Annotated in this window: 45 protein-coding genes (1 of these 45 running past the window's edge); 22 read left to right on the top strand and 23 right to left on the bottom strand. The window is 69.9% G+C overall.

The features are described from left to right. From AC1RRS_RS21235 to AC1RRS_RS21215, 5 genes are all read right to left on the bottom strand, one after another. Positions 1–401, bottom strand: partial view of an LLM class flavin-dependent oxidoreductase gene (locus AC1RRS_RS21235; RefSeq protein ID WP_492856897.1) — the 5' end (the start) only. 934 nt of this gene lie to the left of the window's left edge; only the first 401 of its 1335 coding nucleotides appear in the window; it begins with the start codon at positions 399–401; the stop codon falls past the left edge of the window. Positions 402–487: 86 nt separating this feature from the next. Continuing rightward, complete coding sequence (locus AC1RRS_RS21230) at positions 488–1384, bottom strand: TauD/TfdA dioxygenase family protein (RefSeq protein WP_492856896.1); 897 nt, start codon at positions 1382–1384, stop codon at positions 488–490. A gap of 372 nt (positions 1385–1756) precedes the next feature. Continuing rightward, on the bottom strand, positions 1757–2434 hold the full coding sequence (locus AC1RRS_RS21225; RefSeq protein WP_492856895.1) for a peroxiredoxin-like family protein: 678 nt from the start codon (positions 2432–2434) through the stop codon (positions 1757–1759). Between the two features lie 28 nt (positions 2435–2462). Beyond that, entirely contained in the window at positions 2463–3416 is a 954-nt protein-coding gene (locus AC1RRS_RS21220) for an ABC transporter substrate-binding protein (protein WP_492856894.1), read from the bottom strand. Positions 3417–3428: 12 nt separating this feature from the next. After that, a complete protein-coding gene (locus AC1RRS_RS21215) occupies positions 3429–6068 on the bottom strand; it encodes a TonB-dependent receptor plug domain-containing protein (protein WP_492856893.1) in 2640 nt (879 codons plus the stop codon). 408 nt (positions 6069–6476) lie between these two features. Between AC1RRS_RS21215 and AC1RRS_RS21210 the strand changes: the two genes are divergently transcribed. Further along, a complete protein-coding gene (locus tag AC1RRS_RS21210) occupies positions 6477–7826 on the top strand; it encodes an FAD/NAD(P)-binding protein (RefSeq protein ID WP_492856892.1) in 1350 nt (449 codons plus the stop codon). A 68-nt stretch (positions 7827–7894) separates the two neighbouring features. Here the strand turns inward: AC1RRS_RS21210 and AC1RRS_RS21205 are convergent, their stop codons facing one another. Further along, on the bottom strand, positions 7895–8206 hold the full coding sequence (locus AC1RRS_RS21205) for a hypothetical protein (protein WP_487291392.1): 312 nt from the start codon (positions 8204–8206) through the stop codon (positions 7895–7897). Between the two features lie 130 nt (positions 8207–8336). Beyond that, the gene (locus AC1RRS_RS21200) at positions 8337–9173 is read right to left on the bottom strand and encodes a LysR substrate-binding domain-containing protein (RefSeq protein ID WP_110118932.1); all 837 of its coding nucleotides are present in this window, start codon (positions 9171–9173) and stop codon (positions 8337–8339) included. Positions 9174–9412: 239 nt separating this feature from the next. On the opposite strand from AC1RRS_RS21200, the gene AC1RRS_RS21195 reads away from it, so the two are divergent. From AC1RRS_RS21195 to AC1RRS_RS21140, 12 genes are all read left to right on the top strand, one after another. Further along, the gene (locus AC1RRS_RS21195) at positions 9413–10135 is read left to right on the top strand and encodes an ABC transporter permease subunit (protein WP_492856891.1); all 723 of its coding nucleotides are present in this window, start codon (positions 9413–9415) and stop codon (positions 10133–10135) included. Beyond that, on the top strand, positions 10132–10977 hold the full coding sequence (locus tag AC1RRS_RS21190) for an ABC transporter ATP-binding protein (protein ID WP_492856890.1): 846 nt from the start codon (positions 10132–10134) through the stop codon (positions 10975–10977). The genes AC1RRS_RS21195 and AC1RRS_RS21190 overlap by 4 nt, the downstream gene beginning before the upstream one ends. Next, on the top strand, positions 10974–12149 hold the full coding sequence (locus AC1RRS_RS21185; RefSeq protein WP_492856889.1) for an acyl-CoA dehydrogenase family protein: 1176 nt from the start codon (positions 10974–10976) through the stop codon (positions 12147–12149). The genes AC1RRS_RS21190 and AC1RRS_RS21185 overlap by 4 nt, the downstream gene beginning before the upstream one ends. Then, on the top strand, positions 12146–13096 hold the full coding sequence (locus AC1RRS_RS21180) for a D-isomer specific 2-hydroxyacid dehydrogenase family protein (protein ID WP_487291400.1): 951 nt from the start codon (positions 12146–12148) through the stop codon (positions 13094–13096). The genes AC1RRS_RS21185 and AC1RRS_RS21180 overlap by 4 nt, the downstream gene beginning before the upstream one ends. A gap of 18 nt (positions 13097–13114) precedes the next feature. Next, a complete protein-coding gene (locus AC1RRS_RS21175) occupies positions 13115–13957 on the top strand; it encodes a class II aldolase/adducin family protein (RefSeq protein ID WP_492856888.1) in 843 nt (280 codons plus the stop codon). After that, on the top strand, positions 13957–14970 hold the full coding sequence (locus AC1RRS_RS21170) for an ABC transporter substrate-binding protein (RefSeq protein WP_492856887.1): 1014 nt from the start codon (positions 13957–13959) through the stop codon (positions 14968–14970). Before AC1RRS_RS21175 ends, AC1RRS_RS21170 begins: the two co-directional genes overlap by 1 nt. 132 nt (positions 14971–15102) lie before the next feature. Continuing rightward, positions 15103–17298, top strand: coding sequence for a TonB-dependent receptor (locus AC1RRS_RS21165; RefSeq protein ID WP_492856886.1), 2196 nt, complete (start codon positions 15103–15105; stop codon positions 17296–17298). 4 nt (positions 17299–17302) lie between these two features. Next, positions 17303–17917, top strand: a complete 615-nt coding sequence (locus AC1RRS_RS21160; protein ID WP_492856885.1) for a cysteine dioxygenase family protein — start codon at positions 17303–17305, stop codon at positions 17915–17917. Further along, positions 17914–19494 (top strand): rhodanese-like domain-containing protein, encoded by a 1581-nt coding sequence (locus tag AC1RRS_RS21155; protein WP_492856884.1) that lies wholly within the window; start codon positions 17914–17916, stop codon positions 19492–19494. Before AC1RRS_RS21160 ends, AC1RRS_RS21155 begins: the two co-directional genes overlap by 4 nt. Positions 19495–19505: 11 nt before the next feature. Further along, positions 19506–20153, top strand: a complete 648-nt coding sequence (locus AC1RRS_RS21150; protein ID WP_492856883.1) for a glutathione S-transferase family protein — start codon at positions 19506–19508, stop codon at positions 20151–20153. 44 nt (positions 20154–20197) lie between these two features. Beyond that, positions 20198–21304: an LLM class flavin-dependent oxidoreductase gene (locus tag AC1RRS_RS21145; RefSeq protein ID WP_492856882.1), complete on the top strand. Its 1107-nt coding sequence runs from the start codon at positions 20198–20200 to the stop codon at positions 21302–21304. Beyond that, complete coding sequence (locus tag AC1RRS_RS21140; protein WP_492856881.1) at positions 21304–21822, top strand: flavin reductase family protein; 519 nt, start codon at positions 21304–21306, stop codon at positions 21820–21822. The genes AC1RRS_RS21145 and AC1RRS_RS21140 overlap by 1 nt, the downstream gene beginning before the upstream one ends. 83 nt (positions 21823–21905) lie before the next feature. Here AC1RRS_RS21140 and AC1RRS_RS21135 read toward each other — a convergent pair whose 3' ends face one another. Further along, positions 21906–23222: an O-acetylhomoserine aminocarboxypropyltransferase/cysteine synthase family protein gene (locus AC1RRS_RS21135; RefSeq protein ID WP_492856880.1), complete on the bottom strand. Its 1317-nt coding sequence runs from the start codon at positions 23220–23222 to the stop codon at positions 21906–21908. A 487-nt stretch (positions 23223–23709) separates the two neighbouring features. Here AC1RRS_RS21135 and AC1RRS_RS21130 point away from each other — a divergent pair, with 487 nt between their 5' ends. The 5 genes from AC1RRS_RS21130 to AC1RRS_RS21110 all read left to right on the top strand — a co-directional run bounded on the left by AC1RRS_RS21130 (position 23710) and on the right by AC1RRS_RS21110 (position 29330). Continuing rightward, the gene (locus tag AC1RRS_RS21130) at positions 23710–25296 is read left to right on the top strand and encodes a flavin monoamine oxidase family protein (RefSeq protein ID WP_492856879.1); all 1587 of its coding nucleotides are present in this window, start codon (positions 23710–23712) and stop codon (positions 25294–25296) included. Then, a complete protein-coding gene (locus tag AC1RRS_RS21125) occupies positions 25293–25769 on the top strand; it encodes a Rid family hydrolase (protein ID WP_487291419.1) in 477 nt (158 codons plus the stop codon). Before AC1RRS_RS21130 ends, AC1RRS_RS21125 begins: the two co-directional genes overlap by 4 nt. Before the next feature lie 101 nt (positions 25770–25870). After that, positions 25871–28312 carry a TonB-dependent receptor plug domain-containing protein gene (locus AC1RRS_RS21120; RefSeq protein ID WP_492856878.1) on the top strand — a complete coding sequence of 814 codons (2442 nt, stop codon included), beginning with the start codon at positions 25871–25873 and terminating at the stop codon, positions 28310–28312. 140 nt (positions 28313–28452) lie between these two features. Then, positions 28453–28761 carry a UBP-type zinc finger domain-containing protein gene (locus tag AC1RRS_RS21115; protein WP_110118697.1) on the top strand — a complete coding sequence of 103 codons (309 nt, stop codon included), beginning with the start codon at positions 28453–28455 and terminating at the stop codon, positions 28759–28761. Between the two features lie 263 nt (positions 28762–29024). Next, complete coding sequence (locus AC1RRS_RS21110) at positions 29025–29330, top strand: hypothetical protein (protein WP_492856877.1); 306 nt, start codon at positions 29025–29027, stop codon at positions 29328–29330. Between the two features lie 95 nt (positions 29331–29425). Here AC1RRS_RS21110 and AC1RRS_RS21105 read toward each other — a convergent pair whose 3' ends face one another. From AC1RRS_RS21105 to AC1RRS_RS21090, 4 genes are all read right to left on the bottom strand, one after another. Beyond that, the gene (locus AC1RRS_RS21105) at positions 29426–31081 is read right to left on the bottom strand and encodes an FAD-dependent oxidoreductase (protein WP_492856876.1); all 1656 of its coding nucleotides are present in this window, start codon (positions 31079–31081) and stop codon (positions 29426–29428) included. A 23-nt stretch (positions 31082–31104) separates the two neighbouring features. Continuing rightward, complete coding sequence (locus AC1RRS_RS21100) at positions 31105–31251, bottom strand: hypothetical protein (protein ID WP_492856875.1); 147 nt, start codon at positions 31249–31251, stop codon at positions 31105–31107. A 63-nt stretch (positions 31252–31314) separates the two neighbouring features. Next, a complete protein-coding gene (locus AC1RRS_RS21095; protein ID WP_492856874.1) occupies positions 31315–31836 on the bottom strand; it encodes a Dps family protein in 522 nt (173 codons plus the stop codon). A 219-nt stretch (positions 31837–32055) separates the two neighbouring features. Further along, positions 32056–32661: a helix-turn-helix transcriptional regulator gene (locus AC1RRS_RS21090; protein WP_492856873.1), complete on the bottom strand. Its 606-nt coding sequence runs from the start codon at positions 32659–32661 to the stop codon at positions 32056–32058. A 149-nt stretch (positions 32662–32810) separates the two neighbouring features. Between AC1RRS_RS21090 and AC1RRS_RS21085 the strand changes: the two genes are divergently transcribed. Then, on the top strand, positions 32811–34355 hold the full coding sequence (locus tag AC1RRS_RS21085) for a sensor histidine kinase (RefSeq protein WP_492856872.1): 1545 nt from the start codon (positions 32811–32813) through the stop codon (positions 34353–34355). 12 nt (positions 34356–34367) lie between these two features. Here AC1RRS_RS21085 and AC1RRS_RS21080 read toward each other — a convergent pair whose 3' ends face one another. The 9 genes from AC1RRS_RS21080 to AC1RRS_RS21040 form a co-directional block, all read right to left on the bottom strand. After that, the gene (locus tag AC1RRS_RS21080) at positions 34368–34673 is read right to left on the bottom strand and encodes a hypothetical protein (protein ID WP_492856871.1); all 306 of its coding nucleotides are present in this window, start codon (positions 34671–34673) and stop codon (positions 34368–34370) included. 84 nt (positions 34674–34757) lie between these two features. After that, complete coding sequence (locus tag AC1RRS_RS21075; RefSeq protein ID WP_492856870.1) at positions 34758–35405, bottom strand: response regulator transcription factor; 648 nt, start codon at positions 35403–35405, stop codon at positions 34758–34760. A 56-nt stretch (positions 35406–35461) separates the two neighbouring features. After that, positions 35462–35824, bottom strand: coding sequence for a response regulator transcription factor (locus AC1RRS_RS21070; RefSeq protein WP_487291439.1), 363 nt, complete (start codon positions 35822–35824; stop codon positions 35462–35464). 86 nt (positions 35825–35910) lie between these two features. After that, the gene (locus AC1RRS_RS21065) at positions 35911–38205 is read right to left on the bottom strand and encodes an acyl-CoA dehydrogenase (protein ID WP_492856869.1); all 2295 of its coding nucleotides are present in this window, start codon (positions 38203–38205) and stop codon (positions 35911–35913) included. Between the two features lie 201 nt (positions 38206–38406). Continuing rightward, positions 38407–39639 carry a pectate lyase family protein gene (locus AC1RRS_RS21060; RefSeq protein ID WP_492856868.1) on the bottom strand — a complete coding sequence of 411 codons (1233 nt, stop codon included), beginning with the start codon at positions 39637–39639 and terminating at the stop codon, positions 38407–38409. A 145-nt stretch (positions 39640–39784) separates the two neighbouring features. Continuing rightward, positions 39785–43246, bottom strand: coding sequence for a TonB-dependent receptor domain-containing protein (locus tag AC1RRS_RS21055; RefSeq protein WP_492856867.1), 3462 nt, complete (start codon positions 43244–43246; stop codon positions 39785–39787). Between the two features lie 178 nt (positions 43247–43424). Further along, positions 43425–46568 carry a sugar-binding domain-containing protein gene (locus AC1RRS_RS21050; RefSeq protein ID WP_492856866.1) on the bottom strand — a complete coding sequence of 1048 codons (3144 nt, stop codon included), beginning with the start codon at positions 46566–46568 and terminating at the stop codon, positions 43425–43427. Continuing rightward, the gene (locus tag AC1RRS_RS21045) at positions 46565–49213 is read right to left on the bottom strand and encodes a glycoside hydrolase family 3 protein (RefSeq protein ID WP_492856865.1); all 2649 of its coding nucleotides are present in this window, start codon (positions 49211–49213) and stop codon (positions 46565–46567) included. Before AC1RRS_RS21045 ends, AC1RRS_RS21050 begins: the two co-directional genes overlap by 4 nt. After that, positions 49213–49557 carry an HU family DNA-binding protein gene (locus tag AC1RRS_RS21040; protein WP_492856864.1) on the bottom strand — a complete coding sequence of 115 codons (345 nt, stop codon included), beginning with the start codon at positions 49555–49557 and terminating at the stop codon, positions 49213–49215. Before AC1RRS_RS21040 ends, AC1RRS_RS21045 begins: the two co-directional genes overlap by 1 nt. A 298-nt stretch (positions 49558–49855) precedes the next feature. On the opposite strand from AC1RRS_RS21040, the gene AC1RRS_RS21035 reads away from it, so the two are divergent. The 3 genes from AC1RRS_RS21035 to AC1RRS_RS21025 are packed head-to-tail and all read left to right on the top strand — an operon-like array spanning position 49856 to position 54415. Further along, a complete protein-coding gene (locus AC1RRS_RS21035; protein ID WP_492856863.1) occupies positions 49856–50464 on the top strand; it encodes an RNA polymerase sigma factor in 609 nt (202 codons plus the stop codon). Beyond that, a complete protein-coding gene (locus tag AC1RRS_RS21030) occupies positions 50442–51365 on the top strand; it encodes a FecR family protein (RefSeq protein WP_492856862.1) in 924 nt (307 codons plus the stop codon). The genes AC1RRS_RS21035 and AC1RRS_RS21030 overlap by 23 nt, the downstream gene beginning before the upstream one ends. Further along, the gene (locus tag AC1RRS_RS21025) at positions 51362–54415 is read left to right on the top strand and encodes a TonB-dependent receptor (RefSeq protein ID WP_492856861.1); all 3054 of its coding nucleotides are present in this window, start codon (positions 51362–51364) and stop codon (positions 54413–54415) included. Before AC1RRS_RS21030 ends, AC1RRS_RS21025 begins: the two co-directional genes overlap by 4 nt. A gap of 9 nt (positions 54416–54424) precedes the next feature. Here AC1RRS_RS21025 and AC1RRS_RS21020 read toward each other — a convergent pair whose 3' ends face one another. After that, complete coding sequence (locus AC1RRS_RS21020) at positions 54425–56074, bottom strand: GH35 family beta-galactosidase (RefSeq protein ID WP_492856860.1); 1650 nt, start codon at positions 56072–56074, stop codon at positions 54425–54427. Between the two features lie 110 nt (positions 56075–56184). Further along, positions 56185–57660 carry a tryptophan halogenase family protein gene (locus AC1RRS_RS21015; protein WP_492856905.1) on the bottom strand — a complete coding sequence of 492 codons (1476 nt, stop codon included), beginning with the start codon at positions 57658–57660 and terminating at the stop codon, positions 56185–56187. Between the last annotated feature and the right edge of the window lie 11 nt (positions 57661–57671).

Genomic DNA, 57671 nt, shown 5'->3' with positions numbered 1-57671 from the left:
GCGCTGCCTTCGAGCCAGGAGGTGACGACGTTCCAGCCGGCGCGGCCGCCGCTGATGTGGTCGAGCGAGGAGAACTGGCGGGCGACGTTGAACGGCTCGCTGTAGCTGACCGTGAGGGTGCCCACGAGGCCGATGTTGTTGGTCGCCCCGGCCAGGGCCGACAGGATGGTCAGCGGCTCGAAGCGGTTGAGGTAGTGCGGGCTGGACTTCTCGGTGATGTAGACGCTGTCGGCGACGAACAGGAAGTCGAACTTGCCGGCCTCGGCGACCTGGGCCTGGCGCTTGTAGAAGGAAAAGTCGGTGCTGGCGCCGGGGTGGGCGTCCGGGTGACGCCAATCGCCCCAGCCGGGACCGACCCCGTGCAGGATGAAGCCGAGCTTGAGTTGACGGGGCTGGGACATCGGGGCCGTTCCGTTGGCTGAAAGTGACGCAGCCTGCTTACGAAGCCCCCTGCCCGCGATCCAACGAGATGGTCTCAAGCCCCTGATCAGGCTTGGAAATATGGAACGTCGCCCTTGATCGTCACCCGCTCGACGACGCGCTCCACCGGCCAGTAGTCGAGCACCGCGTAGTGCTGGGTGGCGCGGTTGTCCCAGAAGACGATCGCGTTCGGGCTCCAGCGGAAGCGCACCTGGTATTCGGGCGACTTCACGCGGTCGAGCAGTTCGGCCAGCAAGGCGGCGGCCTCGTCCTCGGGCAGGCCGAGGATCCGCGTCGTGAAGACCTTGTTGACGAAGAGGTGCGGCTGCCCGGTCTCGGGATGGGTGCGCACCACCGGATGGCTCTGGGGCGGATAGGCCGCGCGCAGTTCCTGACGCTTGGCCTCGTCGATGCGGTAGCCGTAGCTCTGGAGGATGTCGTGCTCGGCCTGCAGGCCGGCCAGCCTGTCCTTCAGCGGTTGCGGCAGGTCGGCGTAGATGGCGGCGGTGTCGGCGAACAGGGTGTCGCCGCCCGACGGCGGCAGGGTGCGGGCGCGCAGGACCCCGCCCATCGACGGCGCGGGGCGGAAGGTGACGTCGGTGTGCCACTTGTTGGCCGCCCGCACGATCGGGACGATGGCCTCGCGCAGCTTCATGCCGTCGGCCGCCTCGATGTGCAGAATCTCCGGAAAGCCCGGCACGTGGGCGGTGACCGGATGGCCCTCCAGGTCGCCGAAATAGCGCCCGAAGCGGACGTGGTCCTCGTGGCTGATGTCCTGGTCGCGGAAGAACACCACCTTGTGGCGCAGCAGGGCCGCGCGGATCGCCGCGACGATCTCGGGCTCCAGGGGCTGGGTCAGGTCGAGCCCGGAGATCTCGGCGCCCAGCACCGGCCCGGCGGGGGTGACCGTGAGGCCGGCATAGTCTGGCGCATCGCCCGCTGAGATCGGGGTCAAGGCGTTCATGGCGTCCTCCCACGGACATCGCCGCTTCGAGAACGGCGTTATCCTACTGTAGACATGGGAATTGGCAGGGCTCAAGTGCGAGCGAGTCCTTCTCCCCTTGCGGGAGAAGGTGGCGGCCGAAGGCCGTCGGATGAGGGGTCTCTCAGATGGCAGACGCCCCGCCCGGCCTGACCGACGCACGCGGCTTTCAGTTCTGAGAGACCCCTCACCCGACCCTGCTCCGCAGGGCCACCCTCTCCCGCAAGGGGAGAGGGATCAGGTGTTCCGCTTTCGCGGGGATTTTGCGGGAGGAAGGCCGGCGCTGCGGAAGCTGAAAACGGCCCCCCTCCGGCCCTTTGGGCCACCTCCCCCAGAGGGGGAGGATCTTTAGCCTCACACCACCGCCGGCGCCGGGGTCAGGGCGCGGACGGCGGCGATGATGGGGTCGGCTTCGGTGCGGGCCAGCCAGTCGGGGCTGACGTCGGCGAAGCGGACGACGCCGGCGCGGTCGATGACCACCACGGCCGGCTGCGGCAGCTCCCAGGCGCCCGTGCCGGTGACGTCGCCTATGAAGGTTCCCTTGGCGCGCTGGGCGTCCTGGCTGGCCTGGTCGGCGGTGTAGAGGATCCCAAACCGGCGGCCGAGTTCGTTGCCGAGGTCGGCGGCGACCTTGTAGCTGAGGCCATGGCGCGTGCGGATTTCGACGAGGCGCTCGGGAACCTGCGGGCTGACGGCGACCAGGGTCGCGCCGATCGCCTTCAGGGCCGGGGCCAGCGCCTCTTCATAGTAGGGCAAGGCGATGTTGCAGGCCGGGCAGCCGGCGAAGCGGAAGAAAATCAGCACCGCCGGTCCCTTGGCGGTCAGGCCTTCCAGGGTCAGGTCGCCGCCCTCGACGTCCTTCAGGACGAAGGGGGCGACCTTGTCGCCGACCTTGACCCAGGCGTCGGGGTCGGCCGCCTCGACCAGCCGGGCGCGCTGGTCGATGTTGATCTTCAGCGCGGCCGGCTCCCAGGTGCGGACGCGTTCGGCATGCAGAGCGGCCAGGCGCTCGCGCAGGGTCTGATGGCTCATGAAATCCTCCCTTTGTGGTGTGTGGGGCTCATCCGGCGACCGTTCCATTGAACGAGCGGTCGAAGGCGGCGGCCGGATCGAGGGTCGAGGTGATCGCCCCGGCGTCGCGGAAGTGGTCGAGCACGGCCCGGGCCTCGGCCACCGAGCCGTCGTCGATCGGCACGGGGGCGAAGCGGTAGTAGCGAACGGTGTACTGGGCCACGTCCAGCGACAGGCCCGTCTCCTTGGACAGCACGGCGGCGAAGGCGTCGGGATTGTCGATCGCCCAGCGTCGCGCCCTGGCCAGGCGGCGCAGGAAGTCGTCGATCTGCGGCCGCTTGGTCTCGATCGCCTTGAGGCTGGCGGCCTCGTAGCCCGCGCCGAGCAGGATCCCCTCGCCGTCGACCAGGATCCGGGCGCTGTCGTGCAGGCGGGCCAGGGCCACGTAGGAGCCCCAGGTCACCCAGGCGTCGATCGAGCCGGCGGTGAAGGCGGCCTTGGCGTCGCCCGGACTGAGGAAGACCAGCGAAATATCCGATGGCTTCAGGCCGGCCTGCTCGACCACCCGCAGCAGCAGGTAGTGGCCGATGGAGCCGCGCCCCGTGGCGATCTTCTTACCCTTCAGGTCGGAGGGCGCGCGGATCGGCGAGTCCTTGGGGACCAGGATGGCGGTCGCCCCGCCGCCGCTGCGGGCGGCCTGGACGGCCTTGATCTTGGCCCCGCTGGCGTAGGCGAAGAGGAATGGCGCGTCGCCGGCCTCGCCCAGGTCCACCGCCCCCGCGCCCAGGGCCTCGAGCAGGGGCTGGGCGGCGGGGAATTCGCTCCATTCGATCTTGTACGGCACGCCTTCGAGGGCGCCCGAGGCGATCAGCACGGCCTTGGTGCCGCCGCGCTGGCTGCCGACCTTGAGCGGCGCGGCCGCATCGCCCTTGCCGCAGGCCGAAAGCCCCGACGAGAGACCGGCGAGCGCGCCGAGACCGATGATGAGCTGGCGTCTTTGCATGCCGCCCTCCCCTTAGAAGCGTTGGGTCAGGCGGGCGTAGTAGTAGCCGCCGGTGATGCCGAAGGGCGAGAACAGGCCGAACTGCAGGGTGCCCTGGTCGGCGTTGACGATGCCGATCTTGTCGGGGTGCTGGTCGAACAGGTTGTTGGCCCCGATGGCGATATTGGTGGTCGGCCGCACGTCCCAGGCGATGTCGAGATCGGCCACCCACTTGGGACTGAAGGTGCGGTCGAGGCTCGCCGAGGTGCCGGCCTCGGTATATTCGCCGTAGCGGGTTGTCCGCAGGCTGGCGCTGAGCGTCTGGCGGCTCCAGACCGCGCCCAGCACGATCTTCTCGCGCGGCGTGCCGCGGGTCAGGTCCGAGATCTTCTGGCGGTCGAACAGCACCAGGCTGGGGTTGACCGCCTTGAGGATGGCCGGGGTCTCGATGACATCGCGGACCTTGGTCTTGTTGAAGGCGTAGGCGGCGTTGAGGTTCAGCTTGCCGACCGAGCCCAGGTCGAGGCCGTACTCGGCCACGAAGTCGACGCCCGTCGTCCGGGTCGAGACGGCGTTGGTGTAATAGGTCGCCGTCAGGCCCTGCGGGAAGCGGGCCAGCAGGCCGACCAGCGCCGACTGCGACTGCAGCTGGGTCACCGACAGGTCGAGGTTGCTGGTGTCGACGATGCGGTCGTCGATGTCGATCTGGTAGGCGTCCAGCGTCAGGCGCAGGCGGGCCAGGGGCTCGGCGGTGATCCCGAAGCTGTAGTTGGTCGAGGTTTCCGGCTTCAGCGGCGTCGCCCCCAGGGCCTTGGCCTCGGCGCTGTCGGTGCGCAGCACCTTGGTCGGATAGGTCAGATATTCGCCGGGCGTGCAGACGCCGCCGCGGAAGGTGTTGTTGGGCGCGGCCGGGCACAGGCTGCCGGAAATGGTCGAGGTGGCGAAGATGCTCTGGCCCAGCGACGGGGCGCGGAAGCCGTTGCTGACCGTGGCGCGCAGGGCGTAGCCGGGCAGGAACTCCCAGCGGGTGGTCAGCTTGCCGCTGGTCGTCTCGCCGACATCGCCGGTGTAGCGCTCGTGGCGGAGCGCGGCGCCGACGTACCAGTTTTCCGTCAGATCGGTCCCGAGGTCGGCGTAGACGGCGTAGGCGTGGCGCGAGGTCGAGCCGGCGTCTTCCGGCGCGGTGCCGGCGTAGGACGACAGGCCCGGGTTAGGGCGCAGGCCGGCGAAGGGCTGGCCGGCGGGGATCACGTAGTCGCCGACGATGTAGGAGGCCTCGTCGCCGGCCTCGATCAGGAAGTGCTCGTAGCGGTGCTCAAGACCCCACGACACCTGCAGCGGATGCGGCAGGATCCCGGCGAACTCCCGCGTGACGTCGAGGTTGTTGGTCCACTGCTGGAACTGGTGGGTCGACAGGTGGAAATAGGTCGGGCTGTCGGGGCCGAGGGTGGCGTTGAGCGTGTTCTCGCCGTCGAGCTGGGCGTGGTCCTGGGCGAAGGTGGTCGAGGCGTCCCACGACCAGCCGGCCTTTTCGCCGCGCGCGCCGAAGCTGGTCTGCCAGTCGAGCTCGAAGATCCGCCGCAGGGCGTTGAAGCCGTTGGGATAGACCTCGGGCAGCGAGTTGCGGTTCAGCGGACGGCCGGCGGTGACGCCCGTGACCGGGGCCAGGTTGGGCAGGAAGCTGCCGGTGACCTTCTTCGAGGAGCGGTGGCTGACCGTGCCGCTGGAATAGAGCGTCAGGTCGCGCCAGGGCAGTTCGGCGTTGTAGGCCGTGGCGATGATGTCTTCCTCGCCCGGGCCGTAGCTGGCGCCCCAGTAGTAGCGGTCGGCCGTGGCGTCGCGGGCGTCGGGGGTGACGGTGGTCACGCCGCCCGTGGTGGTGACTGTGGGCTGGTAGAGGTACTGGGCGCGGGACGGCACGGCGCGCGAGGCGGCCTCGTTGTTCTTCCAGTTGATCGCCAGCTGCAGGAAACCGCCGTCCTCGCCCAGGGGCCGGGCCCAGGTCAGGCTGGCGGCGCGGGTGTCGCCGTCGCCCAGATAGTTCTGGCCGCCGGTGTAGGAGAACTCGCCGCCTTCGGTCCCCTTCTTGAGGATGATGTTGACGACCCCGGCGATGGCGTCCGAGCCATACTGGGCCGAGGCGCCGTCGCGCAGCACCTCGATGCGCTCGATGGCCGAGGCCGGGATCAGGTCGAGATCCACCGGCACGCCGCCGCGGCCGACGCGGGCCAGGTTGTTGATCAGCGAGGTGGTGTGGCGGCGCTTGCCGTTGACCAGGAACAGGGCCTGGTCGCCGTTGAGGCCGCGCAGGGTGATGGCCCGCACGGTCCACGAGGTGCCGCCGCCGTTGACGCCCGGCAGGTTGAACGACGGGATCAGGGTGTTGAGCACCTCCTTCAGGCCGACCTTGCCGGTGGCGGTCAGCTGCTCGGACGAGATGACGTCGATGGGCGCGGGACTGTCGGCGACCGTGCGGCGCACGCCGCGCACGCCGGTGACGACGACGCCGTCCACGGAGTCGACCGCCGCGTCGGGCGCATCGACGGTGGGGATCGGCTCGGCGGCCAGGGCCGCGCCCGAGGCGCAGGCCAGCAGCAGGCCGGCGAAGGCCGAGCGTTTGAGGGTCTGGGAAATCGGGGTCTGGGAAACCAGAGTCTGGGAAACACGAGTCAAAAGGCTATCCCCCGCGCGGTGATCCGCGTCGTTGCATGGTCTTGAAAGAGAGAAGGTCGTGGGCGGTCCGGCGGACGTCAGGCGACGACCGGGCCGACGGGCGGGCGGCGCTGATCGAGGACGGCGACGCTCATGGGGAACCTCCATCTCGCCGACACGAGGCGGTCGGCGGAGGCGAACATGGCGAGCGCGCTCAAACCCGGCGAACGAGTATTTCTCCGAAAGAATTCAGAGATTTATATATCGCGATACGCAATAATCGGCATTTGCGGAACACATAGTCGCCGGGGTTGTCGCGATGTTTCAGCGGCGCCGGACGAAACCATCAGCGGGGCTCGACAGCGCCCTTGCGCGACGCTTGAGGATCGCCGAAACAAAACTCCATCAATCTTGTAGAGTTTTATCCCGATGACATCGCGTCCCGTGATCGCCGTGGTCGGCGCCGGCTTCAGCGGCGTCATGACCGCCCTGCACCTGTTGCGGGACGGCGCGGGCGCGCGGGTCGTCCTGCTGGAGCGGCGCAGCCCCGTGGGCCTGGGCGCGGCCTACGCCACGCATAATCCCAGCCATCGGCTGAACGTGCGGGCCGGCAACATGAGCGCCTGGCCGGACCGGCCGGGCGACTTCACCGCCTGGCTGCGCGGCCAGGGGCTGGAGGTCGGGGCCGGCGACTTCGCCACGCGCGGCGACTACGGCCGCTATCTGCAGGGCCTGCTGGCCGACGCGGTCGCCGGGCCGGAAGCCGCGGGCCGGCTGATCGTCGCGCCCGACGAGGTGGTGGGCCTGGAGCCGGGCGGCGACGGCTGGCGGCTGACGACGGCCATGGGCCGGCCGATCCTGGCGAACGCCGTGGTCCTGGCCCTGGGCAATCCGCCGCCCTGCCGGCCGGCCGGCGTCGACGAGGCCCTGGCTGCATCTTCCGCCTATGTCGCCAATCCCTGGCGCTGGGATCCGAAGGCCCTGCCGCAGGGGCCGGTGCTGCTGCTCGGCACGGGCCTGACCATGATCGACGTGGCGCTGAGCCTGGAAGACGCCATGCCCGGCCGCTCGATCATCGCCCTGTCGCGCCGGGGCCTGACACCGCGCGAGCACGAGGGCGAGCCGCCCGAACACCCGCCGCTGCCGCCCTCCCCCGACCTCAGCCCGCACGCGGCCCTGGAATGGCTGAAGCGGACGGCGGCCGTGTACGGCTGGCGGACGGCGGTCGACGCCCTGCGCCCGGCGACCCAGGACCTGTGGCGCGGCTGGAGCGTGGCGCGCAAGCAGGCCTTCCTGCGGCACGCCCGGCCGTTCTGGGACGTGCACCGCCATCGCCTGTCGCCCGAGGTGGCCGCGCGGGTGGCCAATCTGCGCCAGTCCCGCCGCCTGAAGGTCGCCGCCGGCAAGATCGTTCGCCTGGCCGAGAGGCCGGACGGCCGCGTCGAAGGCGCCTGGCGGCCGCGCGGCGAGATGGACGCCCAGCCGTTCGTCGTCAGCGCGGTGATCAACGCCACCGGCCCCACCGGCGACGTGACGCGATCGCGCGATCCGCTGGTCCTCGACCTGATCCGTCGGGGCTTGGCGCGTCCCGATCCGATGCGGCTGGGTCTCGACGTCGATCCCGACAACCGCCTGCTCGACGTTTCCGGCGCGGCGGCCCCCAGCCTGTTCGCGGTCGGCCCGGTGACGCGCGGCGCCTGGTGGGAGATCAACGCCGTGCCCGACATCCGGAGCCAGGCGGCGCAGGTGGCGACGGCGGTGCTGGCGGCGACGCGCTGAGCCCAAATACGAAAAACCCCCGCCGGCGGACCGACGGGGGTGTTTTCACGCTTCGAGCGGTAAGACGCTTACGCGCCGCCCGGGAAGCGGAACGGAACCTTCACGGTGCCGGTCTTGGCGCCCATCGGCAGCTTCTCGGCGATGCACATGGCCGCCTTGTCGAAGCCCTTGCCGGCCGCGCTGTTGTCGACGACCTTGCAGCCCGAGAGCTTGCCGGCGTCGGCGGTGCACTCGAGCATCACCTGAGCGGCGTCCTTGGTGTTGGCGAATTGCTGCAGGCAGCGGCCCATCTGGTCTTCGAAACCACCGGCGGCCGAAGCAGCCGAAGCGACGAAGAAGCTGCCGGCCATAGCCGCTGCGAAAGCGATCGAGAATTTCATAGCCGCCCATCCCTCCTGGCGAAAACTTGATGGGAGGGTTTTCGCAGGAGGCCGCTAACGAAGAACCAAGGTTCGCGGTTAATCTTTTCTGAAAATGATTAATGTGCGCCCGAGGCTTTCGGAAAGCGTCTCAGAGCTCCAGGGCCGCCGTGTGGATCAGCTCCGAGAGCTTGGCGATCGACGGGTGCGGCGCGGGGCCGGTCCGACGAACATAGGCCACTTTCGGCAGGCTCGGTAAAGCCCCCTCGGCGATGGGCTGGGCCTCGGGGCGGAACAGGCTGGTGCGGCAGGTCACCGCCAGACCCGATTGGACCGCGGCGCGCAGGGCCGAGAGGCTCGGCGTCTCCAGGGCCACGCGATACGAGCGCCCTTCCCGCTCCAGCGCCGCCAGGGCCGCGTCACGGAACCGGCACGGGGCCTCCAGGATCGCCAGCGGCAGCACCTCCTGCTGGGCGAGGTCGGGCTCGCCGTGCCAGACCATCGGCACGGTGCGGGCGGCGGCCGGGTCGTCGTAGGCGCCCATGCAGAGGATGACGTCCAGGCGGTCGCTACGCAGCAGTTCCAGCAGTTCCGGCGAGCCGGCCACCCGCACCTGCAGCTGGGTGTCGGGATTGAGCTGGGCGAAACGGGCCAGGACGCCCGACAGCAGGGTCTCGGCGAAGTCCTGCACCAGCCCCACCCGCGCGGGCCCGGCCAGGGCGTCGCCGGTCAGGGCGACCACGGCGCGGTCGTTGAGGGCGAGGATGTCGCGGGCGTGGCCCAGCAGGGTCTGGCCGGCCGGGGTCAGCGACAAGCGCCGTCCCTCGCGGTGGAACAGCGGCGTCAGCACGGTCTCCTCCAGCCGCTTCATCTGCAGGCTGAGCGCCGACTGGGTGACGAAGACACGTTCGGTGGCGCGCAGCATCGACCCGCTGTCGACGATGGCCACGAAGCTGCGGAGAAGTTCGGTCGGAAGGTTGGTCGGCATCTGGCGTCCCGTCTGACCCCGTTGAGGAACTCTAATAAGACCCCTGAGGATAAGTCTATTGATCGAGTAGGAATTCAGCGTCCATCTCTGTGAAGCAACGGCGCCCCCGCCGCAACGGTCACAGCGATGGAAGCGACCCGATGTCTTTGGCGATCGCCGATAGAATTTCTCTAGCGAGACCATTCCCCAAGGGGTGGCGATGGCCTCGCCTCTCCCGTGCGCGGTGGCTATCTCCGGTCGTGCTTCTGGCCTTGTGGGAGTTGGGTTCGCGCTTCGGCGTGATCCCCGAACGCGTGCTGGCCGCGCCCTCGACGGTGGCTGAAACCTTCTGGGCGCTGACGGTCTCGGGCGAGCTTCCCGCCAACCTGCTGGTGTCGCTGGCCCGCGCCGCCGCCGGCCTGGCGATCGCCCTGGCCGTCGCCGTGAGTCTGGGCCTGCTGGCCGGCCTGTCGCGCTGGGGCGAGACCGTCGTCGACCCGCTGATGCAGATCAAGCGGACCATCCCGTCCCTGGCCCTGACCCCGCTGTTCATCGTCTGGTTCGGCATCGGCGAGACGCCGAAGATCGCCCTGATCGCCGTGGCCACGACCTTCCCGATCTACCTGAACCTCTTCGCCGGGGTGCGCGGCATCGACGTGCGGCTGGTCGAGGCCGCCCGCAGCTTCGGCCTGTCGGGCTGGAGCCTGGTGCGCGAGGTGATCCTGCCCGGCGCCCTGCCCTCGTTCTTCGTCGGCCTGCGCTACGCCCTGGGCGTCTCGGTGCTGGTGCTGGTGGTGGCCGAGCAGATCAACGCCCAGGCCGGCCTCGGCCACCTGATCAACAACGCCCGCGACTTCATGCGCACCGACATCATCGTCGTCTGCCTGCTCGTCTACGCCCTGCTCGGCCTTGGCGCCGACGCCCTCGTTCGCACGCTGGAGCGCCGCGCTCTGGCCTGGCGCCCCAGCCTCGTGGAGCAATGACCATGGTCCAGCCGCGCATCCGCCGCCGCGCTTTCGACACCGCCGCCGTTCCGGCCGCCGCGCCATCGACCGCGCCTTCGGTCGCCCCCGCCGTGAAACTGAACGGTTTCGTCCGCCAGTTCGGTGAGAACCGGGTCATCGACGGCCTGGATCTCTCGATCGCTCCGGGCGAATTCGTCGCCCTGCTGGGCGCCAGCGGCTCGGGCAAGACCACCCTGCTGCGCACCCTGGCCGGCCTCGACCCTGTCGGCGACCAGGACGTCACGACGCCCAGCACCCGCGCCGTGGTGTTCCAGGACGCCCGCCTGCTGCCGTGGAAGAAGGTCTGGCGCAACGTGGCGCTGGGCTTGAAAGACCCAAGCTTCAAGAAGGGGGATGTCCGGGCCCGCGCCGAGGCGGCGCTGAAGGAGGTCGGCCTCGGCCACCGCCTCGACGCGTGGCCCTCCACCCTCTCCGGCGGCGAGGCCCAGCGCACGGCCCTGGCCCGCGCCCTCGTACGCGAGCCGGGTCTGCTGCTGCTCGACGAGCCGTTCGCGGCCCTCGACGCCCTGACCCGGCTGAAGATGCACGACCTCGTTCTGAACCTCTGGAACGAGCACAGGCCCGCCGTCCTGCTGGTCACCCACGACGTGGACGAGGCCATCTCGCTGGCCGACCGCGTGCTGGTGCTGAACAAGGGCCGGATCGCCGCCGAGGAGCATATCGCCCTGGAGCGCCCGCGCGCGCCGGACGCCCGCTTCCAGGCCATCCGCCGCCGCCTGCTCGGCCACCTGGGCGTCGAGGCCCCCGCTTTCCACGAAGGCTCGCTGATCGCCTTCCCGACCGGCGAGACGGTCCAGTGAGCACAGCCGCCGCTCGCCGTCTGGAGCCCTCGCCCCACCTGCCCGACCTGGACGCGGTGCTGCCGGGCCTGACGGAGGCCTTCGCCGCCACCGCTGGTCAGCACGATCGCGAAGCCAGCTTTCCGTTCGCCAACTTCAAGGCCCTGCACGAAGCAGGCCTGCTGGCCCTGACCGCCCCGGCGCGTCTGGGCGGCCTCGAAAGCGACCTGCCGACCGCCCTGAAGGTGGTCTCGGCCGTCGCCCGGGGGGAACCGGCCACGGCGCTGGTGCTGGTGATGCAGTACCTGTTCCACGCCTCGGTCGAGGGCCGCTCGGGCTGGCCCGAGCACCTGAAGCAGAAGGTGATCGGCGACGCCGTCGCCAACGGCGCCCTGATCAACGCCCTGCGGGTCGAGCCCGATCTCGGCACGCCGGCCCGCGGCGGCCTGCCGGCCACCATCGCCCGCCGTACGCCGGAAGGCTGGCGGATCAGCGGCCGCAAGATCTACTCCACCGGCTCCAGCGCCCTGACCTGGTTCGTGGTCTGGGCCCGCAGCGACGATGCAGACCCCCTGGTCGGCGGCTGGCTGGTGCGCGCCGACAGCCCCGGCGTGATCATCGAGGAGACCTGGGATCACCTGGGCCTGCGCGCCAGCGCCAGCCACGACGTGATCTTCGAGGACGTGCTGGTTCCGCTGGACCACGCCCTGGATCCGCAGCCCCCGGGCGCCCCGCCGCCCTATTCGCCGGTGTTCGGAACCTGGTCGTCGGTGCTGACGGCGGCGATCTACGATTCCGTGGCGCGCGCCGCTCGCGACTGGCTGGCCGACTTCCTGATCGCCCGCAAGCCGGCCAACCTGGGCGCCAGCCTCTCCACCCTGCCCCGCTTCCAGGAAGCTCTGGGCGAGATCGACGCACTGCTCTTCGCCAATCGCGTGCTGCTGGACAGCGCCGCGAAGGGCGACACGGCGGCGAGCGAGAGCGGTCTGGTCAAGCACCTGGTCACCGAGAACGCCATCACCGTGGTCGAGAAGGCCCTGAAGCTGACCGGCAACCCCGGCCTGACCCGCGCCAATCCGCTGGAGCGCCATCACCGCGACGTGCTGTGCGGCCGGGTGCACACGCCCCAGGCCGACGTGGTGCTGACCGGCGCCGGCAAGGCCGCCTTCGCTTCGCGGGAGGCCCTGGCATGAGCCGCCTGGTCGTCGCCAGCCAACTGCCCGAGGTGTTCAACACCGTCTTCGCCCAGCACGCGGCGGACGCGGAGATCGTGTCCGTACCGCCGGGGCTGACCACGCCCCTGCCGCAGGATGCCAAGGTCCTGGTGGCCGCGCCGTTCCGCAAGGCCGGCGGCGTGCTGCCGGCCAAGGCCCCGCCGGGCTGGCCGTTCGACGTGCGCTGGGTGCAGCTGGTGTCGGTGGGCATCGACTTCTATCCGGACTGGCTGTTCGACGGCCCGGTGGTGACCTCGGCGCGCGGCTCCTCGGCCGTCGCCCTGGCCGAGTTCGCCCTGGCGGCGATCCTGGCCGAGGCCAAGCGCCTGCCGGAGATCTGGATCGACAAGGCCGAGCGCTGGGCGCCGCAGCCGCTGAAGCTGATCTCGGGCACGACCCTGGGCCTGGTGGGCTTTGGCGCCATCGGCGAGGCCCTGGCCCCGCGCGCCCAGGCCCTGGGCCTGAACGTCATCGCCACCCGCCGCTCGGACAAGCCGATCCCCGTGGCCGGCGTCGAGCGCGTGGCGGACCTGAAGACCCTGTTCGCCCGCAGCGACCACGTGGTGCTGGCCGCTCCGGCCACGCCGGAGACCGAGCGCCTGATCGGCCGCGAGGTGCTGGCGGCCGCCAAGCCGGGCCTGCACCTGATCAACATCGCCCGCGGGGCGCTGATCGACGACGACGCCCTGCTGGCGGCGCTGGACGACGGCCGAGTGTCGCGCGCGAGCCTCGACGTCACCTTCCCCGAGCCCCTGACCGACGGCCACCCCTTCTACGGCCATCCGAAGGTTCGGCTCTCGCCGCACACCTCGGTGCACACGCCCGACACCCGCATCAACCTGGCGACCAGCTTCGCCCAGAACCTCGCCCGCTTCCGCGCCGGCGCGCCCCTGGCCGACGTCGTCGACCTGTCGCGCGGCTACTGACAACAAGGACCCTTCGCGATGACCGCGATCCCCGCCGCCCGCAGCTTCACCGCTTCCGGCCCGCATCCCGCCAAGATCGAGAGCGTGCTGCCGCCGTTCGGCTCGCGCGAGATTCCGCAGCAGCCGACGATCGAGCTGGAGCGGCTCTATCGCAAGCAGCGCCTGGCCGCCGGCTATCGGCTGTTCGGCCGCTACGGCTTCGACATGGGCGGCGCCGGGCACATCACCGCCCGCGATCCCGAGCTGACCGACCACTTCTGGGTCAATCCGCTGGGCGTGCACTTCTCGCGCATCAAGGTTTCGGACCTGATGCTGGTCAGCCACGCCGGCGAGATCGTGCAGCCGCCGGCCAAGGCTCCGGCCCGCCTGAACCGCGCGGCCTTCGCCATCCACTCGCAGCTGCACGAGGCCCGGCCCGACGTGGTCGCCGCAGCCCACTCGCACTCGCTGTACGGCAAGGCCTGGTCGGCGCTGGGGCGGCTGCTGGATCCGCTGACCCAGGACTCGGCGGCCTTCTATGACGACCACGCCCTGTTCGAGGAATTCTCGGGCGTGGTGCTGGACACCAGCGAGGGCCAGAAGATCGCCAAGGCGCTGGGGCCGAAGAAGGCGGTGATCCTGCAGAACCACGGCATCTTGACCGTCGGCCAGTCGGTGGAGGCCGCCGTCTGGCGCTACCTCGCCCTGGAAAACGCCTGCCAGGCCCAGCTGCTGGCCGAGGCCGCCGGCCCGACCAAGCCGATGTCGCCGGAGGTGGCCAAGCACACCGCCGGCCAGGTCGGCACCGAACTGGGCGGCCTGTGGTCGTTCCAGCCCTACTGGGACATCGTCACCGAAGAAGAGCCGGACCTGTTCGACTGATGACCGGCATCTCCCTGTCCCGCCGCGACCTGATGTCGGGCGGCCTTTCGATCGCGGGCCTGTCGCTGGCCGGCCTCACCACCGTGAACCTGGCCGCCTGCTCTCCCAAGGGCGACGGCAAGGCCGGCTCGCTGGCCGACCTGACGCTGAGGGTCGCCACCTATCGCGGCAATCCCGAGAGCTTCTTCGGCGAGGCCGGCATCGCCGCCCCGCCCTACAAGCTGGCCCGCACCCAGTTCGCCGGCGGCAACCTGATCGCCGAGGCGATCAACGCCCGGGCGCTGGACTTCGGCGGCATGAGCGAGATCCCGCCGATCTTCGTCGCCGCCCAGCCGGGCAACCAGGTGCGCATCGTCGGCGTGCTGAAGGGCGACGTGAACAACCAGGTGCTGCTGGTCCCCAAGGGCTCGCCGGCCCGGGACTTCAAGGACCTGAAGGGCAAGCGCATCGGCTATGTGAAGGCCACGACCTCGCACTACATCCTGCTGCGCCTGCTGCAGGAGGCGGGCCTTTCCTGGAACGACATCCAACCGGTGGCGCTGAGCCCGCAGGACGGCCTGGCCGCCTTCCAGAGCGGGGCGCTGGACGCCTGGGTGATCTACGGCGTCATCGTCTACCAGGCCCGCGAGGCCGGGGCGCGGGTGCTGCGCACGGCGCTGGGCATCCTGTCGGGCAACTACCTGATCACGGCCGCCAAGGAGGCGCTGGACGATCCGCTGCGGCTGCAGGCCATCGGCGACTATGTCAGCCGCTACAAGAAGGTTTTCGACTGGATCAACGCCGACGGCGAGCGCTGGGCGCGGGTGCGGGAACAGGCGACGGGGGTCAAGGCGGCCTACTACGCCCAGGAGTTCAAGGAGCGCTCCTCGCCCTACATCCTGCAGCCGATCAGCGAGGCGGCCATCGCTTCCGAGCAGGCCGTGGCCGACACCTTCGCCGCCGCCAAGATCATTCCCGGAGCCGTCGACGTGCGGCCGCTGTGGGATGACCGGCTCTCATCGTTCCTCAAGTAATGTCGAGTTCTGCAAATATATCCGATGACCTCGGACGATATGAGCAGAGCTATCCGCTCGATCATTTTATATTCGTTGAGATGAGAGGCGGCGCGACGGCAAATCCCCACCGAACAAGTCGGGGATAAATTCGTGCGAACCTTCAAGCTTCAACTTCTCGCCTTCACTTCCGGCCTCGTCTTCGCTAGCGGAGCCTGGGCCGGCGGGGCCTTGGCGGCCGAGCCGGCGCCGACCACCAATGCTGACGATGCGGCCTCCCCCGCCGTCGAGCAGGTGATCGTCACCGCCGAGCGCCGCGCCACCGACCTGCAGAAGACCGCGATCGCCATCTCGGCCTTCGGCTCGCAGGTGCTGGCCGACCGCAAGGTCGACAGCATCCGCGACCTGTCGGGCCAGATTCCGAACTTCAGCATCAGCCGCGTCACCATCAGCCACACCACCCAGACCTATGCGCTGCGCGGCGTCGGCGAGGCCGATCCGATCCAGGAGCCGGTGCTGGCCGTCTATGTCGACGACGTCTACATCCCGCGCCAGATCGGCTCGATGGTCGAGTTCAACGACCTGGAGCGCATCGAGGTGCTGCGCGGCCCGCAGGGCACGCTCTACGGCCGCAACTCCAGCGCCGGCGCCCTGCGCATCATCACCCGCGATCCCGGCCAGGAATTCCGCGCCAAGGCCGAGGTGGGCCTGGGCAGCTATGGCGCCGTCGACGTGCGCGCCCTGGTCGAGGGTCCGATCGTCGACGACAAGCTGTCGGGCAGCTTCTCCTACATCCACCACAAGCGCGACGGGGTGACCTTCGACCCGACGCTGAACCACGACGTCAATCGCATCGATCTCGACGCCTACCGCGCCAAGCTGCGCTGGACGCCGACCGAGAAGCTGGACGTGCTGTTCACGCTGAACGCCCTGCGCGACCGCAGCGACAGCCGCAGCTACGTGCCGGTCACCCAGCCGAACGGCGAATTCAACAACCGCCGCTCCTATTCCGAGGTCGAGCCCAAGCAGGACCTCGACCAGATCAGCGGCTCGATCCGCGTCCAGTACGCCCTGAGCGACCATCTGAAGCTGAAGTCGATCACGGCCTACGGCGGCTTCAACCTGAACCCGGTCTATTACGACAACGACGGCCAGGCGGCGCTGATCCAGAAGAACCTGATCCACTACAACGACCAGTACGCCACCCAGGAAATCCAGCTGAACGGCGACTTCGGCAAGCTGACCTTCACCAGCGGCCTGTTCTACCTGCATGAGCGGTTCTTCGTGCAGCGCGACGGCTACAGCCGCCGGACCGCAACGGTCACCGATCCGGTGACGACGCCCAGCAACTACGGCTTCGCCCGCGCCCACAACATCACCAACACCGACGCCTACGCCCTGTTCGGCGAGGCGACCTATGCGGTGACCGACCGCCTCAGCGTCACCGGCGGCCTGCGCTGGACCAACGAGGAGAAGGAATTCACCTTCGACAACAAGGTGCTGAACCTGGCCGGCCAGGTCACCGGCCAGTCGATCGCCGGAACCGCCGACAAGACCTTCTCGGCGATCACCCCGAAGCTGTCGGTGCAGTACCAGTGGACGCCGGCCGTCCTGCAGTACGCGACCTATTCCAAGGGCTTCAAGTCGGGCGGCTTCGACAACCGGGCCACGCGCCTGGACTTGGCCACCCGCCCGTTCGCGCCGGAAGACGTCAACACCTACGAGACCGGCCTGAAGACCGAGTTGTTCGACCGCCGGGCGCGGGTGAACCTGGCGGCCTTCTACAACGACTACGAAAACCTGCAGGTCAGCTACAGCGACCCGGCCTATCCGGGCAATTCGATCCGCGGCAACGCCGGCGAGGCCCACACCTACGGCGTCGAACTGGAGACCGACGTGCGGGCCACCGAGCGCCTGAGCCTGCAAGGCTCGGTCGGCTGGCTGTACGCCGTCTACGACACCTACAAGAACGCCGGCGGCGTGGGCGTGAACGCCGACGGCCATCGCCTGCTGAACTCGCCGCGCTGGAGCCTGTCGGGCGGGGTGACCTGGGATGTCCCGGTGGAAGTTCCGGGTTCGATCCGCGCCAACCTGAACGCCCAATGGCAGACCAAGACCTATTTCAGCGCCCTGCAACGGCCGCAGGACGAGGCGCCCGCCCAGGGCTTCCTCAACGGCACGATCACCTGGACCGCACCCAACCCGCAGTGGGCCGTGCAGCTGTCGGGCCGCAACCTGCTCGACAGCGACAAGCCGGTGACCTCGACCTACACGCCGGCCACCGGGGTCTATTACAAGAACTATCCCGATCCGCGGACCTGGCTGGTCACGCTGAAGTACGCGCTGTGATCCGATGACCGGCGCGCCCAACCTCACCCGCCTGGCCAACTTCGTCGGAGACCTCGGCGCCCTGCTCGACCGCACGGGCGAGGAGGCGGAGATCCTGCGCGAGGGGGGCGGCCTGCTGGCCGCCCTGATCGCCACCGACGACTGGCTGCCGGACGCCTACGCCGTTCCGAGCCCGGCCCGCTATCAGCAATACCTGCTGCATTGCGACAGCCGCGAGCGGTTCAGCGTGGTCAGCTTCGTCTGGGGGCCGGGCCAGGCGACGCCGGTCCACGACCACACGGTCTGGGGCCTGGTGGGCGTGCTGCGCGGGGCCGAGCTGTCGCAAGCCTATCACCGCGACGGCGCCGCCCTGGTCTCGCACGGTCCGGTCCACCGGCTCGAGCGCGGCGAGGTCGAGGCCGTGTCTCCCACCGTCGGCGACGTGCACCGGGTCACCAACGCCTTCGACGACAGGCCCTCGATCAGCATCCACGTCTACGGGGCCAATATCGGGGCGGTGCGCCGCTCGACCTACGACGCCGACGGACGGAGCAAGCCCTTCGTCTCCGGCTACTCCAACGACACCCTTCCAAACCTGTGGGACCGCTCCAAGCCGGTCCCCGCCGAGGCCGCGCCATGACCCTGCCCGTCGTCACGCCCCGCGAAGTCCGCCAGGACCTGATCGCCCGCCGCGAGATCGCCCTTCTGGACCTGCGCGAGGAAGATCCCTTCGCCAAGGCCCACCCGCTGTTCGCCTCGCAGCTGCCGCTCTCGCGGCTGGAGGTCGAGATCCTCGATCGCGTGCCCCGCAAGGAGACGCGGATCGTGCTCTACGACAATGGCGAGGGCCTGGTCTCGCCGGCCGGCAAGCGGCTGGCGGCGCTGGGCTACACCAACGTCCAGGCGCTGAAGGGCGGGTTGCAGGGCTGGACCGAGGCCGGTTACGAGCTCTTCCAGGACGTCAATTCCTACAGCAAGGCGTTCGGCGAACTGGTCGAAGCGCGGCGGCACACCCCGTCCCTTCCCGCCCAGGAGGTGCAGGCCCGCATCGACGCCAAGGCCGATCAGGTGATCCTCGACGCCCGCCGGTTCGAGGAATACGCGGTGATGAGCATTCCTGGCGGCGTCAGCACGCCAGGCGCCGAACTGGTGCTGCGCGCCAGGGAGCTGGCGCCCGATCCCGCGACCACCATCATCGTCAACTGCGCGGGCCGCACCCGCAGCCTGATCGGCGCCCAGTCGCTGGTCAACGCCGGCGTGCCCAACCCCGTCTTCGCCCTGCGCAACGGCACGATCGGCTGGACCCTGGCCCAGCAGAGCCTGGAGCACGGCCAGAGCCGCAAGTTCCCCGACGTCTCGACCCAGACCCTGGAAGAGGCCCGCGCCAAGGCGCGCGACGTGGCCTATCGCGCCGGCGTGCGCCGTATCGACGCCGAGGGCCTCGCCGACCTGGCCACCGACCGCAAACGCACCCTCTATCGCTTCGACGTGCGCACGCCCGACGAATACGCCAAGAGCCACCTGCCCGGCTTCCGCAGCGCGCCCGGCGGCCAGCTGGTGCAGGAGACCGACGTCTTCGCCCCCGTGCGCGGCGGCCGCATCGTGCTGGCCGACGACCTCGGGCCCCGCGCCGACATGACCGCCTCGTGGCTGGCCCAGCTGGGCTGGGAAACCTACGTGCTGGAGGACGGATTCGAGGGCGACCTCGCGACCGGCGCCTGGAAGCCTTCGGAGCCGCCGCACCTGCCGGTGGTCGAGACCATCCTGCCCCGCACCCTCTCCGAAGCCCTGGCCAACGAGGCCGTCGTGGTGCTGGACCTCGCCCCCAGCCCCGCCCACCGCAAGGGCCACGTGCCCGGCGCCTGGTTCGCCATCCGCGCCCAGTTGGCCGAGGCGCTGGAGCGCGTGCCGGAAGGCAAGCCGATCGTCCTGACCTCGCCCGACGGCGTGCTGGCCCGCCTGGCCGCGCCGGAGCTGGAGGACATCGCCGACCAGCCCGTCCGCGTGCTCGACGGCGGCACGGCCGCATGGGTCGCCGCCGGCCGCGCGCTGGAGACCGGCCTGACCCACGCCGCCAGCGACCCGACCGACGTCTACAAGCGCCCCTACGAGGGCACCGACAACGCCGCCGAGGCCATGCAGGCCTATCTCGACTGGGAGTTCGGCCTGGTCGACCAGCTGGCCCGCGACGGCTCACACGGCTTCTTCGTGATCTGAGGTCCAGCCCCATGCCCCTGACCCTCTATATCGCTCCCGGCAGCTCTTCCCTGGCCCCGCTCGTGGCCCTGGAGGAGATCGGCGTCGCCTACGAGGTCCAGCGCCTGGATCTCGCCGCCGGCGACCAGCGCAAGCCCGACTACCTGAAGGTCAATCCCAAGGGCCGGGTGCCGACCCTGGCCGTCGATGGCGAGCCGGTCACCGAGGTGCTGGCCATCCTTACCTACCTGGCCCACCGCTACCCGCACAGCGAGCTCTTGCCGTTGCTGGAGCCAATGAAGCTGGCCCACGCCTACGAGGTGATGAGCTGGTTCGCCAGCACGGTGCACGTGGCCTTCGCCCAGATCGCGCGGCCCGAACGCTACGCCGACGACGAGGCGGTGAAGGCCGCGCTCGCCACGCCCGGCGAGGCCCGCTTCGCCCGCACCCTCGCCGACATCGAGCGCCTGGCCCAGGGCCCCGGCCCGTGGCTGCTGGGCGAGCACTTCAGCGCCGTGGACGCCTACGCCCTGGTGATCTGGCGCTGGGGCGAGCGCCGGCAGATCGACCTTTCCGCCTATCCCGCCTGGAGCGCCAAGGCCGCCCGCGCCTTCGCCCGCCCCTCAGTCGTCCGCGCCCTGCGCAAGGAGACGGCCCAGGCGACCACCCACGCCCACTGATTTCTCTCTCGTTTTCTCATTCTCGAACCCTCAGGAGCTTTCCCATGAGCGTCGAATTCATCGGTATCATCCACACCCAGAACGTCTCGGAGATCCATCCGCCGGCCGGCCCGGTCATCGACGTCGATTACGTCGAGAAGATCGCCCGCGCCCATGACGAAGGCGGCTTCGACCGCGCCCTGGTCGCCTTCCACTCGACCGGCCCGGAAAGCCAGCTGGTGGTGGCTCACGCGGCTTCCGTGACCAAGACCCTGAAGTTCATGATCGCCCACCGGCCGGGCTTCACCGCCCCGACCCTGGCGGCGCGGCAACTGGCGACGCTGGACCACTTCACCGGCGGCCGCGTGGCCGTGCACATCATCACCGGCGGTTCGGACGAGGAACTGGCCAAGGACGGCGACCACCTGACCAAGGACGAGCGCTACGCCCGCACCAGCGAATATCTCGACATCGTCCGCGCCGAATGGACCAGCGAAAAGCCGTTCGACTACAAGGGCCAATACTACCAGGTCGACCAGGGCTTCGGCGCGGTGAAGCCGCTGCGCGCGCCCCAGATTCCGGTCTATTTCGGCGGCTCGTCGGAAGCGGCGATCCCGGTGGCCGGCAAGCACGCCGACATCTTCGCCCTGTGGGGCGAGACCCAGGCCCAGGTCGCAGAGACCATCGCCCGCGTGCGCCACGCCGCCGCCAAGCACGGCCGCCAGGTGAAGTTCTCGCTGTCGCTGCGTCCGATCATCGCCGACACCGAAGAGGCCGCCTGGGCCCGCGCCGACGAGATCGTGGCCAAGGCCAAGGCCCTGCGCGAGGCGGCCGGCCTGCCGACCAGCGGCCACCGCCCGCCCAACGCCGGCTCGCAGCGCCTGCTCGACGCGGCTGCTCAGGGGTCGCGCCTCGACAAGCGGCTGTGGACGGGCGTGGCCGCCGTCACCGGCGCGGCCGGCAACTCCACGGGCCTGGTCGGCACGCCGCAACAGGTGGCCGAGGCCCTGCTCGACTACTACGACTTGGGCGTCACCACCTTCCTGATCCGCGGCTTCGATCCGGTGGAGGACGCCATCGCCTACGGCCGCGACCTGCTGCCGCTGGTGCGCAGGCTGGTGGCCGAGCGCGAAGCCCAGATCGAGGCCCAACCGGCGGCGGCGGCCAGCTGATGGCCCGCTACGACGCCGCGGCGGCGGGGGAAGCCCCGCCCGCCACCTTTACCGACGTGCTCGCGCACCTCGCGAGCGGCGTCGCCATCGTCTCCTGCTGGGACGGGCAGGCGCCGCGCGGCCTGCTGGTCAGCTCGATCACCGGGCTGTCCGTCGAGCCGCCGCGCTTCCTGTTCTGCGTGCGCAAGGAGGCGGGGTGTCACGACGCTCTCCTCCGCCGCCCCGCCCTGTCGGTGTCGCTGCTGGCGGCGGACGACAAGGAGGAGGCCCTGCGCTTCGCCAGCGGGTCGCGGGCGGCCGAGCGGTTCGCGCCGGAACGCTGGCGGCTGCAGCCCGGCGCGCCGCCCGCTTTCCGGGGCGGCATCGCGCGGGCCGAGTGCTTCGTCGACGCGGTGATCGACACCGGCAGCCACTCGGTCTTCATCGTCGAGGCCGAACGCTTCGCCTTCACGCCGGCCGCGCCCCTGGTGGCGTGGAACCGGGGGCTGACGTCGCTGGGCGGAGCCGAGGCGGGTTAGAATTCCCGCCCAATCCACTGTTCCAAATACAAAAAAGCCCCGCCAGGCGATCCACCTGGCGGGGCTTGTTCATGTGCGATGGATCACTCCGCCGCGGCGGGCAGTTCCTGGGCCGAGGCCAGGGCCTGGTCGAGATCGGCGAGGATGTCGTCGATGTGCTCCAGGCCCACCGACAGCCGCACATAGCCGTCGGAGACGCCGGTGGCGGCCTGGTCCTCGGCGCTGAGCTGGGAGTGGGTGGTCGAGGCGGGATGGATGGCGAGGCTCCGCGCGTCGCCGATATTGGCCACGTGGTAGAACAGCTTCAGGCCGTCGATGAACCGCCGCCCGGCCTCGCGCCCGCCGGCCAGCTCGAAGCCGACCAGGCCGCCGTAGCCGCCCGACAGATAGCGGTCGGCGCGCTGGCGGCGCAGGCCGTCCTGGGCCGAGGGGTGGATCACCCGGATCACGTCGGGGTGGTTGGCCAGGTGGTCGGCCACGGCCTGGGCGTTCTGCGAATGGCGGGCGATGCGCAGCGGCAGGGTCTCCAGCCCTTGCAGGATCTGGAAGGCGTTGAACGGCGACAGGGCCGAGCCAAGGTCGCGCAGCAGCACGGTGCGGGCCCGCAGGATGTAGGCGATCGGCCCCAGCGGCTTGGCCGCCTCGCTCCAGACCGCGCCGTGATAGCTGGGGTCGGGGGTGTTGAGCGTCGGTTGGCGCTCGGGATGGGCCTGCCAGTCGAAATTGCCGCCGTCGATGATCACGCCGCCGATCGAGGTGCCGTGGCCGCCGATATACTTGGTGGTCGAATAGACGACGATGGCCGCGCCGTGCTCCAGCGGCCGGGCCAGCAGGGGCGCGGCGGTATTGTCGACGATCAGCGGCACGCCCAGCTTGCGGCCGATGGCGGCCACCTCGGCGATCGGGAAGACGGTCAGCTTCGGATTGGGCAGGGTCTCGGCGTAGTAGGCCCGCGTGCGCTCGTCGGTGGCGCGAGCGAAGGCCTCGGGATCCTCCGGATCGACGAAGCGGACTTCGATCCCCTGGTCGCGCAGGGTGTTGGCGAACAGGTTCCAAGTGCCGCCATAGAGGTCGGTGGAGCTGACGATGTTGTCGCCGGCCCGGGCGAGGTTCTGGATGGCGAAGGCGGAAGCCGCCTGGCCGGACGACACCGCAAGAGCGGCCGCCCCGCCTTCCAGCGCGGCGAGGCGCTGTTCGAGGATGTCGATCGTCGGATTGCCGATGCGGGTATAGATGTTGCCCAGCTGGCGCAGGGCGAACAGGTCGGCCGCGTGGTCGGCGCTCTGAAACTGATAGGACGTGGTCTGGTAGATCGGCGGGGCCACCGCGCCGGTGGTCGGATCGGCCCGCCAGCCCGCGTGCAGGGCCAGGGTTTCGGGGTGCAGCTTGCGGTCGGACATCGGCTTCTCCTGAAGCTTTTTCGCGTCGATGGCGAAAACCTAGACCCGGCCCGCCGCCGGCCGCACGGCCGATAATCTCGCCGCGCGGGCAGAAAAACTCTCACCGAAGGTTGCGGGTGCGCCAAACACGCGCCGATGCTCAAGCGAAGCTCAACACGGCGGATGAGCCCGGCAAAACTGCACCGATCGCAATAGATCGAACGCAATTACTCATAAGTCGAAACGCGACAAAAACTTATCACCCTGCCCATTCGATAATCCATAAAAATCAATCACGAATGAGACTTGTGAAACTTGACCGGGAGAACAACGGCAAGCCGCTGTAGTTTTTCTGAATACCGATAACGGCAGCCGGCGCCCAGCAATCGTCCCTGGAGGCGACGCATGTCGACGCTTCCTTCTTTGGCGACTTCCCCGCGTTCACTCTTGGCCGCCGCCTCGGCGGCGGCCGCTTCTTGGGGAGGGTCTTTCGGGGGCGTTTTCGGTTTTGGTCAGTCGTCGTTCGTTCATCACCCGTGCGTTTTCCATCGGCGGGTTCGCCGCCGGCTATGCGGCCCTGCAAGGCCTTGGCCTGACCTCCAGCGCCTTCGCCCAGGAGGCCACGGACCTGCCGCGCGATTTCGGCAAGGGCCGTTCGGTCGTCGTGCTCGGGGCCGGTATCGCCGGCCTGGTCGCGGCCTATGAACTGGAGCGCGCTGGCTTCGCCGTCACCGTCGTCGAGGCCCGCGAGCGGGTCGGCGGCCGCAACTGGACGATCCGTGGCGGCGACCGCGTCGAGACCATCGATCGTCCCAGCCAGACCGCCGGCTTCTCGCAAGGCCTCTATTTCAACGCCGGCCCCGCCCGCCTGCCCAGCCATCACCAGGGCGTGCTGTCCTACGCCAAGACCCTGGGCGTGCCGCTGGAGGTGGAGGTCAATTCCAGCCGCAGCAGCCTGCTGCAATCGGACGCCTCGTTCGGCGGCAAGCCGGTGCAGCAGCGCCAGGCGATCAACGACCTGCGCGGCGGGCTGTCCGAACTGCTGGCCAAGGCGACGCGCGGCGGCGGCCTGGACCAGGAGCTGACCGCGCCGGACAAGGAACGGCTGCTGGCCTTCCTGAAGACCTATGGCGACCTCGACGCTGGCGGCGCCTACAAGGGCTCGGAGCGCTCGGGCTATGTGACGACGCCCGGCGCGGCCGAGCAGCGGGGCGTGGCCCGCCCGCCCCTGCCCCTGCGCGACCTGCTGTCGGACGAGGCCCTGCCCTACGCCCTCTTCGAGGAGAACATCCTCATGCAGGCGACCATGCTGGAGCCCACGGGCGGCATGGACGCCATCCCCAAGGCTTTGCACAAAGCACTGAAAGGCCCGGTGCTGCTGGGCGCCGAGGTCACGGCCTTTCGCCAGACGACCAAGATCGCCGAGGTGGCGATCCGCGACCGCAAGAGCGGCGCGGCCCGCAAGCTGACCGCCGACTATCTGGTCGTCACCGTGCCGCTGCCGATCCTGGCCAGGATCGCCACCGATCTTCCGGCCGATGTCACCGCCGCCATCGCCGGCGCCAGGTACGACAACGCCACCAAGGTGGCCTTCGACTCCCCGCGCTTCTGGGAGGCCGAGCAGATCTATGGCGGGCTGTCGTTCGTCGGCGGCGAGACGACCCTGGTGTGGTATCCCAGCGCCGGCTTCCACCAGCCGCGCGGCCTGCTGGTCGGCGCCTACACCGTCGGCGCGCCCGCCCGCGCCTTCCAGGCCCGCAGCTTCGACGAGCAGGTGGCCATGACCCGCGCGGCGATCGACAAGCTGCACCCCGGCAAGGGTCGCGAGCCGACCGCGCCGCTGGTGATCGACTGGAACCGCCAGGCCTTCAACCTCGGCCCCTGGATCCACTGGGAGGGCGACGGCAACGACCCGGCCGCCTATCGCCTGCTCAACCAGCCCCAGGGCCGGATCTTCCTGTCCGGCGCCCACCTTTCGCAGCTGCCCAGCTGGCAGGAGGGCGGCGTCGCCGCCGCCCGCCGCACGGTCGGCCTGATCGCCCAGCGCGTCCGCGCCGACGGGCTCACCCTTTCCCGAACGGAGACCCATCCATGATCCGCAAGCTCGCCTTCGCCCTCGTTCTGACCGCCGCTTTCGCGGCAGGCTCGGCAAACGCCGCCGAGATCCGCCGCGCGCCATCGTCGGGCGCGATCGCCATCACCCCGTCGGTGGCCGTGCCGGCCGGAACCGAACTCGTCTTCCTGAGCGGCGCCCTGCCGACCATCGCCGACAAAGCCAAGCCCGGCGACACCGAGGCCCAGACCCGCTCGGTGCTCTCGAAGCTGGAAGCAGCGCTGAAGGCCGAGGGCCTGGGACACGGCGACGTGGTCAAGGCCACCGTCTTCCTGGTCGGCGACCCGGCCAAGGGCGGCGAGATCGATTTTCCCGGCCTCAACAAGGCCTGGAGCGAGGTTTTCGGAACCGCCGCCCAGCCCAACAAGCCCGCGCGCAGCACGGTGAAGGTCGCCGGCCTGGTACTGCCCGGCGCCCTGGTCGAAATCGAATTCGTCGCCGCCAAGGTCCGCTGACCGGCTCCGCGACGTAACAGCACCCGCCGCGCGACGGGGGCCGCTTTCCCGGCCGATCGCGCACCTTTCCCAACAATCTGAAACTTTCATCGGGGGATAAGATGAAAACCCAAATTCTGGGCGTGTCGGCGCTCGCCTTGTCGCTGGCGGTCTGGGGTACGGCCTTCGCCGATCCCGTCGCGCCGGAACCCGCGCCCGACGCCGCCTCGGTCGAGGGCGTGATCGTCACCGGCACCCGCCAGACCGGCGTCCGCGCGGTCGACAGCCCGGCGCCCGTGCAGGTGATCGCCGAGGACGCCCTGGCCCGCACCGGCCAGCCCGACCTGCGCCTGGCGCTGAGCAATCTGGTGCCGTCGTTCACCGCCCAGGCCTTCGGCGGCGACGCGGCCAACCTGACCCTGTCGGCGCGCCTGCGGGGGCTGAGCGCGAACCACACCCTGGTGTTGATCAACGGCAAGCGCCGCCATGGCACCGCCAACCTCGCCGTGCTGGCGGGCGCCTATCAGGGCTCGGCGGGGGCCGACCTGAACTTCATCCCGACCGCCTCGGTCGCCCGCATCGAGGTGCTGACCGACGGCGCGGCGGCCCAATACGGCACCGACGCCATCGCCGGGGTGATCAACATCATCCTCAAGGACGCCGACCACGGCGGCAGCGCCTCGGCCACCGGCGGCGCCTACTACAAGAACGACGGCGAAACCTACAGCCTGTCGGCCAACGCCGGCTTCGCGCCGGCGCCGGGCGCCTATGTGAACGTGACGCTGGAGAACCGCTTCCACGACTTCAGCTTCAGCGGCAATCCCGACGCGCGCGTGACCTCGACCTCGGCGGTGAGCACCAATCCCACCTGGCCCTCGGCCCTGTCCGGCTATCCCTATGTGAACCAGATCGCCGGCGACGCCCGCTACCAGCTGAACGTCGGCACGGCCTCGGCGGGCTGGAAGGCCAGCGAGGCGGTCGAGGTCTACGCCTTCGGCACCTATGGCGTGAAGAAGGCCACGGCCTACGAGAACTATCGCCTGCCCAACCGCCTGCCGGCCGTCTACCCCAAGGGCTTCAGCCCGCGCCTGGAGACGCTGGAAAAGGACGGCGCCCTGACCGGCGGGATCAAGGGCCAGGTCTTCGGCGGCTGGCGCTATGACCTGTCCAGCACCTACGGCCGCGACGACCACGAGGTGCGGGTGCGCAACTCGGCCAACATCCAGCTCTATACCGACACCGGCGCGACCCCGACCGACTTCCACGCCGGCGACTTCATCTTCAGCCAGTGGACCAACAACCTGGATCTCAGCCGCGAGTTCGAGGTCGGCTGGGCCTCGCCGCTGACGCTGGCCCTGGGGCTGGAACAGCGCAACGAGACCTACGAGATCAAGGCCGGCGATTACGCCTCGCGCTACAAGTCGGGCTCGCAGTCCTATCCGGGCTTTGCTCTGACCGACGCCGGCGAGCACGATCGCGACAGCTGGGCGGCCTATGCCGACCTCGCCGTCTCGCCGGTCGAGAACCTGAAGCTCGACTTCGCCGTGCGCCACGAGAAGTTCAGCGACTTCGGCTCGGCCGACATCGCCAAGCTGACCGGCCGCTACGACTTCACCCCGACCTTTGCGGTGCGCGGCACGGTCAGCACCGGTTTCCGGGCGCCGACCCTGGCCGAGCTCTACTACTCGGCCACCAACGTATCGCCGACCACCGCCTTCGTGCAGCTGGCGCCGGGATCGGCCGGGGCCAAGCTGCTGGGCGTCGATGGCCTGGATCCGGAGAAGTCGACCAACCTCAGCGTCGGCATCGTCGCCGAGCCCCTGCCCCGCGTGTCGCTGACCATCGACGCCTACCAGATCGAGATCGAGGACCGCATCGTCGGCAGCGGCGCGCTCTACGGCAAGATCAGCGGGACGGTGGTCAACGCGGCCATCACCAACGCCATCGCCGCCAACGGCAACGTGCTGGATCCGTTGGTCGGCACCACCGGCATCAACCTGTTCTCCAACGGCCTGGACACCCGCACCCGCGGCGTCGAGGCCCTGGCCACCACCTGGACCGACCTGGGCGAGTTCGGGAAGATCGACTGGACCCTGGGCGTCAACGTCAACCAGACCAAGGTCACCCGCATCGCGGCCCCGCCCTCGGGCCTGGGCGGATCGGTGCTCTACGACAAGGCGGCCATCGCGTTCCTCGAGCACGCCTCGCCGCGCTACAAGGCCAACCTTTCGGCGGTCTACACGAACGACCGCTGGACGGTGAACCTGGTCAACACCCTGTACGGCAAGGCCTGGGCCTACACCAACGTCAACGGGACCTACTTCAAGGACGAGATCAAGTCGCACCTGATCACCGACCTGGAACTGTCCTATCGCGTCACCGACGGGCTGAAGGTGGCGCTGGGGGCCAACAACCTGTTCGACGTCCATCCCGAGGAACTGAACGCCGCCGGCACCGCCGCCTCGGTCGCGGCCGGCAACCCGGGGGTGGCGAAGTATCCCAGCTTCTCGCCGTTCGGGATCAACGGCGGCTACTACTACGCCCGCGTCACCTACGACTTCTGACACAGAAGCCTCCCTGGGCGTGAAAGCGCCCAGGGAGAGCATTCGGATCGCCAGGAGCAAGACTGAGCGACATCGCGCAAGCACGCGGCCGCCCTTGGGTGCATGGTGGGCTCGACGCCCGCACCAGGAAGGCCGGTCCGATGAGCTGCTCGCACCTTTCGACCATCGTCGTCGTCACGCCCAGCGCCGACGGCTGCGAAGACTGCCTCAAGACCGGCGGCTGGTGGGTGCACCTGCGCCTGTGCCGCGCCTGCGGACACGTCGGCTGCTGCGACCAGTCGCCCGGCCGCCACGCCACGGCCCACTTCAAGGCGACCGACCACCCGATCATCGAAGGCTACGACCCGCCCGAGGGCTGGGGCTGGTGCTATGTCGACGAGGTCTCGTTCGATCTTTCCGAGTACAAGACGCCGCATCCCCGCCCGATCAAGAAGTGGGTGGAGGGGTAGCGGCTTTGCCCACCGCCCCAACATAAACGCCCGCCATTCCCGCCTTTGCGCTGGGAACCACTGGTTCAGACGACACCTGCGATCCTAGCGGACCGCCCCGTTCGTTCTAGCGGCGGATAGAGGGGCTCCCGCCACAAGGGCGAGAGTTCACCGAGACAGACACTTGCTCGCGACGAGCCATCTGAGCGTCCGAAACAGGCCGCAAGGCCCCTTTCGGTTCACGACCCCGAGCGGAAGCCGAAAGAGTCAGATACTCTTCTTTGATGTTGAAACACCTCCGCGCACCCTGGCCCGAGATTGATATCCCTCCGGGGGAACCGACCTGGCTGCTCTACGAATTGGACGAACAGCTGGACGCGGTCGTTCGTTCTGCCCATGTGTTTGCAGACGGAAGCGTCGCTCGCAATAGTATCGAGATAGAGGAACGCCGCGGGAAGCCGTGTCCCTCTCTGATTGATTGCTCGCTCGCCGAAGGATTTGACGGTGTCGACGCCGAACAGATCACGCCGGAAGAGTTCGAGGCCGTCTGGGTTAGGGGCGTCGACAAGCCATTCTGGAACGTCAGCTAACCACCCATAGCTGACATCAAATCCGTCCGCTTCCGAGCGGGCTTGTCGTGGATGTCTCCGGCGCCGGGGCGAGCATGACGGGAAAAGTAGAGCCCCTACCGCGCCCGCACCTCCTCCAGATGCCGGTGGATGGCCGAGACCACGACCGAGCCCTCGCCCACCCCGGCCGCGACGCGCTTGATCGAGCCCGAGCGCACGTCGCCGACGGCGTAGATGCCCAGCTTTTCGGTCTCGTAGGCCGAGCGGGCGCCGGCGACGCCGCTTTCGCCGGTCAGGACGAAACCCTGCTGGTCGAGGTCGAAGCAGCCGGCCAGCCAGTCGGTGTTGGGCTGGGCGCCGATCATAACGAACAGGGCGCCGGCGTCGACGACCGTCTCCTCGCCCGTCTTGCGGCCGGTCCAGCCGATGCGGCGCAGGGTGCGATCGCCCTCCAGGCGGGTGACCTCGCTGAACGGGTGCAGGGTGATGCGGGCCGAGCTTTCGATGCGCTGGACCAGATAGTCCGACATGGTCGCCGCCAGCCCCTCGCCGCGCACCAGCATGTGCACGTGGCCGACGGTGCGGGAGAGGAACATCGCCGCCTGGCCCGCCGAATTGCCGCCGCCGACCACCACCACCGACTGTCCGCGACAGAGGTCGGACTCCATGGCCGTGGCCGCATAGTGGATCGCCTGGCCGTCGAAGCGGTCGTAGTCGGGCACGTCGAGCTTGCGGTAGCGGGCGCCCGAGGCGATCACCACCGACAAGGCCTGCAGGGTCTGGCCGTCCTCGAGCTTCAGCCGGTAGGGATGGCTTTCGCAGTCGACGCCGACCACCGCGCGCGACACCGCCAGCCGGGCGCCGAACTTCTGGGCCTGGACCTGGGCGCGGCCGGCCAGGGCCTGGCCGGAGATCCCCGTCGGGAAGCCCAGATAGTTCTCGATCTTGGAACTGGCCCCGGCCTGGCCGCCGGGCGCCAGGCCCTCGATGATCACCGTGGAGAGGCCTTCCGAGGCCGCGTAGGTCGCCGCCGACAGGCCCGCCGGCCCTGCCCCGACCACGGCGACGTCGAACACCTGGTCGGGATCGAAGCGCTCGGTCATGCCCAGGCGGTCGGCCAGGACGGTGGTCTCGGGGTTGAGCATCACCACCCGGTCGGGTGTGACCACCGCCGGCAGGTCGCCCAGGGTCAGGCCGTGCTGGCCAAGGCAGCTGGAGGCGTCCGGATCGTTGTCGGCGTCGACCAGCCGCAGGGGATAGCCGTTGCGCACGGCGAAGCGCTCGATGCGCAGGGTGTCGGGATCGTCGGGCCGGCCGATCAGCACGATGCCGACCTGGCCGTGATGCAGGAAGCCCATCCGCCGCAGGATGAAGGCCCGCATGATGATCTCGCCGATGTCGGGCTCGGCGGCCATCATGTGGGCGACGTCCTTGTGAGCGACGCGCACCACCCGGCCGGGCGCCACCACCACCGCCCCGACCAGCAGGGCGCGGGCGCTGACCTGGTCGAGCTCGCCGCTGAACTGGCCCGGACCATGGACGGTGATGATCTCGTCGTCGCCGACCTCGCCGGTGCGGGTGATGCCGACCTTGCCTTCCAGCACCAGGAAGAAGTCGGCCCGGCGGTCGCCGCGGCGGAACAGCACCTGGCCGGGGACGATGACTTCCTCGACGCCGTAGGCCGCCAGCCGCTCGGTCTGCTCCGGCGTCAACACCGGAAAGATCTGGGCTGTGCGGGCGTAGGGATCGTCAGCGGCGAGCGGCTTGGTCATGGGGGCTTCCTGGCGGCGAGGCTCTAGTTCGGGGGACGTCCCTGGACAGCGTCTTGAACGGAAACGGCGGAACCGGCCGGATGGCCATGGGGGATCACCGCGACGAAGGCCGCAAGGGCGAACATGGCCGCGACGGCCGTGCTGACGGCCAGTTTCTGGATGTCGGTCACGACGGAAGCTCTCGAACGAGGGCCAGGACGCTCCCCGAGCGATCGGGAAGCGTCGCGGCAGGATCAGGCGCGGTCGCGGCGGCCGGCCTCGAACAGGAACCAGACGCGCTTTTCGGTCTCGTCGATCCAGTTCTCCAGCAGGCTGGCGGTGGCGATGTCGCCGTGTTCGTCGCAGGCGCTGTGGGCCGCGCGCATCGCGGCGGCCAGGGCGCCGTTGTCGTCACGCAGCTCGGCGAGCATGTCGTTCGGCTCCACATAGTCGGCGTCGTTGTCGAGCACGCGCTGGCTGCGGGCGATGTGGCCGATCGAGCGCAGGGTCGTGCCGCCCAGCTTGCGCACCCGCTCGGCGATCGGGTCGGTCATGGCGTAGAGCTCGTCGCCCTGCTCGTCGAACATCAGGTGGTAGTCGCGGAAGTGCGGACCCGAGACGTGCCAATGGAAGTTCTTGGTCTTGATGTAGAGTGCGAAGACGTCGGCCAGCAGCGCGGTCAGGGCGGCCGAGATGTCCTTGGCGGCGGCCTCGCCCAGGCCCGTGGGCGTGGTCAGCGGGGCCAGGCGGCGCGAGCGGGCGGTTTCGATGTCCATGGTCTTCAGTCTCCTGGAAGGATCGTCGGCGACATCCTGACGCCGGACGGGAAGGATCTCTTGGCGATGCACGGCGCCGGCTTGTACGGCCGCGCTCTTTCGGACGGTTCGAGCTGACGGCGCCGCGATGCTGGGTTTCGACAAGACGTCCCGCGGCGGCCTGTTCACGCAGGGCGCATGCGCCACGAACCATCCTCGCCGAACGCTCCGCCCCTCGGCTCAGGCCCGCTTGAGCGAGCCCGTGACCAGGGCGCGGCTCCACGGGCGGTTCTCGCGTCGCCAGGCATGGGGCGTCTGGCCGGTGTGGCGGCGGAAGAGCCGCGTCAGGTGAGCCTGGTCGGCCAGGCCGCAGACGGCGGCGATGTGGGCCAGGCTCTCGGCGGTTTCCAGCATCAGGCCCTGGGCGTGCTCCAGCCGGCAGCGCATGATCCAGGCGTGCGGGGTCTCACCGGTGCTGACCTTGAAGGCCCGGCAGAAATAGCTGGCGCTGAGCCCGACCAGGGCCGCCAGGGTCTCGACATGCAGGCTGTCGTCGAGATTGGCCTCGACATGGGCGGCGACGGCGCGGATCTGCCAGCCGGCGAGCCCGCCCCTGGCCGGACCGCTGGCCCGGGCCGGCGAGTTGGGCCGGAAGCTGCGCTCCTCGCGGGAATTGGTCAGAACCGCCGCCAGGCGATCGAGCATCGCCCGCGCCGAGCCGAGGTCGTCCTCCAGGGCGGCCCGCGCCTGCTCCAGCAGCCAAATCGCCTGAGGCGGGCTGGAGGCGGACGCGCTGGACGGGGGTGCACTAAAAGGGGCGGTTTGGGTCTCGATGGTGCGCAACATGGGTCCGGCCTCCTGCCGCCTCTGATGACCGCAACCTTAGAGACGCCCCGTGACATCGGGACACCGAACGGACGTAGGCCGGGCGTACCGACTTGGTTGGCGCTCCCCAGACCTTGGTATGGGGTCCCGGCGAAGGCGGAAGCCGGGCTATGAAGTTCGCCATGCTCGCCCAGCCCTTCCCTTCGCCCGATAGCTCGCCGTTCGGACGCCGCCTGCGGCTGGGCGGCGCGGCCGCGATCGCCGCCGCGGTCTTCGTGGTCGACACCTTCACGCCGCTGTCGAGCGCGGTGGCGGTGCTCTACGTGCTGGTCCTGCTGCTGGTCGGCGAGGACCTGCCGGGCCGGCGGTTGTGGGCCGTGACCCTGGCCTGCGCCGCCCTGGCCACGACCAGCTTCGCCGTCGCCCACGGCCGTGCGCCGCACCTTGCCCCCACCCTGCGGCTGCTGGTCAGCCTGGCGGCCCTGGGCGTGGCGGCCTTCCTCACCGGACGCAACCAGCAGGCCCGCCGGACCCTGAGCCTCAGCGAGGCCCGCTATCGCACGATCTTCAACACCCTGGCGGTGTCGATCTGGGAGCATGACTTCCGGCCGGTGCAGGCGGCGCTCGACGCCATCCGCGCCCAGGGCGTGACGGATCTCGCCGACCATCTGGCGCGGCATCCCGAGCTGGTGCGCCAGATCAAGGCCAGCGTCCGTATCACCGACGTCAACGCCACGGCCCTGACCATGATGGGCGTGACCGACAAGGCCGACTTCTTCGACCGGCTGGACGAGCTCCTGCCCGAGACCGACCAGACCTTCGCCCAGTTCCTGGTCGCCTTCGGCGAGGGCCGGCGCAGCTTCGAGACCGAGACGGTGGTGCGCAGCCGCACCGGCGAACTGATCCCGGTGATCGTGGCCCTGAACTTCCCGTCCGACGCCCGGGGGCTGGACCGGGTGCAGGCCTCGATCGTCAACCTGACCGAACGCCGGCGGTTGCAGGAGCGGCTGGACCGCGCCCGCGCCGAGCTGGAGCACGCCCTGCGGGCGGCGACCCTGGGGGTGCTGTCGGCCTCGATCGCCCACGAGGTCAATCAGCCGCTGGCGGCGATCTCCAACGCCGCCGGCGCCGCCCAGCGCTGGCTCGACCGCGACACGCCCGACCTCGACGAGGCCAAGGACGCCGTCGCCGACGTGGTGACCGCCGCCGCCCACGCCGCCGAGGTGGTGCGCGGCATCCGCGGCCTGATCGCCCAGGCTCCGGCCGAGCGCGAACCGCTGGCGGTGGACGGCTTGCTGGCGGCGTCGGCCCGTTTCGTGGCCCGCGAGGTCGCCGAGCACGGGGTCGAACTGGTCCTTGAGGCTCAGGCCGGCGAGACGGTGGTCCACGGCGACCGGGTGGTGCTGCAGCAGGCCCTGGTCAACCTGATGCTCAACGGCGTGCAGGCCATGGCCGGCGGCGCGGTGCGGCGGCTTTCCGTGCGCTCGACCCGCGAAGGCGACGAGGCGGTGATCGAGATCGCCGACACCGGACCGGGCTTCTCGCCGGAAGCGGCCGAACGGGCTTTCGACGCCTTCTACACGACCAAGTCCGGCGGCATGGGCCTTGGCCTGGCCATCTGCCACTCGGCGGTCGCCGCCCACGACGGGCGGATCGCGATCCTGCCGAGCGACGCCGGGGCGCGGATCGAAATCCGGCTGCCGGCGGCGGGCTAGCCCCAATCGCCGCTACTGACGGAAGTCGCTCGCAGCGATTGGCAAATCGCCACTGACCTCAACTGCGCTTGGTTGCCCGCTTACTACGGCCGTCTGAATATCGATCAGGCGCCGTTCAAGCGCGCCAAACAATTTCACCCAAAATCCCACTGCAATCAGACCGGTGCCAAGCGCAAAAAGGAACCCGCCGATGGCGGCAGGACTACGATCCAGTGGTGAGCTCGCTGCGGAGATCAGAACTCCCAAAACCAGCGAGACAACGCCCCCAATAAAATAACCCTTTCCGGTACCGATACGCGGCGGCTCAATTTTCGACATCCTCTCCCCCTGGGCTCTGGCCATCGCCAAGCGCTACCACAGAGAGAATTTCACCAAAAGGTAGAGCTAGAATAGCGAACGTCCCTACCCAGCTGCTCGGTCCCTCTCCAGCGCCTCGGCCATGCGGACCAGCTCCGCGAAGGAACCGGCCTGCATCTTCTTCATCAGGCTGCCGCGGTGGAGTTTGACGGTGATCTCCTGGAGGCCCAGTTCGCCAGCGACCTGCTTGTTGAGCAGGCCGGTGGTGACCAGGGTCATGACCTGCTGTTCGCGCGGGGTCAGGCCGTCGAAGCGGGCCTTCACCTCGGCGACGTCGCGAGCTAGCTGGCGGCGTTTTCCGTCCTTGGCCAGGGCGGCGGTGACGGCGTCGATGACGTCCTGGTCGCGGAAGGGCTTGGCGAGGAAGTCGACCGCCCCGGCCTTCATGGCCCGCACGGTCATCGGCACGTCGGCGTGGCCGGTCATGACGATGACCGGCGCGCGCACCCGGCGAGCGGCCAGGGCCTCTTGAAGATCGAGGCCGCTCATCTTGGGCATGCGCACGTCGACGAGGATGCAGCAGGCGCTGTCGGGCATCGGCGCATCCAGCAGCGCCTGGGCCGAGGCGTAGAGCGCCGTCTGCAGGCCGACCGAACGGAACAGCTTGTCCATCGAGCCGCGAAACAGCTCGTTGTCGTCGACGATCACCACGGTCTGGACCGCTTCTTCCGCCTGCCGTTCCGTCTTGGCCATCCCCGCCTCCACCAAGCTAAGCTGGGGCCCCCGCCCCGTTTCCGACAAGCGCCGCCTCAGGCCTCGTCGAGCATCGTCTTCAAGCTGGCCTCGATCCGGTCGGGCGCACAGGGCTTTTCGAGAAAGTCCCGGGCGCCGGCCGCCAGGGCCTGGTCGCGCATGTCCGGAAAGGCCGTGACCACCACCACCGGCAGGTCAGGATGGCTGCCCCGCAGGCGGCGCAGCAGATCCAGGCCCGATATCTCGGGCATGTGGATGTCGGTGACGACCACGGCCCAGGTCTCCGGCCCGGAGGCCAGGAAGCTCGCCGCCGAGCCGAACACGCCGACCTCCAACCCGAAGGAGCGGATCAGCCGCGCCAGGCCGGAACGGACGAGGGCGTCGTCGTCGATGACGGCGATGGCGCGCCGGCGGGACATGGCGTTTCTCTAAGCACGCCCGGAACTTGGACGCTGACAAACGAGCCTTAGCCCCCCGGCTCCGACGGCGACACCCATACAGTAGTTTAGGCGCGGGGCGCGGATGCCTCGAAGCTGCGCGGCTCGCCCCGGTCGATCGGGCTCGGCGGACGCGGGACGGCGTCGCTGCGGACAGGGGCCGGCGCGGCCAGGCCGTCGTGGGCGAAGTCGTCGACGGCGATCACCTCGGCCACGGCCTTGTCGGCGGCGTCGAGGGCGGCGGCCTCGTCGGCGGTGATCAGACCCTGCTCCCAGGCGAGGCGACGGTCGCGAACCTTGGCGGCCTTCAGCCGGTCGTGGATCGGCTGGGTGGCGACCACGCGCTCGAAGGCGTCGATCAGTTGGCCGACCGCCTCGTCCTTGCCGCCGACATAGACGTTCTCGACCAGGCGGTCGCGGGTCTCGGACGGCTGGATCAGCAGCTCGGCGCAGGCGCGGGTGAGGTTGTCCGACGGCCCGCGACGACGGGCGCCGAACGGCAGGATGGCGGCGCGCAGCAGCCAGCCGGCCAGGCGGTTGGGCAGGTTGGCGAACAGTTCGTCGAAGCGCTGCTCGATGGTGGCGAAGGCCGTGTCGGCGCACCGGTGCAGCAGCGGGAAGTCGGCGTCCTGGCGGCCCTCGTCCTCCCAACGCTTGAGGGCGCCGGACAGGAAATAGAGCTCCGACAGGATATCGCCCAGCCGCGCCGACAACATCTCGCGGCGCTTGAGGTCGCCGCCCAGAGTCAGCAGCGCGATGTCGGAGGCCAGGGCGAAAGCGGCCGAGTAGCGGCCCATCTGGCGGTAGAAACGGGTCGCCCGGCCGGCGTCGGGAACCGGCGAGAGCGCGCCGCCGCTCCAGCTGCGGGCCACCGTGCGCAGGCCGTTGCGAAGGCTGTGGGCGACGTGCTTCCAGAAGGCCTCGTCGAAGCGGTCGAGATCCTGCTCGCCGATCGCCAGGATCTCTTCGAGCATGTAGGGGTGCGCGCGGATCGCGCCCTGGCCGAAGACCATCAGGCTGCGGGTCAGGATGTTGGCCCCCTCGACCGTGATGCCGACCGGCACGGCGCGGTACTGGGCGCCCATGTAGTTGCGCGGCCCCTCGATGATCGCCTTGCCGCCGTGCACGTCCATGGCGTCGTTGACGACGATGCGCATCCGCTCGGTGGCGCCCGACTTCAGCAGGGCCGAGATCACCGACGGATGGTGACCCAGATCCAGGCCCGTGCAGGTCAGGCGGCGCGCGCCGTCTACGAGGTAGGCGTTGCCGGCGATGCGGGCCAGGCGCTCCTGCACGCCCTCGAACTTGCCGATCGGCACGTTGAACTGGCTGCGCACCCGGGCGTAGGCGCCGGTGGTCAGGGCGCTGAAGGCGGCCGCCGCGCCCGACAGGGCCGGCAGCGAGATGCCGCGCCCGGCCGCCAGCGCCGTCATCAGCATCTTCCACCCCTGCCCGGCCCGCTCGGCGCCGCCGATGACCAAGTCCATGGGGATGAAGACGTCCTTGCCCCAGTTGGGACCGTTCTGGAAGGTCTGGAAGGCCGGCAGATGGCGGCGGCCGATCTCGACCCCGGGCGTGGTGGTCGGGACGAGCGCGCAGGTGATGCCGACGTCTTCCTCACCGCCCAGATAGCCGTCGGGGTCGCGCAGCTTGAAGGCCAGGCCCAGCACCGTGCAGACCGGTCCCAGGGTGATGTAGCGCTTGTGCCAGTTGAGCCGGACGCCCAGCACCTCGCGGCCTTCCCAGGTTCCGCGGCAGACCACGCCCTCGTCGATCATCGCCCCGGCGTCCGAGCCGGCCTCGGGGCTGGTGAGGCCGAAGGCGGGCACTTCGCGGCCGTCGGCCAGGCGGGGCAGCCAGTGGTCCTGCTGAGCCTTGGTCCCGAAGCGCAGGATCAGTTCGCCCGGCCCCAGCGAGTTGGGCACCATGGTCGTCACCGCCGCCGAGACCGAGCGGGTGGCGATGCGGCGGACGATCTCGGCGTGGCCGAAGGCGGAGAAGCCGAGGCCGCCGTACTTTTTCGGGATGATCATCCCGAAGAACTTCTGCTCCTTCAGGAAGCTCCAGACCTGCGGCGGCAGATCGCGCGTCTTCCAGGTCATGGTCCAGTCGTCGAGCATGGCGCAGAGCTGCTCGACCGGGCCGTCCATGAAGGCCTGCTCGTCGGGGCGCAGATGGGGCTTGGGGAACGACAGCAGTTCGTTCCAGTCAGGATCGCCGGTGAACAGGGCCGCATCCCACCAGGTGTCGCCAGCGTCGATGGCGTCCCGCTCGGTCTGCGACAGGGCCGGCATCACGCCTTGCGCCCACTGGAAGATCGGCCGGGTGAGGAGGTCCCGGCGCAGGGAGGAGAAGCTGGTCATGACGCCCGCCTTGGTTACTGGTCGGGGGTCAAACGCGTTTCGAAGCCTGAGCGATCCTTCCGGGATCAAGGAACCTCCCCCTATGGGGGAGGCGATCGCGAAGCGATCGGTGGGGGGTGTGGCTGCGACGAACAGCCAACGCCCGGCGGCTGAAAACGTCCCCCCACCGGCCTTCGGCCGCCTCCCCCAGAGGGGGAGGTTCTAGGTGGTTGGATATCCTCCCACCTCCTTCTCGTCGTCGATGACGCGGCCGGTTCCGGTCTTCACTTGGCGCAGGATGCGCAGGTCGATGGCGTCGCGGTCCCAGGGCCTGGCGCCGGCCGTGGCCAGGACCGTCGCTTCGACCTTGGCGGCAGGTAGGGGCTTGAAGCCCTTTGGCCATAGCGGCGGTCGCGCCAGCCGGCGGACCGTCGGCAAGGGCGTCGAGGGCAGCACCCGCAGCTCCGGCATCGGGCGGCCGTCGGCGTAGGCGGCGCGGTTGTCGCGGGCGTAGAGGTCCAGGTCGCCCTGGCCTTCGACGATCAGGAACGGCAGGTCGGGCCGGGTCGACGCGCCACCTTTCACGATATTGCCGACCAGCGCCAGCTGGCCCACCTGCCAGGCGCGGCCCTCCCATTCGGGGCCGTTCAGCGCGTAGTGCATGGCCCGCGTCCCCGGGTCGTAGATCAGGTTGTTGGCCGAGACGGCTTGGACCGCGCCCTTGAACAGCTGATTGCGCTCCAGATTGTGGGCGTAGAGGTTTCCGACGATCAGCACCTCCGTGGCGTTGTCGTGGATCAGGGTGCCCTTCGAGTGCTCGCCCTTGACGTGGCTGGCGTGGGACAGGCCCTCGGCGACGATGTTGTTGCTGAAGGTGATGCGGCGAGAGGTTCCGTTCCGCCAGGCCTGCACCGTGTCGCCGCCGTCGAAGCGCGGGCCCGAGGCCGAGAGGTTCTCGTCGGTGGCCCAGGCGATCGAGCAGTGGTCGACGATCACGTCATGGGCCTTCCAGCAGGTGATGCAGTCGACCTCCCAGCCGCTGCGGTCGGGGGCGCCGTCGCGGCCCGCGCGGACCCGCAGGTGGCGCAGGACGACGTCGTGGCTTTCGACCTGGATCCCACCACGGATGAAGGTGATCCCCGGCGACGGCGCGGTCTCGCCGGCGACGGTGAGGAAGGGCTCGCGGATGCGGATGCTCTTGCGGGCGAGGTCGATCACCCCCGCGACGTCGAACACCACCTTGCGCGGGCCGGCCGCCTCGACGGCGGCGCGGAACGAGCCGGGGCCGTCGGGGGCCAGGGTGGTGACACGGATGATGCGACCGGCATCCCCGCCCTTCGCGCTGGCCCAGCCGGCGGCGGCGAGGTCAGATGCCTTGGCCCAGGCTGTGGCGGGCAGCAGCAGGCCCGCTCCTGCCAGGACGGCGCGCCTGTCGATCAGCATGAGGTCTTTCATCGTCGGCCCTCTGGCTCGCACTGAAAAAGAAGCGGCGGAGGACCGCAAGGGTCCTCCGCCCAAGCCGCCTTCGAGCCCTGGGGGGACAGCCGAAGGGGACGGCCGCCGCACGGAGGGGCGCGGACGGCCAGTGGTTCAGGCGCCGCTAGTACTTGTAGCGAACGCCGATCCGGTAGTTGGGGCCGCTGCCGCCGTAGGAGAGGATCACCGGGTCGGTGAAGGTGAAGCGCTCGGACTTCTCGTCGGTGATGTTCAGCGCCTCGAAGGTGATGGCGACCTGTTTGAGCGGCTGGTAGCGCATCGAGAAGTCGACGTTCATCGTCGATTTCGCCCCGTCGAACTCGTTGATCAGCGGACCGTCGCAGGCCGAGCCGTTGGCCTGCAGGCCCGGGTCGCAGTTGCCCGATCCGACCGGGTACTTGGTGTAGTACTCATCGCGCTGGGCCATCGAGACGCGGGCGTTGAACTTCTTGGTCTCGTAATAGACCGTGAAGTTGACCCCCTTGGGCGAGGCGCCGAGCCAGGGGCCGGTGCCGTAGACCGGCGCCTTGGTCACCGCGCCGGTGGTGGCGTTCACCGCGCCGGGATCCAGGATGTACTTCAGCTCGGTGTCGAGCTTGGTGACGTTGAACTGGACGCCGAGGTTCTTGAAGTACCAGGGCAGGAAGGTGAAGTCCTGCTGGTAGCTGAACTCGAAGCCCTGCAGCACCCCGCCCGGCGCGTCGCGGACCTGGCGGGCCAGCATGACGTTGTCGGCGTCGATATAGGCGCGGCGGAAGACGTCGCCGCCGGTCTCGCCGGGGAACTGGGCCCGCAGCTGGGCGATGGCGTCGGCGTCGAGGAAGGCCGACAGCGGGGCCTCGTAGAAGACCGTCTGCGGGTAGGAGTCGATGTCCTTGCGGAAGTAGCCCAGGCTGATCAGGCCGCCTTTGGCGAAATACCATTCCGCCGCCACGTCGAAGGCCTTGCCGCGGAACGGCGAGAGCTTGGGATTGCCGACGGTGAGCGTGCCGCCGGTGACCGAACCGTCGCCCGGGATGCTGACCCCGGTGATGGCCGGCGACAGGTTGCCCAGCAGCGGACGGGCCATGACCTTGGCGGCGGCGAAGCGGATGTAGAGGTTGTCCCAGGCCTCCCAGGTCAGGTTCCCGGACGGCAGGGTGTCGCTGTACTTGTTCTCGCCGGTGATGCGGCGGCCGGCCGTGGTCTCGCCGGCCGACTCGACCTCGGTTTCGGCCTGGCGCACGCCGATGTTGCCGAACAGGCGACGGCCGCCCCAGACCTCGTAGTTGAAGCCGAACTGGGCGTAGTAGGCGAGGTTCTTCTCGGCCACCTCGAACGAGGCCGAGCGGTTGCGCTTCCGGGTGATGCGGAAGTCGCCGTACTTGTTGATGCAGTTGCAGGTGAAGCCGAAGACCTTGTCGAAGGCTTCCAGGCTGGGGGCGAAGAAGCGGGTCGTCGAGCCGGCCGGCACGTCGAGGCCCTGGCCGAACTCGATCACCTGGCCGAGCGAGGCGACGCTGACGCCGGCTTCCTTTTCGGTGGGGTTCAGGAGGTCGTTGTTGCGCTCGTACTGGTCGGTCGAGAACTCGTACTTGCGGCCGGTGACGCCGAACTTCAGGGTCCAGTGCTCGTCGACCTCGTAGGTCACGTCGCCCTTGATCCCATTGTAGGTGTTCAGGGTGTTGCGCGTGTAGTTGCGCATCCCTGAGAAGCCCTTGACGATGCCCCACTTGGTGGGGTCGGCGGCGTCGAAGCCGGCGTCGAAGCGCGGCATGCCCTTGGCGCCCCGCTCGTCGAAGATGAAGGCCTCCTGGGCGTCCATGTAGTTGAACTCGACCAGGGTGCCCTGGTTCTTGTTCTCCGAGCGCGAGGCGCCGTAGGCGACCACGGCCTTCAGCTTGTCGCTGAACTCGTGGGTCACTTCGGCCGAGACCTGGCGGAAGTCGGTGGTGTAGGCGCCGCGGTCGGCGCCCGAGCGCCAGTCGACATTTCCGAGCTTCAGATATTCGGCGTTCTGGCCGACCACCTCGGCGTCGAGCAGCTTGACCGACGGGCGGCCGATCAGGTCGCCACGGAACGGCAGGGACGTGGCCGAGCCGGCGTAACCGGGCGAGGACGGGTTGGTGTAGTACTCGTAGGGATCGAGATTGTAGGGGTTGTAGCTGTAGGCGTAGCCGCTGACCGGGGTCGAACCGTAGAGCTGCTGGCCGCAGTCCTGGCCGGGGTTGAGGTCGGTCTCGGCCGTGAAGGTGCAGCCGCCGGGATAGAGGGCGCGGCGCTGGGCGTCGGTCATGGCGCTGCCGGCGCGGGCCGTAGCGGTGGGGGTGTTGGCCCCGTACTGGTAGCTGGCGTTGGTGTTGTTGCGGTTCAGCCCTACCGGCGAGAGCTGGTAGTTGGTGCTGACGCTCTCGAACCGCGAATAGAGGCCGTCGACCGACAGCTTGGTGCGCGGGCCGATCTCGAACTGGAACGAGCCGGTCAGGCCCAGGCGCTCGGTCTCGACGTCGCGCTGGGCGATCGAGGGCAAGGCCGGGAAGCGGATCAAGCTGTCGTTGCAGCCCGGCGAGACGGGGGTCAGGGTCGCCACCGACTGGGCTGCCGCGGCGGCGCAGTTGGGATAGAGCTTGGCGTAGGCGGCGGGGTCCGAGCCGGTCAGTTCCGCATAGGCGGCCGGATTGGCGATCGGATTGTAGTAGTTGGCCGGATTGGCCTTGTAGGCGTCGAGCGCGGCCCCGGTCAGGGTGGTCGGGATCAGGGCGGTGAACACCGTGCCGGTGGGGGCGGCGAAGCCCGCGCGGCCGGGCAGTTCGTCGCCGGTCCAGGTCGAGCCGCGATAGGTGTAGTCGGCCGAACCGCCGCCCCGGGCGTAGGTGTCGTCCTCCGAGGTGCGCTTGGCGTAGGCGGCCGACAGCAGTAGGCCCACCCGGCCGTCGAGCCAGCGGTTGGACACCAGGCCCGTGATACGCGGGCTGTGCTTCTTGCCGTTCTCGTAATAGCTGTCCTCGGCCGACAGGGCGAAGGCGCTCTTCTTGTAGTCGAAGGGCCGGCCGGTGATCAGGTCGACCGTGGCCCCCAGCGAACCTTCGTCGGCCTCGGCGGACGAGGACTTGCGCACCCGCACCGAGCTGAACAGCTCCGAGGCGAAGGCGTTGAAGTCGAAGGCGCGCGAGCGGTTGGGGCTGGCGCCGGAGTCGTTGGCGGCGCCGGTCGACAGGGCCTCCATGTTGTTGATCCGTACACGGCTGAAGTCACCCGACAGGCCGCGCACGCTGATCGTGCGGCCCTCGCCGTTGTCGCGGTCGATCGAGATGCCCGGCAGGCGCTGCAGGGACTCCGCGAGGTTGGAGTCGGGGAAGTCGGCGATGTCCTCGGCGTTGATGGCGTCGAGCATGACGTCGGAGTTCTTCTTGGTGTCGATAGCGCTGCGCAGGGCGGCGCGGTAGCCGGTGACCACGACCTCGCTGACGGCGTTGTCGGTGATCGGCTGGTCGCCGGCCGGCGGCGCGGCCGCCTGGGCCATGGCGAACGCGGGCGAAAGCAGCACCGCCAGCGAGGCTCCGGCCAACAGCCGCGTCCGCGGCATGGCCTTGTTCTGAATGGTCATTTCCCTTTTCCCTCCCATTATGGATCGCGCCCTCGGACGCGTCGGATTTGGCGCGAGCGCTCCCGTGCGCCGCGCCAGGGGCGCGGCGGCGGGAAGGCCGTTGCTGATCTCTTGGTGTGGTTTCGGACGGCCGGCGGACCGGCCGTCAGGTCAGGCTCTACGCACTAGACATCGTCGCTCACCCTCCTGGGCTCGTGATCGGATCGGCGGCCAGCCAGTCCAGGGCGTTGCTGAGCCAGCGGGCCTGGAGCGGCGGGGCCATGTCGGGAAGCCGGTGGACCAGCGCCCGTATCGCCCCCTTGCGAGCGATCAGGCTGGCCGCGCCATTGCGGCGGTCGTGGTCGCGGCTGTAGGCGGCGATGACCTCGACGCTCTCCCCGTCCACGATCAGGCCGTTCGAAGGCTGGCCCTCGACCTGGTGCAGCACGCTCATAGCGCGGTCGGCGGGGATCCCGGCGAAGGTCGGGTGGGACCGGACGTAGTTCCAGTTGCCCATCCACGGGGCGCGCAGGCCGCCGACCTGGCCGGCGTAGGTGAAGAGGCCAAGGCTCGCGAGTTGCCGGGCGACGCCTTCGGCAAGGCCGTCTTCCTGCACCATGGCCAGCAGCGGGGTTCCGGCGGCGACGGCGGCCAGCACGTCGGCGGGCAGTTCGCCGAGCACCAGCTCGACCTTCTCGCCCTTCTTGGGCTGGGCCTCGAGGCCGGTCTGCTCGCCGACCTGGCGGCGGACAATCTCTTCGGCCTTCAGGCCCGAGGCGACGATCCCGTCGTAGCGGACGCCGGGCTTGAAATCCTCGACCACCACGCCGGGCTGCTTCTCCAGTTGGACGCGCAGGCTCCTGGCGACGCCGGAGACGGCGAGCTTCAGCTTGCGGCGCGGCGCGCCGTGCGGTGCGGCGACCCAGACCTCCCGGTCGGAAACCACCTCGCCCGAACCCGCCAGCACCAGACGGATCACGTGCCGCCCTTCCCGCTCGAAGGCCGGGGTGCGGACGCTTTCGGCGACCAGCCACGACAGGCGGTCGGGCTCGTGGGCGGGAACCGACCAGCGGCCCGCCGCCCGTTCGGCGCCGTCAGGACCGATCACGCTGAGCACCAGCTCGCCACTTACCGGCTTGCCCGTGTCGTTGAACAGCCAGAGGTCCAGCTCGGCCGCCTCGCCCAGCGCGTAGGCCAGCTTGCGCGGCTTGGCGACGGCCAGAACCGGCCGCAGGCTTTGGCTCATCAGCGCCGGATCGGCCTTGAAGCCGCGCAGCACGTCGACGATGCCCGAATGGTTCTCGATGGCCGTGCTTTCCCAGCCGGAGATAGCGGCGACATCGACCGTTTCGCCAAGGCGGATGTTCTCCAGGTAGTTGCGCCAGGCCTCGTAGGCCTTGGCGCCGACCGACAGGAACAGGGCCTCGGTGGTCGGGAAGGCCTTGCGGAAGCCCCAGCGGTCGAGAAAGGCGCTGGTCGCCCCTACGATCGCCTTGTGGTCCTCCAGGTCGTAGCTCTTGCCGCCCCTGGCCAGGATCTCGGCGACCATGGCCACGTGGTTGTCGGCGACGGCGCAGCCCTGCATCTCGCCGAACTCGACGATGAACGGCTTGCCGGTCTGGCGGTGGATGTAGTCGTCCTTGCCCGCATAGAAGCGGTCGTACCACTGGTCGCCGGCCCCCTGGTGCTCCACCCACCAGCCGCCCCATTCCTCGACGTCCGAGCGGTAGTAGTGGTCGTCATACGGCAGATACATGGCCTGGGCCGCGCCGCGCTTGACGAAGCCGTCGTTGAGGATGACCGCCCGGCTGGGGTCGAGGTCGTGCATGGCTTTGAGCACATGCTGCACATCGGGATTGGCCAGGTTCGCGCCGATCTCGTTCTGCAGGGTGTAGTGGGCCAGCGACGGGTGCGAGCGGAAGGCGCGCACCATGGCTTGGCACTTCTCGACCATGAACTGGCGGCTGAAGGCGTCGGCGGGGGGCAGAGCCTCGCCGGGCTTGAGGTCGCGGCCGATGGCGTGGCGGCCGCCGCCGGGCTCCATCACCCGCAGCAGGCCCATCTCGTCCATGGCCTGGAAGACCTCGGGCTTGCCGACGTTGCGGTGGAAGTGCAGCGCGTTGAGGCCCAGCGTCCGGGCCGAGGTGACCTCGCGACGGGCGAGGTCCTTGGTCGGCCACAGACCGTTGAAGCCCCAATAGCCCCAGGAGATCGCCGAATAGAGCCGGATGCGGCGGCCGTTCAGCCGCAGCAGGGCGTTGGTCCCCACGCCCTCGACGCCGAACCAGCGGAAGCCGAAGCGGACCTCGCGGGTGTCGGTTTCGCGCTTAGTCTCGGCCCAGGAAAGGCGTAGGCGGTGCAGGCGCGGCGTGTCGAGATCCCAGAGCTCGGCCTTGGGCGCGGTCACCGAGAAGCGGACGCGCAGGCGGCGGCCGCCTTCGAGGGCCTCCAGGGTTTCGAGCTTGATGTCGGCGGCGACCGGCGCCCCCTTGTCGTCGACGAGGGTCGCCGAGGCCTTGGCGCGCACGGCCTGCGGGCTCGCGGCGGGCTTTTCCAGCACCACGTCCATGAAGGCCGTGACCGCGCGCGGCTCCGGCGTGTTCAGCACCCAGGCGTCGTCGATGCGGGCGGCCAGCGGGTGGACGCTCAGCGTCAGGCCGCGATCGAGGCCGCCGAAGCCGTGCGAGGCGAAGAGCTTGACCTTGCCCCAGGCCATGGTGGTGCTGTCGCGCCAGTCGAACCGGCCGCCTGGATTGGTGATACGGATGGAAAGGCGGTTGGCCTGCCCCGGCTGCATCGCCGCCGTCAGGTCGCAGGCGAACGGCAGCTCCGACATGATCGAATAGCCGACCAGCCGCTCGTTCAGGAACACCTCGGCTCGCAGCCGCGCGCCGCGCAGGTTCAGCAGCACCCGCTTGCCCTTGGCGGACGCGGGGATGTCGATCGACCGCGACCACCAGGAGACGCCCTTGTAGGCGCCGTAGCGGGGCACGTCGTCGTCCTCGGCGTATCGATACTCGTCGGCGCCGTAGGGACGCGAGGCGAACCTGCCCCAGAAGTGCTCCTCGACCGTGGTCGGCAGGCTGACGGTGATGGCGTCGGGCGCCTGCAACGCCGTCCAGCCGCCGGTCGGCGGATTGATGGGCAGGGTCGGCAGATCGACGGCGCTGGGCAGGTGCAGCGCATCGTCCTTCCAAGACGCGCCCTGGTCGATCCACAGGCTCCAGCCCTCGTCGGGCACGACCAGGAGGTCGGCGGCCGAGGCGGGCGCGGCTTGCGCGATCCCGGTCGTAGCGAGGCCGGCGCCGCCGGCGGCCAGGAAGGAGCGGCGATCGAGCCTCACGGCAGCACCTTGCGGCGGGCGACGTCGAGACGGGCGGCGACGCCGGCGGGCTTGGCGAGACCCGGACGCGAGACGGGCTGGCCTCCGCCGATCCACAGTTCGACCGGTCCGGCCTCGACCGAACGCACGCCGGCCGCATCGACGACGCTGAGGGCCGCCGGATCGAGGTCGAAGGTCAGGGTTTTCGTCTCGCCGGCCTTTAGGGCCACGCGCTGGAAGCCCTTCAGCGACCGGACCGGCGCGCCGGCGCCGCCGCGCGAGACATAGAGTTGGGCCACCTCGTCGCCGTCTCGCTGGCCGGCGTTGGTGACGTCCAACGAGACCTTGACACCCTCGCCGGCCTTCACGGTCCTGGCCAGTTTCGGCTGGCCGTACTTGAAGGTCGTGAAGCTCAGGCCATGGCCGAACGGATAGAGCGCCTCGCCGCCGAAATAGCGATAGGTGCGGCCGGCCATGCCGTAGTCCTTGAACGGCGGCAGCTGGTCGGCCGAGCGGTAGAAGGTCAGCGGCAGGCGGCCGGAGGGGTTGAAGTCGCCCGCTATGAGACCGGCCACGGCGTGCCCGCCCTCGCCGCCCGGATACCAGGCCTCGACGATGGCCGGCAGCTTCGCGTCCGCCCAGTTCACGGCCATGGCCGAGCCGTTCATCAGCACCAGCACCACCGGCTTGCCGGTGGCGTGCAGACTTTCCAGCAACGCCTCCTGCGGGGCGGGCAGGTCGATGCGGGTGCGGTCGCCGCCGGCGAAGCCCGGGGCGCGGACCGACATCTCCTCGCCCTCCAGCTTGGCGGTCAGGCCGCCGACGAACAGCACCAGATCGGCGTCCTTGGCCGCGGCGATCGCGGCTTCGGCGCCCTGGCTGGGCCGGCTCCAGGTCAGGCGCTGGTCGCCGCGGTCGCCGTCCTGCCAGGCCTCGACGGTGATGGCGTGGGCCTGGCCGGCGGTCAGGGCGACGGCGCCCTCCGGCGTGGCGTCGGCCGGACGCTTCCAGGCGTCGACCACCACCTTGCCGTCGATGACGACGCGATAGCCGCCCTCGCCGCGCAGGGTGAAGCGGTGGACGCCGGTCTCGGTCGGCTTGAGATAGCCGATCCAACGCGTTGACGTCTGGCGCTTTTCCCGCTGCGGACGCCCCCAGGTGAGCTGGACGTTGGCGGCGGTCTCGACCTTGGCCTCGCCGGCCAGCGCCAGGCCCTGGAAGGTCTCGACCTTCACGCCCTTGGCGCTGCAGGCGGCGTCGGCGCAGAGGGCGTCATTGGGCAGGGTCGCCATCGGCGCGCCGACCAGGCCCGTGCCCTCGACATAGGCGACCTGGGCGTCCGGATAGCGGGCGCGGATCCCGGCCAGCACGGTCACCGGCTTGGACGGCGTGCCGTTGTAGTTGCCGACCAGGGCGTCGAGGCTGTCGGCGTTCGGGCCGATGACGGCGATGCGCTTCGGCGCCGCCTTCAGCGGCAGCAGACCGTCGTTCTTCAGCAGCACCATCGAGGCCTGGGCCGTCTTCAACGACAGGGCGCGGTTGGCCGGGGTGTCGTTGTCGGCCCGGGTGATCGCTGCGTAGGGGCCGCTGGCCGGCGGATCGAAGAGGCCCAGCTTGATGCGGGCGACGAACAGGCGGCGGACGGCCTGGTCGAGGTCGGCTTCGCTCATCAGCCCGGTCTTCACCGCCTCGACGATCGGGCCGATCTCGGCGCTCTTGTCGGCCCCGAACTCGGCGCAGATCAGGTCGGTCCCGGCCTTGATGCTGACGGCCACGGCCTGGGCGGGCGTCTTCACGTAGGAATGCGAGGTCGGCAGGAAGACGTCGGCGATGGCGGCGCAGTCGGAGACGACGTGGCCCTTGAAGCCCCACTTTCCGCGCAGGGTGTCCTTCAGCAGAAAGTCGCTGGCGCAGGCGGGCACGCCGTCGACGGCGTTGTAGGCGCACATCACGGCCTCGACCTTGCCGCGCTTCACCAGGGCCTCGAAGGCCGGCAGGTAGGTGTCGGCCAGATCGTGCTTGCTGGGATGGATGTCGTCGTGGTGGCGGTCGGCCTCGGGACCGCTGTGCACGGCGAAGTGCTTGGCGGTGGCGGCGGTCTTGTAGTGGGCGGGATCGTCGCCTTGCAGGCCCTGGACGAAGGCGACGCCGAAGGCGGCGGTCAGGTGCGGGTCCTCGCCCCAGGTTTCCTGGCCCCGGCCCCAGCGCGGATCGCGGAAGATGTTGATGTTGGGCGACCAGACGGTCAGGCCGCGATACTGGGCGACCGCGCCGTCGGGACCGCGCTTGTCGAGGTATTTGGCGCGGAACTCGGTGGCGATGGTGTCGGCCACGTCGTGGATCAGAGGGACGTCCCAGGTGGCGGCCATGCCGATGGCCTGCGGGAAGACCGTGGCCTCGCCGGCCCGGGCGACGCCGTGCAGCCCCTCGCTCCACCAGTTGTAGGCCGGGACGCCCAGGCGCGGGATGGCCGGGGCGGCGTGCTTCAGCTGGCCGGCCTTCTCTTCCAGCGTCATGCGCGAGACGAGGTCGGCGGCGCGGGTCTCGGGCGACAGGCTCACGTCATGGAAGGCGTCGGCGGCGAACGCGGCGGCCGGCGCCGTGGCCAGCGTCAGGGCCAGCATGGAGACGAGGCCGAAGCGACGGCCAGGAACGGAAACACGCATCAAACATCGCCTCGGGAAGAATTCAGGTCGCGCAGCAGCTTGCGGTCGGGACGCCAGACGACGGCGCGCTCTCCGCCGAGATCGGCGCGGGCGCCGCTGGAAGGATTGACCAGGCCGTAGCGGCGCTTGTCGCGGATTTCGAAACGGCCAAGACCCGGCAGTTCGACGGCCTTGCCCTCGAGCAGGGCCTGGCGGATCTGGCGGCACAACGAGCGGGTCAGCATGTCGCCGACATCTGTCTGGAACGCGCGGCCGATGTCGAAGACGGGCTCCTCGGCGGGCCGGACTTCAGCCTCGGCGCGGCCGTCCGGCGACGCTTGCGAGTCGCGTGCAGAGCTGTTCATGGCGCCGCCTCCCCTTCCCAATCGCAGCCTTTGTCGGCCGTCTCGCCCGGATAGCCACCGGTGTCATGATTGAAATAAGCATGTCGCAATCACGACGAAAAGCGAAAAAGGTACCGGTAACTTAAATAATTGCGGGAGATTTCAGCAAGTTTTCACCCGACCACGAACGACGTTTCCGCCTTGCCGATCCGCACAAGAAAATCGCGGCGGATGCATATTTTTTGCGGCGCATTGATCCTGCGGACATTCGCCAGCATCGTCCGCCCACCGGCCAGAACCGGGTGATTGGGGAGGCCCCGTGTCGAGGGCGGAGTGGCCAGAGGCTCGCGACAAATCCGAGCTGTGGGGCGCCGAGCTGTGGAAAGACCGGTCGGCCTATCGCCACGCCTACGCCCAGGACTGGAGCGACCTGTGCGCCTTCCTGCGCGCGCGCTTCGGCGGCGGTCCGCCCGATCCCGAGGACGTGGCCCAGCAGGCCTTCCTGAAGCTGGGCGAGCGGCCGTCTGACCGGGCGCTGGAAAGCCCCCGCGCCTTCGTGTTCCGCGTCGCCATCAACCTGGCCCTCGACGGCCGGCGCAGCCGTCAGCGGACGGCGCGCCTGCTCGACGTCTCCGCCCCGGCCCTGGAGCCCGACGAACCGCCGGACGCCGAACGGGCCCTGATCGCCCGCGACGACCTGAAGCTGCTGGAAAAGGTGGTGGCCGGCCTGCCCGAGCGCCATCGCCGCTACCTGGCCGCCAACCGCATCGAGGGGCTGAGCTTCGCCGAGATCGGTCGCCGCGAGGGGGTCTCCGAAGCGCTGGTGCGCAAGACCATCGACGAAGCCGCCGCCGTCTGCCAGCGCGCCCTGGCGCGCGGCGTCATCGACTATAGAGGCCTGTCCCGTGAACGCAGCCGTCGATCCTGACTCGCCGATCGGGCGCGAGGCCCGGACCTGGGCCCTGGCGGTGCTGGGCGAGCCGTTCCCGCCGGAGCGCTCGACGCAGCTGCGCGCCTGGCTGGACGCAGATCCGCAGCATGTCCGCGCCTATGAGGAAGCCGAGGCGCTGCTGCTGGCCTTGGGCCAGGTGCAGGCGCTGAAGAGGCCCTCCCCTCGCCGCGTTCCGGTCGGCTGGATCGCCGCCGGCGCGACCCTGGCGGCCTGCCTGGTCACGGCCCTGGTGCTGGCGCCGCCGCCCGCGCCGTTCGAGGCCGGGACCACCGCTCGGCAGGTGGCGCTGAAGGACGGGAGCACCGCGGTGCTGGCGCCGGGCGCGCGACTGGCCCAGGCCTCGCGCTGGAACGATCGCGGCTATGTGCTGGAGCGCGGCGAGGCGTTCTTCGCGGTGCGCAAGGCCGACGGTCGGCGGTTCCAGGTGGCGGTCGGCGGCGCCGAGGTCGAGGTGCTGGGCACCCGCTTCGACACCCGGGCCGGGGCCGGCGGCCAGGTGCGGGTGGCGGTCGAGGAAGGCCGGGTGGCGGTCTACCAGGGTCGCGAGCGCCGCCAGGTCGCGCGGCTGGGGGCCGGCGACTACGTGCAGATCGACGGCGGCCGCGCCCAGACCGGCAAGCTGGCCGCGCCCGCCGAGGCGGCGGCTTGGCGAACCGGACGCCTGGCCTATGCCGACGCGCCGCTGGGCGACGTGATCGCCGACCTGGCGGCGCGGGGCCTTGCGGTGCGGGCGACGCCGCGCGCGGCGGGCCTGCGGATCACCGCCAGCTTCCAGTTCGACCAGGCCGACCGCTTCATCGCCAGCCTGCCCGAGATCCTGCCGGTCGGCGTGCGGGTCGCGGCCGACGGAAGCCGCACGATCGACGCGGCAAAATGAGGATCGCGCCCGCGATCGGCGCGCTGGCGGTCGCGGGGCTGGTCGCCGCGCCGGCCCATTCAGCGCCAGCCGAGCGGCGCTTTTCCTTCGACCAGCCGGCCCAGCCGCTGGCGACGGCGCTGCTGGCGGTGTCGGCCAAGACCGGCGCGCCGATCGCCGCCCCCGCCGCCCTCACGGCCGGACGGCGCGCGCCAGGCCTTTCCGGAGCGATGTCGCTGGACCAGGCGATGCGGGCCCTGCTGGCGGGTTCGGACCTCGACTTCACGATCTCGACGGGCCGGGTCGTGGCGCTGAGGCGGCGCAGCGAGGTGGTGGTCACCGCGCCCGTCGCCCCCCGCCCTTCCCCATCGTCGATCGAGGTGGAAGAGCTGACCACCGTGGCGGCGATCAGCGTGGTGGCGCGGCCGCTGGCCGAGCCGGCGCAGGACGCGGCCCGCGACGCGCCGGGCCAGGTGGACGTGCTGCTGGAGGAGCAGCTGCGCGGCGCCGGCGCCCTGGGCCTGGCCGACGCCCTGCGGCAGATCCCGGGCGTGGCGGCGGGACCGGAGGCCGGCGAGGCCCGCCAGATCGCCGTGCGCGGGGTCGGCGGGCGCTTCACCCGCGTGCGCGTCAACGGCATGGAGACCCTGGCGACCTTCGGGGCCAGCAACGCCATCGGCGGCACCAACCGCGGCCGGGCCTTCGACTACAACGTCTTCGCCGCCGATCTCTTCAAGCAGGTCCGCTTGCAGAAGACCGCCTCGGCCGACCTCGACGAGGGCTCGCTGGGGGCGACGGTCGACATGCGCACCCGCTCGCCGCTGGAGCTGCCCAGGCGGCACGCCATGTTGGCGGCCGAGGCCGGCTACCAGACCCTGTCGGATCGCGCCTGGCCGCGGGTGTCGGCGGTGCTGTCGGCGCGCGACGCCGCAGGCCGTTTGGGCGTGCTGGTCTCGGCCGCCTATTCGGGACGCTCGACGCTGGAGGCCGGGGCGAGCGCCGGCCAGTGGGAGACGGGAGACGCCGTCGCACCGGGTTTCGGCGCCGCCTTGGCCCCGCTGGACCTGGGCTCCGTCAACGCCGCCCTGCACGCCAGGATCCCTCGCCTGGAGCTGGTCGAGATCGACCAGCAGCGCCTGGGCCTGACCGGCTCGCTGGAGTGGCGGCCCAGCGACGCGACGCGCATCGCCCTGGACGTGATCTACGCCGAGCTGCGCTCGAACCGGCGCGAGAACCTGCTGGAGAGCTTCACCTTCCGCACACCGGGGGTCTGCGGCGCGCCGGCCGATCCGCGCTGCGGGCTCAACGCCGTGACGGTGACTAGCGGCGACATTGTCATGTATGGCGGCCGCAGGCCGGTGCTGATCGCAGGCCGCTTCGACGGGGTGGACGTGCGCTCCGAGGCCCGCCGTGACGCGCTCAGCACCGTTTTTCGTCAGACCACCCTGGCGGCCAGCCATCGTTTCCGGGAGGGCGTCGAGGGTCGGGTGCTGCTGGGCTTCAGCCGCTCGGACTTCAGCAATCCGGTGCAGCAGACGCTCTATCTGGAGCAGTTCGACGTCGACGGCTTCGCCTACGACTTCTCCGACGGCGACCGGCCGGCCTTGAGCTTCGGCGACGCGGCCCTGACCAACCCCGGCGCCTGGACCGCCAGCGAGTTCCGGTCGGATCCCAACTGGGTGGACAACAGCTACCGGTCGCTGGCGATGGACCTGGAGGACCGCACCGGCCCCATCGACTGGCGCGTGGGCGTGCTGGCCAAGACCTATCGCACCGTCGGGGCGGCGCGGATGCGCTCGGACGGCGGCATCGGCAACGTCAACAGCGTGCTGCCCGGCGGCCTTTCGGGCCTGTCGGTGGCCGACTACGCCCTGCTGGTCGGCCAAGGCGTGGACTTCGGCGTCGCTGGCGCGCCCAGCCAATGGCTGGCCTTCGGCGTGGCGCGGGCGCTGGCGGCGGCCTGCCCCGACGCGGCCTGCTACCAGACCGGCCCCGGCCCGGTGGCGGCGCTGAACTACGCGGTGACCGAGCGGGCCGACGCGCTCTACCTGCAACTGGCCGTGCCGCGCGACGCGGGCCGGAGGATCTGGGGCGAGGCCGGGGTGCGGGCGGTGCGCACCGGGATCGAGGCCGGCGGCCTGGACGTGGAGCCCGACGCCGGCCTGCGCTGGACGACGGCGTCGAACGCCTACTGGTCGGCCCTGCCGTCGATGAACCTGGCCTGGAGCGCCGCGCCCGACGTCGTGGTCCGGTTCGGCGCGGCGCGGGTCATGGTGCGGCCCGACCTGATCAGCCTGCGGCCGGGCGTGGGGCTGTCGACCACCGGGGCCAAGACCGCCTCGTCGGGCAATCCGAACCTGCGCCCGACCCGAGCCGACGCCTTCGACCTGTCGGTGGACTGGCGGCCCAGGCCCGGCCTGCAGGTCACGGCGGCGGTCTATCGGAAGAACATCGCCACCACCGTGCAGTCGACGACAACCCGGCCGGCGCCGTTCGCCGCCAATCCGTTCGGCCTTCCCGACAGCGTGGCGGCGGCGGCGTGCGGGGCGGCGCTGGACTGCTCGCCGACCCTGCCGATCTGGCAGTTCTCGCGGCCGATCAACACCGGGCCGGGCCACCTGACCGGGGCCGAGGCCTCGTTCCGCGCCCCCCTCGGCGAGTATTGGACGCTGCAAGGCGCGGGCGCCTACACCCGCACGGTGGTGCGACTGCTCGACCAGACCGGCGCGTGGGCGGACATGCAGGACGCCCTGGGCGCGCCGCGCCTGGCAGCCAATCTGGCCCTGGCCTACCATCGGCCAGGCCTTGAGGCGCGGGTCGCCGTCAGCCATCGCGGCCGCTACATCGCCACCATCCCCGCCCCGAACGGCGGCGACGTGGACGGGGTGGATCCGCTGACCACGCTGGACGCCGCCGCGCGGCTGGAGTTGTCGCCGAGCCTGACCCTGACGGCCGAAGCCTCGAACCTGGCCGGCGCGCCGCAGCGGCAGTTCAGCGACCGCACGCTGATCCCAACCTACCGGCACGATACGGGGCGGGAGCTGCGGGTGGGGTTGCGCTGGCGGATGTGAGGGGCGCCCCTACCGATACCGGTAGAACCGCACCCGCTGGATCTGGACCTGGTCGGGCGACAGGCGGATGTGGCGGCCCTGGTGGGTCTGGTCGCCGTTGAGCAGGCGACCGGGGATCCAGCGGCCCTGGTCGTCGAACACGCCCTCCTCGGCGCGGTCGATGCCGGCCAGCGGCGGCCCCTTCCCCGCCCCGGCGAAGGTGACGACGATCCCCCGGCCGGCGATCAGATAGTCCTCGGGGCCGACCTGGATGATCAGCCCGCCGTGGGTCGCGGGCTTCTGTGCGGCCTTGGACGTCCAGGGATCGATGAAGCCGACCTCGAAGCGGTAGTCGCCCATCACCTTGCTGACGGGCGCATCCTGCACCGTCCCGTCCTCCAGCACGCGCGGCTTGAAGCCGGCCATCGTCCCTTTGCCCTGGGCCGCCAGCAGGGCCGGCGTCAGCTGGCGCAAGACGGCGTAGGCGTCGGTTATGGCCTTCTGCTCGTCGGCGTTGACGCTCTCGATGGCGAAGGGCGAGAAGCCCAGGGCGTCGAGGTTTCCGAAGGCGTAGAAGGCGTTGGCCGGAGTCTCCGGGGCGCTGGCGTTGTTGGCCTCGGGGATGAAGAGCGCGTTGTCGGCCCGCACGAAGCGGGCGGCCAGGTCGCTGAAGTTCGGGAAGTAGATGTCGGGCGACAGCAGATCCAGGCTCGGCGCGCCGGCCTTCCAGACGTCGAGCAGGTGCGGCAGCGGCCCGCCGCTGGGATATTCGCCGGGCTTCTTGCCGGTGCGGTTCAGGGCGGCGTTGACGTACATCGGCAGCGGCCAGGCCGCCTTGCCGGCGGCGGTGACGGCCTCGGTGTAGCGGGCGTAGGACCAGGCGGTGAACACCTCCTGTCCGGCCTCGTCGGCGCCGAAGACGGCGGCCCAGCCGCCCTTCTCCTTGGACCCATTGCGTTTCCAGAGGTCGCGCAGTTCCGGCTCGACCGCCTCGCCGCCGGTCTTCAGGCGCTGGATCAGGGCGGCGGGGACCTCGCCGGCATAGGCCTTGTCGGCGGCCGGGCCGTGTTCGCGGGCCGAGGGCAGCATGCCGATCTCGTTCTCGACCTGGACCATCAGGACGGTGTTTCGATCGGCGTCGACCGCCTTCAGGTGGGCCAGCAGGGCGGCGTAGGCCCGGGCGTCGGCCTTGCGGGTCTCGTCCGAAAAGGCCGACAGGATCTCGACGCTCGAACCGTCCTGCGCCCGCACGCGCGGGAAGCGGGCCTGGTCGCGCTTCACCCAGGCCGGGACGTAGGTCGACATGCTGTTCTTCCAGGCCCCGAACCACAGCAGGACGAGCTTGATGTCCTGGGCGCGGGCGTCGGCGATCAGGTCATCGACGCTGGAGAAGTCGTAGGCGCCCTCCTTCGGCTCGACCAGCTCCCAGGAGACGGGGGCGAGCACGGTGTTGAGGTTCATCGCCTTCAGGCGCGGCCAGTAGCGGGCCATGTAGGCGCGGCTGGAGGCGCTGGAATTGCCGAGCTCGCCGCCGAGCACCAGCATCGGCTTGCCGTCGACGACCAGGCGGGCGCTGGTTCCATGCTTTTCGAGGCGGGGGATCTCGGCGGAGGCGATTTGCGCCGCCAGCAGCGAAACGACGGCCGCGCCCGCCCCGAACCAGGTATTCAAGCCCCTCACCCACGCCTCCCGCCAACGCTCTTTGTTACCGCTAGCATTCGGACGACGGAGACCAGCTTGTCAACGAGAAGTCATACCAATCGCAAGAATGGTCCGACCAATCGATCCAGCTAGGCCGGAACGGCGGCCCGCGCCGCCGCGCCCAGCAGGCCGGCCTTGTCGAGATAGAGGTCGTGCGGCGGCATGCCGGCCACCCGCTCGTTGATCGCCGAGCGGATCATGCCGACGCGCCGGCGCAGCTCGTCCGACGAGATGGTGTCGGCGACGGCGTGGTAGTCCTCCGGGATCAGCCCCTGCCCCGCCAGGATGGCGAACCAGTTGGTCTCCTTGAACAGCTCCTGCTGGCCGACCAGCACCTCGCCGCGAGTGCGGAACACCTCCAGCCGCTGGGTCAGGCTGTCGGGCGGGACCATGGCCTGGCACCAGCGCCAGAACTCGGTGTCGTCGCGCTCGGTGACCTTGTAGTGGGCGATGATGAAGTCGCGGACCTGCTCGTATTCCAGCGACATCTCGCGATTGAACTTGTCGACCACCCACGGGTCGAAGCCGGTCTTGGGGAACAGGGCCAACAGCTTGGCGATCGCCGCCTGGACCAGGTGGATGCTGGTCGACTCCAGCGGCTCCAGGAAGCCGCTCGACAGGCCGATGGCCAGGACGTTGCCGATCCAGCTCTTGCGGCGGCGACCGGCGGTGAACTTCAGGACCTTGGCGTCGGCGAGGGCCGCGCCGTCCAAGCGTTCGCCCAGCAGGCGCACGGCCTCGTCCTCGGCGATGAAGGCGTCGCTGAACACGTAGCCGTTGCCCGTGCGGTGCTGCAGCGGGATCCGCCACTGCCAGCCGGCCTCGCGGGCGGTGGCGCGGGTGTAGGGGGTCAGTTCGCCGGCCCGCGCGCAGGGCATGGCGGCGGCGCGGTTGCAGGGCAGCCACTGGCTCCAGTCGTCGTAGCCGGCGCCGAGGGTCTCTTCGATCAGCAGGCCCCGGAAGCCCGAGCAGTCGACGAAGAAGTCGCCCTCGATCGTACGGCCGTCGTCGAGCACCAGGCGGGAGACGTGGCCGCTTTGCCCGTCACGCTCGACGCCCGAGATCTTGCCCTCGACGCGGACCACGCCCCGGGCCTCGGCGTAGCGGCGCAGGAAGGCCGCGTAGAGCGCCGCGTCGAACTGGAAGGCGTAGTTGATCTTGGGCAGGGTCGCGAGACTCTGCGGCGGGGCGCGCAGGAACCGCCCGGCCTTGGCGGCCAGGGACTCGGCGTTGAACAGGCTGTGGTCGGTCTGGCCGCTCTCGCGGGCCCAGCGCAGCCAGAAGTGCTGGAAGCCGACGCCGTCCATGTCGGCGCCGTAAAGGCCGAACGGGTGGAAGTAGCTGTGGCCGCGCTTGCGCCAGTCGACGAACTCGATGCCCAGCTTGAAGGTGGCGTTGGTCTCGCGGATGAAGACGTCCTCGTCGAGACCCAGCACCTTGTTGAAGAGCAGGATCATCGGGATGGTCGCCTCACCCACACCGACGGTGCCGATCTGCTCGGACTCCACCAGGGTGATCGAATAGCGCTGCGTGCCGACGACCTGGGAAAGCGCGGCGGCCGTCATCCAGCCGGCGG

The sequence above is a fragment of the Caulobacter sp. GW821-FHT12A07 genome, from assembly GCF_058807655.1.
The sequence above is the reverse complement of the archived record's forward strand: the minus strand, read 5'-3'. Positions and strand labels throughout refer to the sequence as shown.

What these genes read in the sequence shown, in the direction of transcription:
- AC1RRS_RS21230 (WP_492856896.1), bottom strand. Translation starts at nt 1,384, where the DNA reads ATGAACGCCTTGACCCCGATCTCAGCGGGCGATGCGCCAGACTATGCC.
- AC1RRS_RS21225 (WP_492856895.1), bottom strand. Translation starts at nt 2,434, where the DNA reads ATGAGCCATCAGACCCTGCGCGAGCGCCTGGCCGCTCTGCATGCCGAA.
- AC1RRS_RS21220 (WP_492856894.1), bottom strand. Translation starts at nt 3,416, where the DNA reads ATGCAAAGACGCCAGCTCATCATCGGTCTCGGCGCGCTCGCCGGTCTC.
- AC1RRS_RS21210 (WP_492856892.1), top strand. Translation starts at nt 6,477, where the DNA reads ATGACATCGCGTCCCGTGATCGCCGTGGTCGGCGCCGGCTTCAGCGGC.
- AC1RRS_RS21205 (WP_487291392.1), bottom strand. Translation starts at nt 8,206, where the DNA reads ATGAAATTCTCGATCGCTTTCGCAGCGGCTATGGCCGGCAGCTTCTTC.
- AC1RRS_RS21200 (WP_110118932.1), bottom strand. Translation starts at nt 9,173, where the DNA reads ATGCCGACCAACCTTCCGACCGAACTTCTCCGCAGCTTCGTGGCCATC.
- AC1RRS_RS21190 (WP_492856890.1), top strand. Translation starts at nt 10,132, where the DNA reads ATGACCATGGTCCAGCCGCGCATCCGCCGCCGCGCTTTCGACACCGCC.
- AC1RRS_RS21180 (WP_487291400.1), top strand. Translation starts at nt 12,146, where the DNA reads ATGAGCCGCCTGGTCGTCGCCAGCCAACTGCCCGAGGTGTTCAACACC.
- AC1RRS_RS21175 (WP_492856888.1), top strand. Translation starts at nt 13,115, where the DNA reads ATGACCGCGATCCCCGCCGCCCGCAGCTTCACCGCTTCCGGCCCGCAT.
- AC1RRS_RS21170 (WP_492856887.1), top strand. Translation starts at nt 13,957, where the DNA reads ATGACCGGCATCTCCCTGTCCCGCCGCGACCTGATGTCGGGCGGCCTT.
- AC1RRS_RS21160 (WP_492856885.1), top strand. Translation starts at nt 17,303, where the DNA reads ATGACCGGCGCGCCCAACCTCACCCGCCTGGCCAACTTCGTCGGAGAC.
- AC1RRS_RS21155 (WP_492856884.1), top strand. Translation starts at nt 17,914, where the DNA reads ATGACCCTGCCCGTCGTCACGCCCCGCGAAGTCCGCCAGGACCTGATC.
- AC1RRS_RS21150 (WP_492856883.1), top strand. Translation starts at nt 19,506, where the DNA reads ATGCCCCTGACCCTCTATATCGCTCCCGGCAGCTCTTCCCTGGCCCCG.
- AC1RRS_RS21145 (WP_492856882.1), top strand. Translation starts at nt 20,198, where the DNA reads ATGAGCGTCGAATTCATCGGTATCATCCACACCCAGAACGTCTCGGAG.
- AC1RRS_RS21140 (WP_492856881.1), top strand. Translation starts at nt 21,304, where the DNA reads ATGGCCCGCTACGACGCCGCGGCGGCGGGGGAAGCCCCGCCCGCCACC.
- AC1RRS_RS21135 (WP_492856880.1), bottom strand. Translation starts at nt 23,222, where the DNA reads ATGTCCGACCGCAAGCTGCACCCCGAAACCCTGGCCCTGCACGCGGGC.
- AC1RRS_RS21125 (WP_487291419.1), top strand. Translation starts at nt 25,293, where the DNA reads ATGATCCGCAAGCTCGCCTTCGCCCTCGTTCTGACCGCCGCTTTCGCG.
- AC1RRS_RS21120 (WP_492856878.1), top strand. Translation starts at nt 25,871, where the DNA reads ATGAAAACCCAAATTCTGGGCGTGTCGGCGCTCGCCTTGTCGCTGGCG.
- AC1RRS_RS21115 (WP_110118697.1), top strand. Translation starts at nt 28,453, where the DNA reads ATGAGCTGCTCGCACCTTTCGACCATCGTCGTCGTCACGCCCAGCGCC.
- AC1RRS_RS21110 (WP_492856877.1), top strand. Translation starts at nt 29,025, where the DNA reads ATGTTGAAACACCTCCGCGCACCCTGGCCCGAGATTGATATCCCTCCG.
- AC1RRS_RS21105 (WP_492856876.1), bottom strand. Translation starts at nt 31,081, where the DNA reads ATGACCAAGCCGCTCGCCGCTGACGATCCCTACGCCCGCACAGCCCAG.
- AC1RRS_RS21095 (WP_492856874.1), bottom strand. Translation starts at nt 31,836, where the DNA reads ATGGACATCGAAACCGCCCGCTCGCGCCGCCTGGCCCCGCTGACCACG.
- AC1RRS_RS21090 (WP_492856873.1), bottom strand. Translation starts at nt 32,661, where the DNA reads ATGTTGCGCACCATCGAGACCCAAACCGCCCCTTTTAGTGCACCCCCG.
- AC1RRS_RS21085 (WP_492856872.1), top strand. Translation starts at nt 32,811, where the DNA reads ATGAAGTTCGCCATGCTCGCCCAGCCCTTCCCTTCGCCCGATAGCTCG.
- AC1RRS_RS21080 (WP_492856871.1), bottom strand. Translation starts at nt 34,673, where the DNA reads ATGTCGAAAATTGAGCCGCCGCGTATCGGTACCGGAAAGGGTTATTTT.
- AC1RRS_RS21075 (WP_492856870.1), bottom strand. Translation starts at nt 35,405, where the DNA reads ATGGCCAAGACGGAACGGCAGGCGGAAGAAGCGGTCCAGACCGTGGTG.
- AC1RRS_RS21070 (WP_487291439.1), bottom strand. Translation starts at nt 35,824, where the DNA reads ATGTCCCGCCGGCGCGCCATCGCCGTCATCGACGACGACGCCCTCGTC.
- AC1RRS_RS21065 (WP_492856869.1), bottom strand. Translation starts at nt 38,205, where the DNA reads ATGACCAGCTTCTCCTCCCTGCGCCGGGACCTCCTCACCCGGCCGATC.
- AC1RRS_RS21060 (WP_492856868.1), bottom strand. Translation starts at nt 39,639, where the DNA reads ATGAAAGACCTCATGCTGATCGACAGGCGCGCCGTCCTGGCAGGAGCG.
- AC1RRS_RS21055 (WP_492856867.1), bottom strand. Translation starts at nt 43,246, where the DNA reads ATGACCATTCAGAACAAGGCCATGCCGCGGACGCGGCTGTTGGCCGGA.
- AC1RRS_RS21045 (WP_492856865.1), bottom strand. Translation starts at nt 49,213, where the DNA reads ATGCGTGTTTCCGTTCCTGGCCGTCGCTTCGGCCTCGTCTCCATGCTG.
- AC1RRS_RS21040 (WP_492856864.1), bottom strand. Translation starts at nt 49,557, where the DNA reads ATGAACAGCTCTGCACGCGACTCGCAAGCGTCGCCGGACGGCCGCGCC.
- AC1RRS_RS21025 (WP_492856861.1), top strand. Translation starts at nt 51,362, where the DNA reads ATGAGGATCGCGCCCGCGATCGGCGCGCTGGCGGTCGCGGGGCTGGTC.
- AC1RRS_RS21015 (WP_492856905.1), bottom strand. Translation starts at nt 57,660, where the DNA reads ATGACGGCCGCCGCGCTTTCCCAGGTCGTCGGCACGCAGCGCTATTCG.